Annotated in this window: 46 protein-coding genes, 1 pseudogene and 1 other annotated feature (2 of these 48 cut by a window edge); of the genes and pseudogenes, 9 read left to right on the forward strand and 38 right to left on the reverse strand. The window is 34.1% G+C overall.

Annotation, left to right across the window (positions count from 1 at the left end):
* The 11 genes and pseudogenes from AACQ14_RS05980 to AACQ14_RS06035 form a co-directional block, all read right to left on the reverse strand.
* A protein-coding gene (locus tag AACQ14_RS05980; protein WP_339362671.1) for a sodium-dependent transporter crosses the window boundary here: on the reverse strand, positions 1-537 show its start. Its footprint begins 801 nt before the window's first position; the window shows 537 of its 1338 coding nt (coding positions 1-537); its start codon is at positions 535-537; the stop codon falls past the left edge of the window.
* Positions 538-610: 73 nt separating this feature from the next.
* Positions 611-847: a binding site (T-box leader), on the reverse strand.
* A gap of 111 nt (positions 848-958) precedes the next feature.
* The gene (locus AACQ14_RS05985; protein ID WP_339362672.1) at positions 959-2014 is read right to left on the reverse strand and encodes a glycoside hydrolase family 18 protein; all 1056 of its coding nucleotides are present in this window, start codon (positions 2012-2014) and stop codon (positions 959-961) included.
* Positions 2015-2033: 19 nt separating this feature from the next.
* Positions 2034-3875, reverse strand: a complete 1842-nt coding sequence (locus AACQ14_RS05990; protein ID WP_339362673.1) for a polysaccharide deacetylase family protein — start codon at positions 3873-3875, stop codon at positions 2034-2036.
* The gene (locus AACQ14_RS05995; RefSeq protein ID WP_339362674.1) at positions 3876-5732 is read right to left on the reverse strand and encodes a glycosyltransferase; all 1857 of its coding nucleotides are present in this window, start codon (positions 5730-5732) and stop codon (positions 3876-3878) included.
* A gap of 38 nt (positions 5733-5770) precedes the next feature.
* The gene (locus AACQ14_RS06000) at positions 5771-8923 is read right to left on the reverse strand and encodes a polysaccharide deacetylase family protein (protein ID WP_339362675.1); all 3153 of its coding nucleotides are present in this window, start codon (positions 8921-8923) and stop codon (positions 5771-5773) included.
* Between the two features lie 14 nt (positions 8924-8937).
* Complete coding sequence (locus tag AACQ14_RS06005) at positions 8938-10239, reverse strand: nucleotide sugar dehydrogenase (RefSeq protein ID WP_339362676.1); 1302 nt, start codon at positions 10237-10239, stop codon at positions 8938-8940.
* A 741-nt stretch (positions 10240-10980) separates the two neighbouring features.
* Positions 10981-11645 (reverse strand): annotated as a pseudogene (locus AACQ14_RS24730) (CatA-like O-acetyltransferase).
* A complete protein-coding gene (locus AACQ14_RS06020; RefSeq protein WP_339362678.1) occupies positions 11642-12229 on the reverse strand; it encodes a helix-turn-helix domain-containing protein in 588 nt (195 codons plus the stop codon). Before AACQ14_RS06020 ends, AACQ14_RS24730 begins: the two are co-directional and overlap by 4 nt.
* Positions 12230-12442: 213 nt before the next feature.
* Entirely contained in the window at positions 12443-16996 is a 4554-nt protein-coding gene (locus AACQ14_RS06025) for an S-layer homology domain-containing protein (protein ID WP_339362679.1), read from the reverse strand.
* A 176-nt stretch (positions 16997-17172) separates the two neighbouring features.
* Positions 17173-17385: a hypothetical protein gene (locus AACQ14_RS06030; RefSeq protein WP_339362680.1), complete on the reverse strand. Its 213-nt coding sequence runs from the start codon at positions 17383-17385 to the stop codon at positions 17173-17175.
* A gap of 72 nt (positions 17386-17457) precedes the next feature.
* Positions 17458-17865 (reverse strand): hypothetical protein, encoded by a 408-nt coding sequence (locus tag AACQ14_RS06035; protein WP_339362681.1) that lies wholly within the window; start codon positions 17863-17865, stop codon positions 17458-17460.
* A 256-nt stretch (positions 17866-18121) separates the two neighbouring features.
* On the opposite strand from AACQ14_RS06035, the gene AACQ14_RS06040 reads away from it, so the two are divergent.
* On the forward strand, positions 18122-18850 hold the full coding sequence (locus AACQ14_RS06040) for a LytR/AlgR family response regulator transcription factor (protein ID WP_339362682.1): 729 nt from the start codon (positions 18122-18124) through the stop codon (positions 18848-18850).
* Positions 18851-18924: 74 nt separating this feature from the next.
* A complete protein-coding gene (locus AACQ14_RS06045) occupies positions 18925-20277 on the forward strand; it encodes a sensor histidine kinase (RefSeq protein ID WP_339362683.1) in 1353 nt (450 codons plus the stop codon).
* Positions 20278-20514: 237 nt separating this feature from the next.
* On the opposite strand, the gene AACQ14_RS06050 is transcribed toward AACQ14_RS06045, so the two are convergent.
* The 20 genes from AACQ14_RS06050 to AACQ14_RS06140 all read right to left on the reverse strand — a co-directional run bounded on the left by AACQ14_RS06050 (position 20515) and on the right by AACQ14_RS06140 (position 41463).
* The gene (locus tag AACQ14_RS06050; protein ID WP_339362684.1) at positions 20515-21312 is read right to left on the reverse strand and encodes an alpha/beta hydrolase; all 798 of its coding nucleotides are present in this window, start codon (positions 21310-21312) and stop codon (positions 20515-20517) included.
* 80 nt (positions 21313-21392) lie between these two features.
* Entirely contained in the window at positions 21393-22304 is a 912-nt protein-coding gene (locus tag AACQ14_RS06055) for a helix-turn-helix transcriptional regulator (RefSeq protein WP_339362685.1), read from the reverse strand.
* Between the two features lie 216 nt (positions 22305-22520).
* A complete protein-coding gene (locus AACQ14_RS24900) occupies positions 22521-22691 on the reverse strand; it encodes an HD domain-containing protein (protein ID WP_423247986.1) in 171 nt (56 codons plus the stop codon).
* 24 nt (positions 22692-22715) lie between these two features.
* Positions 22716-24536: a recombinase family protein gene (locus AACQ14_RS06060; RefSeq protein WP_339362686.1), complete on the reverse strand. Its 1821-nt coding sequence runs from the start codon at positions 24534-24536 to the stop codon at positions 22716-22718.
* A gap of 19 nt (positions 24537-24555) precedes the next feature.
* The gene (locus AACQ14_RS06065; RefSeq protein WP_339362687.1) at positions 24556-25134 is read right to left on the reverse strand and encodes a toll/interleukin-1 receptor domain-containing protein; all 579 of its coding nucleotides are present in this window, start codon (positions 25132-25134) and stop codon (positions 24556-24558) included.
* Positions 25135-25214: 80 nt separating this feature from the next.
* A complete protein-coding gene (locus AACQ14_RS06070; RefSeq protein WP_339362688.1) occupies positions 25215-25418 on the reverse strand; it encodes a hypothetical protein in 204 nt (67 codons plus the stop codon).
* A gap of 21 nt (positions 25419-25439) precedes the next feature.
* A complete protein-coding gene (gene rhuM, locus AACQ14_RS06075; protein WP_339362725.1) occupies positions 25440-25865 on the reverse strand; it encodes a RhuM family protein in 426 nt (141 codons plus the stop codon).
* Positions 25835-26443, reverse strand: a complete 609-nt coding sequence (locus AACQ14_RS06080) for a virulence RhuM family protein (RefSeq protein ID WP_339362689.1) — start codon at positions 26441-26443, stop codon at positions 25835-25837. Before AACQ14_RS06080 ends, rhuM begins: the two co-directional genes overlap by 31 nt.
* A gap of 136 nt (positions 26444-26579) precedes the next feature.
* The gene (locus AACQ14_RS06085) at positions 26580-26726 is read right to left on the reverse strand and encodes an SHOCT domain-containing protein (protein ID WP_339362690.1); all 147 of its coding nucleotides are present in this window, start codon (positions 26724-26726) and stop codon (positions 26580-26582) included.
* 30 nt (positions 26727-26756) lie between these two features.
* Complete coding sequence (locus AACQ14_RS06090; protein WP_339362691.1) at positions 26757-27056, reverse strand: plasmid mobilization protein; 300 nt, start codon at positions 27054-27056, stop codon at positions 26757-26759.
* A 172-nt stretch (positions 27057-27228) separates the two neighbouring features.
* Positions 27229-27585, reverse strand: a complete 357-nt coding sequence (locus tag AACQ14_RS06095) for a hypothetical protein (RefSeq protein ID WP_339362692.1) — start codon at positions 27583-27585, stop codon at positions 27229-27231.
* A 69-nt stretch (positions 27586-27654) separates the two neighbouring features.
* Entirely contained in the window at positions 27655-28611 is a 957-nt protein-coding gene (locus tag AACQ14_RS06100; RefSeq protein ID WP_339362693.1) for an AAA family ATPase, read from the reverse strand.
* A gap of 191 nt (positions 28612-28802) precedes the next feature.
* Positions 28803-29723 carry a restriction endonuclease gene (locus tag AACQ14_RS06105; protein ID WP_339362694.1) on the reverse strand — a complete coding sequence of 307 codons (921 nt, stop codon included), beginning with the start codon at positions 29721-29723 and terminating at the stop codon, positions 28803-28805.
* A 105-nt stretch (positions 29724-29828) separates the two neighbouring features.
* Positions 29829-30041: a helix-turn-helix domain-containing protein gene (locus AACQ14_RS06110; RefSeq protein ID WP_339362695.1), complete on the reverse strand. Its 213-nt coding sequence runs from the start codon at positions 30039-30041 to the stop codon at positions 29829-29831.
* A 42-nt stretch (positions 30042-30083) separates the two neighbouring features.
* Complete coding sequence (locus tag AACQ14_RS06115; protein WP_339362696.1) at positions 30084-32543, reverse strand: hypothetical protein; 2460 nt, start codon at positions 32541-32543, stop codon at positions 30084-30086.
* Positions 32544-32578: 35 nt separating this feature from the next.
* Positions 32579-34639, reverse strand: coding sequence for an NACHT domain-containing protein (locus AACQ14_RS06120; protein ID WP_339362697.1), 2061 nt, complete (start codon positions 34637-34639; stop codon positions 32579-32581).
* 445 nt (positions 34640-35084) lie between these two features.
* Positions 35085-35711 carry a type 1 glutamine amidotransferase family protein gene (locus tag AACQ14_RS06125; RefSeq protein WP_339362698.1) on the reverse strand — a complete coding sequence of 209 codons (627 nt, stop codon included), beginning with the start codon at positions 35709-35711 and terminating at the stop codon, positions 35085-35087.
* Positions 35712-35801: 90 nt separating this feature from the next.
* Entirely contained in the window at positions 35802-36764 is a 963-nt protein-coding gene (locus AACQ14_RS06130) for a helix-turn-helix transcriptional regulator (protein WP_339362699.1), read from the reverse strand.
* 502 nt (positions 36765-37266) lie between these two features.
* On the reverse strand, positions 37267-40962 hold the full coding sequence (locus AACQ14_RS06135; protein WP_339362700.1) for a GLUG motif-containing protein: 3696 nt from the start codon (positions 40960-40962) through the stop codon (positions 37267-37269).
* 102 nt (positions 40963-41064) lie between these two features.
* Complete coding sequence (locus AACQ14_RS06140) at positions 41065-41463, reverse strand: response regulator (RefSeq protein WP_339362701.1); 399 nt, start codon at positions 41461-41463, stop codon at positions 41065-41067.
* A 200-nt stretch (positions 41464-41663) separates the two neighbouring features.
* On the opposite strand from AACQ14_RS06140, the gene AACQ14_RS06145 reads away from it, so the two are divergent.
* Together AACQ14_RS06145 and AACQ14_RS06150 are read left to right on the forward strand one after the other, a co-directional pair.
* A complete protein-coding gene (locus tag AACQ14_RS06145; RefSeq protein ID WP_339362702.1) occupies positions 41664-42398 on the forward strand; it encodes a LytR/AlgR family response regulator transcription factor in 735 nt (244 codons plus the stop codon).
* A 5-nt stretch (positions 42399-42403) separates the two neighbouring features.
* A complete protein-coding gene (locus AACQ14_RS06150) occupies positions 42404-43732 on the forward strand; it encodes a sensor histidine kinase (protein ID WP_339362703.1) in 1329 nt (442 codons plus the stop codon).
* A 452-nt stretch (positions 43733-44184) separates the two neighbouring features.
* Here the strand turns inward: AACQ14_RS06150 and rlmD are convergent, their stop codons facing one another.
* The 4 genes from rlmD to AACQ14_RS06170 form a co-directional block, all read right to left on the reverse strand.
* Positions 44185-45579 carry a 23S rRNA (uracil(1939)-C(5))-methyltransferase RlmD gene (gene rlmD, locus AACQ14_RS06155; protein ID WP_339362704.1) on the reverse strand — a complete coding sequence of 465 codons (1395 nt, stop codon included), beginning with the start codon at positions 45577-45579 and terminating at the stop codon, positions 44185-44187.
* Between the two features lie 123 nt (positions 45580-45702).
* Complete coding sequence (locus AACQ14_RS06160; protein WP_113673311.1) at positions 45703-46644, reverse strand: 3'-5' exoribonuclease YhaM family protein; 942 nt, start codon at positions 46642-46644, stop codon at positions 45703-45705.
* Positions 46645-47021: 377 nt separating this feature from the next.
* Complete coding sequence (locus tag AACQ14_RS06165) at positions 47022-47675, reverse strand: GDSL-type esterase/lipase family protein (RefSeq protein ID WP_339362705.1); 654 nt, start codon at positions 47673-47675, stop codon at positions 47022-47024.
* Complete coding sequence (locus AACQ14_RS06170; protein ID WP_339362706.1) at positions 47675-48481, reverse strand: amidohydrolase family protein; 807 nt, start codon at positions 48479-48481, stop codon at positions 47675-47677. Before AACQ14_RS06170 ends, AACQ14_RS06165 begins: the two co-directional genes overlap by 1 nt.
* Positions 48482-48617: 136 nt before the next feature.
* Here AACQ14_RS06170 and AACQ14_RS06175 point away from each other — a divergent pair, with 136 nt between their 5' ends.
* Positions 48618-48962 (forward strand): winged helix-turn-helix transcriptional regulator, encoded by a 345-nt coding sequence (locus AACQ14_RS06175; protein WP_339362707.1) that lies wholly within the window; start codon positions 48618-48620, stop codon positions 48960-48962.
* A 75-nt stretch (positions 48963-49037) separates the two neighbouring features.
* Here AACQ14_RS06175 and AACQ14_RS06180 read toward each other — a convergent pair whose 3' ends face one another.
* The 3 genes from AACQ14_RS06180 to AACQ14_RS06190 form a co-directional block, all read right to left on the reverse strand.
* Positions 49038-50477 (reverse strand): S1C family serine protease, encoded by a 1440-nt coding sequence (locus tag AACQ14_RS06180; RefSeq protein WP_339362708.1) that lies wholly within the window; start codon positions 50475-50477, stop codon positions 49038-49040.
* Positions 50478-50731: 254 nt separating this feature from the next.
* The gene (locus AACQ14_RS06185; protein ID WP_339362709.1) at positions 50732-51154 is read right to left on the reverse strand and encodes a bactofilin family protein; all 423 of its coding nucleotides are present in this window, start codon (positions 51152-51154) and stop codon (positions 50732-50734) included.
* A gap of 65 nt (positions 51155-51219) precedes the next feature.
* Positions 51220-52335 carry a peptidoglycan DD-metalloendopeptidase family protein gene (locus tag AACQ14_RS06190; RefSeq protein ID WP_339362710.1) on the reverse strand — a complete coding sequence of 372 codons (1116 nt, stop codon included), beginning with the start codon at positions 52333-52335 and terminating at the stop codon, positions 51220-51222.
* Between the two features lie 261 nt (positions 52336-52596).
* On the opposite strand from AACQ14_RS06190, the gene AACQ14_RS06195 reads away from it, so the two are divergent.
* The 4 genes from AACQ14_RS06195 to AACQ14_RS06210 all read left to right on the forward strand — a co-directional run.
* On the forward strand, positions 52597-54981 hold the full coding sequence (locus tag AACQ14_RS06195; protein WP_339362711.1) for an endonuclease MutS2: 2385 nt from the start codon (positions 52597-52599) through the stop codon (positions 54979-54981).
* Between the two features lie 13 nt (positions 54982-54994).
* Positions 54995-55678, forward strand: a complete 684-nt coding sequence (locus AACQ14_RS06200; RefSeq protein ID WP_113673304.1) for a response regulator transcription factor — start codon at positions 54995-54997, stop codon at positions 55676-55678.
* Positions 55678-57102 (forward strand): HAMP domain-containing sensor histidine kinase, encoded by a 1425-nt coding sequence (locus AACQ14_RS06205; RefSeq protein WP_339362712.1) that lies wholly within the window; start codon positions 55678-55680, stop codon positions 57100-57102. Before AACQ14_RS06200 ends, AACQ14_RS06205 begins: the two co-directional genes overlap by 1 nt.
* 154 nt (positions 57103-57256) lie before the next feature.
* On the forward strand, positions 57257-57671 hold the 5' portion of the coding sequence (locus tag AACQ14_RS06210) for a cell wall hydrolase (RefSeq protein WP_339362713.1). It continues 62 nt past the right edge of the window; only the first 415 of its 477 coding nucleotides appear in the window; its start codon is at positions 57257-57259; its stop codon lies beyond the right edge, outside the window.

Raw genomic sequence — 57671 nt, forward strand, 5'->3', positions numbered from 1 at the left:
TTTATTTGTTTTTTCAATACTCTTTACGCCTAAAAATAACGTAAACAAAGTGCCTATTACTACAATAACATGGTATGGTATTACAGAATGAGGCGTAAGTGAAAATGATTCAAACCACTTACCAGTGTCTACAGTCATTAAATTGCCTGTTAAGGAATTAATCAAAGCCTTAAATATATACGCTACAATAACGGCATAACCAATCGCAATGCACATTGAGCCTGCTAATGGTAACCAGCCTAGAACTCCACCTATTTTTCCAGCTCTTTTACTTCGTGTGTTCAAAGCGTTTTCATACGAACCCAAGGTACCTGTTTTGGAACGACGTCCAATAGCAAACTCTGCAGGTAAACCTACATAACTAAAAATAAAAATAAAAAATAGATATACTAGTAAAAATGCACCGCCACCATTGCTCCCCAGTTTATTTGGAAATCCCCAAACATTTGCCATTCCTACAGCAGAACCCACAGACGCCAAAATAAATCCCCAACGACTGCGAAATCTTCCAGATTTTTGTTTTTTTCCAATATCCATATAAAATCCTCCTAAATTAGTTCATTACTTACCTATTCAAAAATAAAAGTCCTCTGTCCCTAATAAAAAAGGGACAGAGGACGAAAATTTCGTGGTACCACCTCTGGTTTAAGTATTCTTGAAAAAATACTCCTCTTTGTGTGCTAACACACACATACGCTGTATCGGGCGTACCCGTCTTACCCTACTAACATATTTTCAGGCAGCTGCTCCAGAATGTATTCAAGACAGTAAGTTTTCATCCTTTCACCAACCGGATGCTCTCTATAAAACTTTACCTGTTTTTACTTGTTTCCTTCTTCGCATTACATATTTATCTTACAATATCACACTATTTAATTTAAATCAAGTGTTACCTTAAGCTTAGTTTAGGCTTAGTAAGTGTAAAATAAATATTTGCCACCTTTGAATTTAATCTTCTTTACTTGAAACCACTTGCCATCTTTTCGCTATTATTACCACCTAATCTCCAAATGGATATCACATTCTCACCTGATTGGGCAATGATAGCCATCCAGTAATGGAGTGTGACCGTATCAGCATACCATACCTCATGCTTTTCACCTTCTATATCCTTATAAACGAACTTAATGCATTGACTTTTCTCGTCTCTTTCAATCTCTGCCTTATACTGTTTCACTATTTCCTCTGCCTGAATTTCTGACACAGGGTTCGTTTCCCCATCTTCCTTCCAGTCAAAACCACCTGTAGCAAGGGCAAATCCCTTATTACCCGGTACTATAGACATCTTTTTAATTAATCCCTTAATGAATTTTTCGTCTGCTTTCGGTCCTGCCTCTGTAGCAGTTCCATATAAATTATAGCACATCATAATATAATCAGGACCTTTAGGTAACGTCAGTTTTTCGATTGGTGCACTGGGTTCCAGAACAACTCTCATCTTTAAATCATTTTCAGAAGTCTTTATATATAATTTTTGGCAAAATTTCAAATACATCTTCCACAATTCCATATCCTTCTTAATAGCTTCATAATCAATTTCTATGCCTTCATATCCTCCTATTAATGCTATGGATATTATTTCATCTATATGCTTATTCATCTTCTCATCATTTGAAAATAATGCATAAAGAACCTCGGTATCTTTGAGGGAAGATGAACCATTTTCTTTCATCTTATCATTAACGATAGTAAGATAATTCACCCAGTCATTACCACTAAAGTTTTCTTGTATGATTTGAAAAATTTCTGTTGTGTTTTCTGGAATCATCAATTGGTTTTTATGATTGAAATAAGCAGCAAAATAACTGAAGTTTTCAATATGTTCTTCTAAATCTCTCACTTCATGTAAAACCCTATCTATATCCCAGTATGCCACCCATACAGAAATCTTCAACTCTTCTTTTTCTAACTTTTCTTCCTTCTCTAGCCGTTCTGTCTTTTTTCCACAACCTGTCACAAGAATCTCTAATATGAGCATCAAACCAACGAATATCCATATTCCTTTTCTTAACATTTATTACTCTCCCCTTCATCTACAATGACTTGATAAACCAATTCACAATGTTTTCCCATTTTTCTTTTGCATTATGTTTTATAGCTTCTATACCATGTAATATATCATCATATAGAATATCACCTGATTCATACTCTTTGACTAAGAATTGTTTAAACACCCCGTCATAAACATCATCCACTAGATTTCTTTGACTATAACCATATTCTCCCCATGCTGCTTCTAAACATATTAAACCTTCTAACAGGTTTGTTGTCACCAAACCCGAAACAGCTTCTTTTTCATCAATAAATATAGATAAACGATTATCCTTAACACTCACCTCAAGGTATCTCCTTCCCGCTTCCTTTAATTCAAGTTCAGGAATATAAAGCTGTGCTCCTTCTTCTACTGAATCTACCTCTTCCTTAACTTTATATTTTAATTCTTCTTTTGCCTCTTCTTTCTCATCTGCTGTATTCCCATAGGTAATTTTGGTTTTTAATTCTACTCTCTGAGCCTCTTTTTTATTTTCTTCTACCGATTGGAAATCTATACCATCAAATTCATCAAGATTAAGATTGAATAGTTCCTTCTTAGTACCATCAACTTTCTCCATAACATATAAAGTATTATTCTTTATCTGAACAGAAATATAATTCTTCAATTGTTTGTCTGCTCTTATATATACAGTTTGAGAACCTAACTTATTTCCCTCTAAATAGACAGATAACTGTAAATCCTTAATCTTGTTTTTGTTAAGTCTAAGTATCCCTCTTCCTTTCGGCATAGAAGTTAGTATAATAGAATCTTCCTTAAATTCAGCCTGCCCTTCTAATGTTATCCAATTTTTAGCTTTTTCTTTATCTCCTACAACATAATTAACCTCCTGCCCAGTATCATCCCATATCCTCATTAGAAGATGGTTGGAATACCAGTAGGATTGAGGCTGCATCCTCGTAAGATCGTAGACGGAATTATCACTTGTATTCAAAGAATGTCCTTCTCTATTAAAATTAATGGCAAAAAGATCATAGATTTCTTTTTCATTGACTGCGCTGGTTTTAGAATTGGTTCCGAATTGTCCTGTATTGGAATGCATGAGAACATACATAGCTGGAACTTTTCCCAGCTCTTTTATATAAATTTCTTTCATACAATTATAATCATATTCAACGCGTTTCTTCATTTCTTTAAAACTTTCCTTAGGTATTCCATACTCGTCACGAATATAATCCATAAGATAGTGATTATAATTTCTATCTAGATAAGAAGACACTTTCGAAAATTCAAGGGCATTAAGTTCTCCTAAATAATTGTCATATCTATCAAAGACATTAATATATTCAAGGCGGTACCCGTTTGTCCCAAGTTCCCAGTATGTACTGTCTTCTATATCTAGGAGTTCATCCGGCATAAGAAACTTGACATCATTTTTAGCAAATTTGTCTGCATAAGTATACATGGTTGCCTTAAAATTATATTTTTCCATGATTTTCTGAGCAAAAATGGCTGTGTCACGTCTTCCATCCTCAAACATCAGAAAAAGGGATTTTTCTGGCAGTTGTTTACCTTTTTCATAATAATCGAGAACATCCTCTTGAGTTATAGTTACATATCCTGAATTCTTCAAAGCCTTTAAATGCTCCTCCAAACGTCTAGTACTGATAAGTGTATCATTTCCTGATCTATCTACTCCAAAATAAGAAATAGCAATAAACCCATTTGAACTAAGAGTCACATTGTCATAACTCTCATACTCATTAAATGTAAATAATGCAGTTAACATTAAATAGAGAATATAGATGAGGATTATTCCTTGACATATACTTCTTAAAAATTTTTTTCTATCTTTTTTTGAAGATAATTTATACCTTTTCATCTACTTCTTGTCCTCCATTATTTTTCTGAATTCCTTCTTCTTTTCCTTTCTCTCGAGTTCCTCTATATCTTGAGGTGTCATCCTTGTCCCCCATGTTGATTTCCAAAATGTAACCCATGCTATAGGCATCTGCCATAATAAAACAGCTTCATAATAGATGCAGAAAAACATACCAAAAACCCATGTAGAACTCTTTCTTAAAAGCAACTGAGCAGCGCTCATCATAAAAGACATCATCAGTATTCCCACAAGAAAAGTTGTCGGATATACGTTCTGTACAATGGGTACATAAATCAAGTTATAAAGCACTACTATAGGTGCGGCTATAGGTACAATTAAGCCCATATAAAAGAATAAAGCCATAAAGGGTTCTTTTTTCCACATGAATTTTCCAGCAATAATGGATTCCCTTAACCAAGAGCGTTTCCAACGCATTTGCTGTTTTAAAAAAACAGAGTATTCTTTGGGTACAATAGTCGTACATACAGCAGTATCTTGATAGCTTGTCCTGTGTTTTTTTAACACAAAGTTTGTCATGCTTCTGTCATCACCAAAAGTGGCATGCTGTCCTAGAAACTCTTGGTTCAGCCATTCATCCATATGTTCTACAATAATCTCTTTTTTATAGCAGGATAATGGACCTGATAGACAAGTAACTGCATCAAAATAAGCTTCTGCCGCTTTCATAATACGAAAAGCTATATAATAACGTACAGACTGCATCTTAGTCAATCCATTAGTATATGTATTAGCTACATCTGTTCTACCTGATACACCTCCCATTTTTGGATCTTTAAAAGGCTGCACTAGATTCCTAATAGCAAAAGGATCTAGGAAACTGTCAGAATCAACAAAAACCACTAGATCGTGTTTAGCTTCTATTACACCTCTTGCCAAGGCATCTCTTTTTCCTTGATTTCTTTCTTGCACAAAATATCGTACTCTATTCTTAGTATCATAATAGTCTGCTTCGTCATGAAGCTTTTCCACTATTTCTTTGATTTTATCAACAGATCTGTCATTTGAGCAGTCATCAATTACAATAACTTCTAGCTTATCAACAGGATAATCTTGATTAATACAGCTTAGTATAGTTTTTTGAATCCACTGTTCTTCATTAAAACAGGGAATTAAAATGCTCACACCTGGCGTGTGTTTCTCATCAATTGGCGCAGCTCTATACATAGCGCCAAACAAATATCTGCTAAGAAGAAAAATGGCAGCTATTATACTGTATAGATATAAATATTTATTAAACTTAAAATATATTATGCTTTCAGCACGCATAAGAAGAATAAATACAGTAATAAAAAACAAGAGTAAACTGGATATGAAAAGAACATAACGGTCTTTCCTTTTCTTTAAATGTTGTGTTAATGTCTCTTTAAATTCAAACCCGCACAAAACCTCTTTTTCATTATTTTTCTGAGTTCTAGTCATATGTGCTTCTATTTTAACCTTCATTTCATATCCTTCGGGCATAGTTCCTGGCAAAATTCGAAATTTCAGAATAACCCTTGAGGCACTGTTTATATATGTAAGCTCTTTCTCGTCAGAAAGCTTAATTAGTATTCCAGTTGCGGAAATATCAATTCCTCTACAGCTAAATATCTTTTTACCACTCTCTAAAAAACATATTACTTTAACCTCATAGGAAGCATGATATCTTATCCCTTCCCGCTTACTTTTGATAAAATCTTCAGCTTTTCCTTCACAATCTTTTAAAATATTTTTACCTCTTCTATCAATATTGGTTCTATTTTCTTCCATATCTTTAACATTAGAAAGCAGTCGTCTATCTTGACGTTGTTCTAATAAAATATCTTTCTCAGTTCGTTTCTTTTTCAGATACTTCATTCTTTGTTCATCCCTTCAATCGATATGTGTCAAAAATTCTAGTTTAAATAATCACTAAGCTTAGCGAAGCGGTAACCCTTTGCTTGATAATAGGGTATAACTACATCTAAGGCTTCCGCCGTATATCGACTATTGTCAGACATGTGCATCACTACAATACTGCCATCTTCGATACTTCGTTTACCCATTCCATTGATTAATTTGTTAATGAGTTCTTCTGAACTTTGGGCTTCATAATCATGAGTACTAAAATCACCATTAATAATATATTTATATCCGCAGTCAAATATAGTTTCAACACCAAGCTTACTAACTGCCAATGTTGGAGGTCTAAAGAATAGTTTTAAAGCCCCAGTATCTCCAATATACCTTGCCATTTCCTGATGAGCTGCTACAATATCTTCTCTTAGTAAGTTTCGCTCGTCTTCTGTTAATATATTAATTTTCATATGTGTAAAGGTGTGATTCCCTATGTCATGCCCATTAAGGGCTATAGCACGTAGAAGGTTAGGATTGCCCATATTATCCTTTATTGATACGCTGTCATTTCCCACTCGAACAAAAAATGAAGCTTTTACATCATATTTATCAAGGAGATTCAACAAATTAGTAACTGCTTTATCTGATCCCCAATCATCGAAAGTTAAGAAAATGACTTTTTCCTCTTTAGTATCTACCTCTCCAATTTTGTCAATCTGTGCAATTTCGTCATCTGTAAACCCGATCAACTCCTCGCTGGAGTCAATACTTTGATTTCCAATATAGCGGTCAAAAATAGAATTTAATAGCTCATCCTCAGAATAATGATAGGTAGGCTTAATCAAATCACTTCCGACTCCTTCTAACCGTGAAACGGGTTGATACACTAGGTCGCTGTTTATCATATTATTTAATGAAACAATGTTATATGTAGACTGTTTTATATAAACATTTGCGATTTTTCTTATTAAATCTTTGATTGCACCTGGCTGGGTTAGATAATCCAGACGGTAATAAACGATATCACCTCTGTGAAGGGCAATGGTATTCGCGAAGTAATCTGCAATGATTTCATCTACGGATAAATCTTTATAGGCCTTAATCATTGTACTCTTATTATATGTCACTACTTTGTTATAACCTAACGCAGAAGCCGCTTCCAATACATTACCATTAATATCAGCATACAACGGCATGTAATATGCATTGTCTTCTTCTGAATACGCTTCTCCCAAAAAGTTCTTTAGACACCTTTTCCCCATTTCAATTTCATAACATATAGAGTTAAAGTCCAAATGACTGGGATTATCTGGATTCATACCATAACCACCATTATAGATTTCATGCCCTCTATTTACAATTTCCTGTACATTATCAGGATAATTCATTATTTCTTTTCCAGTAACAAAAAAGCTTGCTTGTGCATCTATATCATCTAAAACTTCAAGTACGCTATCTAATGCGGCTCTATCAGAGATTCCTCGGAAGATATAAGCTACTGCTGGTTGAGTTGTATAGAGGTTGGTAATGACTTTAGCCTTATTTCCATTATTTTTTATTTTTAACTGCTCATAATCACTTAATAAGGGCTGTTGAATGTTACCTTCTGTTTCCTCATTGTTCTGCTTATATGTTGATGTACTTTCCCTAGTTGTAGATTCGTTTTTTAACAATGTCTGAATATCTACTACAGAGTATCCAGCCTTCTTAATTTCTTCATAAGTTTTTGTAACTATCTGATCGAGTTTATCATGATAGCCTAGTCTGAAAAAGATAACATCTCCTGGTGCAAACCCCTTATAACTGTTCATAATCTGATCGACTGATGCTTCTTTCTCCTTTATAGGCCTCTTATTATATGTAACTGCAGAACATCCCAAAGTTTGCACTACTTCTCTTATAGTGTCATCATAATTTCCATAAACCGGCATAAATATATCTGCTGTTACACCAAATCTTTCTTGTAAAACCTTCTGACCTTTCCATATATCGAAATAAACCTGTCCAAAATCCTTACCAATGAGTTCATCTCCTGTCAACCCTCCATTACCTATGGTATGTCCCTCATCCAGTATTTTTTGAACTTGTCTTGGATAGTCAACGGCTTCATTTCCTGTTACAAAAAATGTTGCCTTTATCTGATTTTCTTTTAAAAAAGCTAATATGTTATTAAGTATTGCTTCATTTTTTATTCCCCTAAATAAATAAGCAATTAATTTACTCCTTGTAGTTACGTTCTTATATACCTTTGCTAGCTTTTCATCATTACTTTTTCTCAAGGCATCAAAATCCCTGTCAAAATCTTTGTCTTGATAGAGAGACAAATCCTTAACAAATTCTGTTGAATAATTATTATCGTTCATTGCTATTAAAACCCATTCAACAAGTGTAACGATATCAATTTCTTCTCTTGTTTTTTTATCTTCCTTCTTAATAGTGGGTTGTTTATCAATTGCAGGCTTCTGATCTTCTTCTTTATCTATATCTTTTTGTTTGTCGTCATATTCCTCTTCATTTAAAGTGCCTTTTAATTTAATAGAAATAATAGTTCCCTTTTTTAAATTTTTCACATATGCTTCTGCCATATTATAAGAAGAGAAGCTCTGGTAACTCAACAAATAATTGCTTTCTACTACGCTATTTATACCACATGCATTTACAATAGTTAAAAAAGAATCTTCATATTCGGTTACATTACATTTTAAAATTTGTGGTTCTTTGCCTATGATTTTTCTTAATATTACATTAGTTAGACATAGATCTTTTACTATCTCTGCTTCCTGTAATTTTTCCATATGCTTCCTAGCAGAAAGACTATAGCTACCAATCTCCTGTTCTGCTTTTGCAATAGCAAGAACCGAATCTTGATCCTCTGCACTTTCAATACCTGAAACAAAAAAAGTTGCTTTTATGTTATACTTATGAAGCAGTGCCAGTATTTTCTTCATTATATCTGGATCTGCTAAACCTTCAAAAGTAAGGGCAACCTTTCTATCTACCGTATCAATATCCCTAATGAGGTAAGCCTTTTCACCTCTTTTTTCTAACTTTTTTAGGGCTTCATTGATTTCTTGTTCCCCATTATACTTAGTTTTTACATCATGAAAAGCTTCTTCTTTATTCTTATCCATATGTAGCCATATTAAAATGCTGATCATTGCAGCTATAGACACTATCCCTATTAGAAAGATTTTCTTTTTATTATAAAACATATCCACGCCTCCATTTATAAACTCCAGTAGGAATAACCTTCATTTTCTAACTTGTCCTTATCAAGAATATTTTTAATATCAATAATCACCTTTTTTTGCCTTTGGTGTGATTTAAACATCTTATTTATTTTCTCATATGATAGGTTTTTAAATTGACGGTGGGCTACTGCAAAGATGATACAATCGGCTTGGTTGATTTCTTTCATAGTAACCATTTCAATGTCAAATTTTGCCTCTACTTCCTTTTGACTTATCACTGGGTCTACGGCGGTTACATTGACTTCATATTCTGTTAAATGCTTGATGATATCCTCTACTTTGGAATTGCGAATATCTGGACAGTCTTCTTTAAATGTAATACCCATTATGTATACCTTTGAATTTTTCACTGATATATTCGCCTTAATCATATGTTTAACAGTCGTTTCCGCAATAAATCTTCCCATACTGTCGTTAATTTTTCTTCCAGCAAGGATAATCTGGGAATGATATCCTAGCTGTTCTGCCTGATAAATAAAATAATAAGGATCTACACCTATACAATGCCCGCCTACAAGTCCTGGATAGAAGCCTAGTGCGTTCCATTTGGTATTCATAGCTTCAATGACATCCTTTGTGTCTATCTCCATACGGTCAAAGACTATCGCCAACTCATTCATAAAGGCAATATTGATATCTCTTTGAGCATTTTCAACTAATTTAGCAGCCTCTGCTACTTTTATCGTCTTTGCCCTATAGACTCCCGCTTCAATAATGGTCTCATAAGTTCTGGCAACAATTTCGAGTGTCTCCTCATCTATACCCGAGACGATTTTTGTAATATTATGAAGTCTGTGAATCTTATCTGCTGGGTTAATTCTCTCAGGAGAGTAACCTACCTTAAAATCTTCCCCACACGTAAGCCCCGAAGCCTCTTCTAAAATAGGAATACATATATCCTCTGTTACCCCTGGATAAACCGTTGATTCATAGACGACAACAGCACCTCTTGATAGATTACGGCCTATAATTCTACTCACTTCTGTAACAGGAAATAAATCTGGGCGCTTGTCCATATCAACAGGTGTAGGTACTGCCACCACTATAAAATTTGCCTCACTGAGCTTTGTCTCTTCATATGTAAACTCTACTGTGGTTTTTTTAATTTCTTCATCTCCTACTTCCTTTGTAGGATCGATCCCAGCCTTATATTGATTAATTTTCTCGCAGTTAATATCAAATCCTATGACACTTGTTTTTTTTGCAAATTCAACTGCAATAGGAAGTCCCACATACCCTAATCCAACTACTGCAATTTTATAATTTTTTATAAACATATAGTTGATTCCTACTTTCATTTTGCTATATTTTATGCTTTTAATTTTATTTATACGAATTATTTTAAAATACTATATTAAACTTATTTTATATGTTATTAACTTATACTAAGTATATTATATAGAATAGGAGAATTCAACTATTTTTTACCTTTTTTAACAATTTTCGACATTTTTGTAGAACCATATCAAGGCTTCTCGATAATCTGATGTCATAATCATCAAAGAATTCAAATGCATTTGTGTATGATTTGATAAAATCTCACACCTGTTTGCTTTCAACATTTTAGTTTTTTATTCCAATAAGGTTTAAGGACAGATATTTTTGTTGCAGCCGCTTCCTATAAGCTTCCATATTCCTTAACTTAATTATTTCACTTAGGAACATATTGTTTATTGACTGGTTACTCTTTTCAGAATCCATGAATAATTTAGAAATTATCATAACTTTCATATCTGGAACACAATAATATTGGAGCTAGACTTACTTTTCAGTATATGCTGCGTACATTGTACACCAGCTGTATAATTGTCAGATAATATTGATGATTTAACATACTCAGTATTATAGATCTTCATGCAAAGAAAAACTTCCTTATAATATTCACTGGTTGAGATATTTTATTAACCTTTACACTTGCACTATATAAAAATATCCCTATCAAGAATTAATAGGGATACATATTGACTCATATTCATTTTTCTTTTCGTTCGATTTGACTTTTGTGCTTAATTAACATTTTAAATGATATTATTCCATTGATACATAGCATACTGTAATTCATCTAAAAATTTATTAATATGCCATCCATCTGTTGTAGCATGATGTGCAGTAATAGAAAGTAGTAATTTAATTTGACCATTTTTTTCTATAAATCTACCTGCTTCAATAGTTGGGAAATAATAAGGTTTATTATTATAACTATGAAGTGAGAAATGTTTAAATTCTATCCACGGAACACAGGAAACAGTATAAGCATTAGCTGGCGGCAATAAATGCGGCTGAGAAAGGACACCATGATTATTTCCATATAACTTTTGATTTTCTAAATAACTCTTATAAAAACTTCAAAATCATCATTATATTCAGTCCACATCAATGATATAGTTTCATCATCTTCATGAAAACAGGCATATAAGGGTGTCAATGTATCCCAATAACCTATTGTTTCATCTACCATGCCTACCTTAAATTCAACTTGTTGATTAAGTGTTTTTGTTACTAACCATATGTATGCAGGAAAGAACTTTATATTTTGTTGTTTAAGAGAATTTCTAAAATTCGTTATACTAAGTTCAACTGTCATAGAATAACTAGTTGGCGCCATTACTGAAAAATAGTGAAACATTTGCCCTCTAGACCAAGTTTGAATGTCTATAGGGTGAAAACTTGTATTCATAGTCATTTATTCTCCTTCCCCCATAATCCATGCTTACTACAATATACATATAGCTTTCCTTTTTGTCTTTTAGGCAAACGAATCTCCGCATTCTGTTCTGGATATAGTTTTACTAATTGCACTCGGTCAAAAGACACATAAGCAACAAACGAAATATAATGATTTTTAGTCATCTCATGTTTAATAGTAATATAATAATCATTTTCAATTTCATCAATAATTATTTTATGATCTTCATCATGTTGTTTATCAACTAAAGGTGTAAGTTTTCTACCACAACATGAAATATGTGCTTTACCAGTACTATATATAATATCCCCACAATTTGAGCATACATAGAATTTAACATTCTTTAAATTACCTGTATCCTTACTATTAGGTGATAAATCCCCTAATAATAATTTTTCAACATTTACACCTAAAATATTGGCAAGCTCGCCAAGTAAAGATACGTCAGGACAGCCTAAACCACGCTCCCATTTTGAAATAGTTTTGTCACTTATATTCAAAGCATCCGCAATTTCTTTCTGTGTCATATTCTTTTCTTTACGAAGGCTTAAAATAAGTTTTCCAGCCTTAATACAATCCATATTAATCACCTCCACATATAAAGCATAACGTGTAATATGTAATTTTTCAATAAACGCTCCGTAGAGTTTATTTAAGAGTAATAGTTTTCAAACAGTTTCCCACTTTTTTTGTGTCCATATAGCCTTAAAACTACCATACTGAATAGATACAATGCCCCAATTACAAAAGGTGTCCGGGAATTTCCCGGCCACCTTTACTTCAAAAAGATTGAATTACTTAGTCACGTTCTGGCAAAAGTGCATTAAAATTGTCGCAACCTCTGCACGAGTAGCCTCTCCACGTGCATCAATCACATTATTATCCTTACCAGACATCAACTTTGCGTTTACGGACCACGTTACCGACTCAAGTGCCCAAGCTGAAATCATGTCGTAATCAGAAAATTCTCGGACAGGCATATCGCCTTGTGTCGTATCATATCCCTTAAACTGCGAATATCTATACAAAATTGCCGCCATCTGCTCACGAGTAATGGTATCTGTAGGACCAAAGTTTCCGTTTCCATAGCCCTTCACGATGTCATTTTCTGCCCCCCAGTTGACTGCATCCGCATAATACTTGCCCTCGGTAACGTCTGAGAAACAGGCATCACTGGAAGCCTCAGGCCGTCCTTCTAGTCTCCAAAGGATGATAACAATCATACCTCGGTCTGTACTGAGGAAAGGACTGAACTTACCATTCCCAGTACCAGTCATCAATCCCTTCTCTGTCACAAAATCCACTGCCTCTTTAAACCAGCTGCTATCCTTCACATCGTTATATCCTGTAATTTTCGCTTTCTTGATAAAGCTAACAGTGATGATATGATTTTTAGTAACTCGTTCGAAGGTATAGGAACTTACGGCTCCTACACTCACTCCGTCTACCAAAACATCAGAAACAGTATAGCCACTGTCAGGAGTAATGGTAAAGCTTTTGTCTGAATTTCTAACCACACTGACCTTACCACTAGCACTGATGCTACCATTTTCTCCTGCCGTTGCAGTGATGGTATATGATGTTGTGCTGCTACTTCCGCCTGAACTACTTCCACCTGAACTACTTCCACCATCTGAGGAACTAGTCTTTTTCAGTTTCAGCTCACCTACTGCATTGGAAAGGGTAGCTGGTGTACTGTTTTCATTGGTTGCGGACAGGGTATTACCGCTCGTTACGATACTCCAGTAGGTATAGCCATAGCCACTTGTATCGCCTATGGCACTGGCAATTTCCGCACCGCTTGGCAGCAGTGTCGATGATACATTCAGTGTCTCACTCTGGGATTTTGTTGTGCTTGTATCCACTACACAAACTGCGGCGGTGGATGCGCTTGCGGTGAAGGTGCTGGAATCATCCACAGTAAATGTTCCGTCCTCTATGTACACACCGTAGTCACATCCCACTTTAAGGGTCGATCCGTCAGTGACAGAAACGCCGCCGTCTAAGGTATGTATACTGCAATTCTCTGCGCTTACATTCAACATTGCGCCACCTTCTACCCGTACGGTATCGCAACCAATGGCGTAAGCACCAGTAGAAGGAATAGACAGAGTAGTTCCCCTTCCAGTTACTACCAAGGTGCCGTCTGTTCCGGAAGCACCGATGGAGATAAATCCGTTTATCGTTACTTGTACGCCGTCCTGTATTGTAACCTTATCTCCATTTACAAAGTTGCTGATATCTCCGTAAATGGTCAGGGGCGCAGTGCCTGTTAAAGTAAAACAAATGGCATAGGAGCCGGCGCCTTGTATAGCACCATTGATGACGCTGGACGCCGTCGTGTGAATCTCCACGGGGGAATTGTCGGGAAGGGTTAGATCACCGTCCAGGTAAGTGCCCCCCAAAGTCAGCGTGTAGCCGTCTGTGCTATTGCCCGTCCAAGTGTAACCATCGTCTGCCAGCGTTGCACTGCTGTGCTCGCCGCTGGTCAAGTCAAGATTACCAAGAATCAAGGTCATTCGTTCGCCGCTGTTGGAATAAATAGTATTGTTTGTTCCGTCTACGCCGTCATACACCTGAATTTTGCCGCTGCCGGAGGGGGACTTCAAAACGTTCTGTGCAATTGTTTTGACCTCGGCATCCGTCAGCCCATTCGGAAGAAGGATAACGCCGTTATTGACAAGGGTTCCGTCATTGACGATGTATTCGCCAATGTTGTCCGCCGTCACGTCTGACATCGTAAAACCGGATACATTTCCTGCCGTATATAGTACGGCATCGCTATCGATGGTCAGGCTACTTCCATTCATAATTCTGACAACATATTTCGTGGAATACTGTGTTGTGCCAGCTGGCATTATTTCATTCGACAAGGTCACATCACCATAAATATGGTATGTGATGGTGTAAGTGGCGATATCCACATTCAATATACTAGCAGTAAGTGTGCCACCGGTATGGGTAACCATTCCAAGACACCTCAATCCAAAGGATTCTAAAGAATCAAATGTGACTGTGCCGCCGGTCATAGAAAAATCACCAACACACACACTCTCTCTTGCATAAATCGTGCCACCGTTGATTACCATATCGCCGGCAGAGGCTAAACTACTTTCCAGATAACCCCTCTCCATGAGAAAATCAACTGTGTTGACGCTTACTAAATCAATATTGCCACTGCTTGCGATAATCAATGTACCATCTGTGGAAATTCCAATTTTAGCATTTGTCTCTGTTTCTAGGGTGCCGTCGCCGGAGAAGGTCAGGGTGTAGGTCTGCGGAGTTTGTTTCTCGGGATTGTCATTGTCAATCACTACGATCCTACCCTGCTCAATAATAGTGATGATATCTTCCGCATCGGCAGTATTGGTTAAGCTGTTCTCACCCTCCAGTTCAACGGTAACGTCAACGGTTGGAAGGGTAATCAACGATTGGTAAACGCTTGCTTCCATGGTCGCATTGTGCAACGTCAGCATACCGCTTGTGACGTTACTGTCGCCGTCCACCGTCGGATCCCACAGGACATATCCGTCGCCCGACGTGTAGACGGCGGCTGTCGTTGGGGTGTTTGTACTCAAATCGAGAGTACTATTGCTGATATCTCCGGCAGAGGTATAAAATTCCCCGTCAACAACTAAAACGGTAGTACCGTCCAGCTGAACGCTACCATTTCCAGTGAGATTCAGTGCGCTAATCTCCGCTACTGTCGTTCCCACGGGGAAATTGAAAGTACCGTTATTGACGATGGTGCCGTTATTTGTGATCTCCGTGCCATCTTGCACCGTGAGGGTTACCCCCTCGTCAATGGTCAGCGTTGCGCCGGCTGTAATGGTCAGCCCATCCTCTATGTTCGCTGCCATAACGTTAAAATCTTCCGACAATTCTACATCTCCATAGACATAGCAAAGATTGTAATTGGTGTAATCACCCTTCAATTCCGTAACCAACGATCCGACCATGGTCCCTTGCATATAAGTAAAAGTTCCATAATCCCGTATTTCCGGCGCATCTACGGTTCCGGTGGTATCTATCATAATACTATCCATGCAATAAAAATCCTGATCGACGCAGTCTCCAAATAAACTGACATCCCCCGTGACTGTCAGGCTACCGCAATAGATACCGCTGGCGCTACCGCCCGATTCTTCAAAATTCAGCGTCCCGTCGCCCTCAATTGTTATATCTGCGTTATTGTTTAAAATTGCGTATACGCTTGACGCCAAATTATTTGTTCCCGTTACCTCAATCGTAACAGGGATCTCCGGCAAGTGGATTGCGCTCACATCTAGTGAATTTGAAGTGGTATCTATCGTTGCGTTGTTCAGCGTCAGCGTAGCCGGAGTGTCACCATCGGCAGGCACCCATAGAATCTGGCCGTCGCCTGCTAAGTAGGAGGTCGCTGTGGTGGGAGTGCCCGTGCTTAGGTCAAGTCCTTTGTCGCTCACGTCGGTAACGCCGGTGTAGAGGTCATCACCAATCAACACGGCATCACTACCGTCGATCTGGATTTTGCCGCTTCCGGTGAGGTTCAGCTTCGTGATCTCAGTTGCAGTGATTCCGTTAGGGAAATTGATTATACCGTTATTGATAATCATCGTGCCGATTTCCAATGTCAGGGGTTTGCCTTCCGGGATTGTCAGCGTCGTACCATCTGTGACGGTCACGGTGTCCGCTTTGATATATTTAGACATTATGGTGGCTCCGGTGGTGTTGATGGTAACATCGCCATTTGCGTTGAGATCACGCAAAGTTCCAGAAGCCGTTACGCTGGCATTATCGCAAATCGTCAGTGGCGCACAACGAATGCCGTTGCTGTTCGTGCCCAATGCACTTGCGCTTACAGTTACATCTCCTGTAATGGTCAAGTCATCAGCTCTTTGATAAATGCCTATATAACCTGAGGTTTCAACCGATAGTGTGCCGCTACCCTCTATGACGAGGGCTCCGCTCTCATGGTAAATTCCTTCTTTCTTTGCCGTGAGCGCGTTTGTCCCTTCTACCTCAATCGTGATGGGAACAGACGGCAGGTACAGCGCCTTAAGGCTGGAAGCAATGGTTGCGTCGTGCAGGGTCACCGTGCCACCTGTGACGTTACTTTCGGTATCCACCGTTGGCTCCCACAGGACATAGCCGTCGCCCGCTATGTAGGCGGTATTTTCGGTGGGGATATCCGAGTCCAAGTAAAATCCCGTGCTACTCACGGAGTCGCCGTTCGCATAGCCGTCGGGGATGTCCGCCGCAAACGCTGTCATCGGCAGCAGGCTCAGCACCATGCACAGTGTCAAAAAGATGCTTAATATTCTTTTCTTCATTTTTTCCTTGTATGATATTTTTGTAATTAAATACATCAATACGCTCCTTCTTTATCAACTTTGTTATAATCAATAGCAACACTGTGGTCTTTTTATTTTTTCTATAGCTCTGACTATTTTAAGGAGTATATTGCCACAGTTTTATCTAAATCATTTATAGTTGAATAAGTATTTGAACTTTCATTTAACGTTGTTTTTAATTTAGCCTAGTCTTACCTATCAACTATATTTAATTTTTCAAAGCACCTCTTTGATGCTTTATTTCCTATACACTCTTTTAGTTCAAAAGAATCTAGATTTTTGTATTGACTATTCCTAGTTAGTCTCCTTAGTGTAGTAATTTTATTGCAAAGAAATCCATGTTTCATCTGATATGCCCCGTCACATGCTGTTAATGCAAATACTGCTACTGTTATAAATCCCATTAATAAACTTTTTTCATTTCTTTCTCACCTTCTTTTATTTATAATTTATTCGCAATGCCTCGTTTCCCTCACTTACTCCTTTAATAATCCTTTTGCTTTTAATAATTTACTAAGCTCTTCTCCTATACTTCTAGTCATTCTATTTAAGTCAATATTTTCTCCATTTACAGCAGAATACCAACCATCTGTTGCCAGATCTCCTGCAACCTCTTTTACAAATCCCTCTGTTCCGCTATAAATCTTTGAAATTGTAATGGTTTTTCCAGTAACTGCTACTTGAATTAAATACTTATCAACCGCAGGAAACCTAATACATTTCATTATTCCTTTCCCTGTAATGTCTGGTTTTCCACAAGGATATGAGCCATCCTGCATAATTTCTAGTAATTCTTCGTATGTTAATTTTTTATTTAATTTGACTTTATCATATCCTTTTACTAAATCTTCTGCTCCCTGTTTAAACTTGTTGAATAACCCCATAATCATTCCTCCCTATCTTTTTATTCTTAAATACTCATCAAATCTTTTGTAAAGCTTTGATTTGAAAGCTTAATAGCCTTTGTAATCTCATAAAATATAACAAATTAAAAATCAGTTTTCAATATATTAAAACCCAGTGGTTCTTATTACTACCCAGTGGTAGTGAAAATAAAATAGTCCTATAGTCTCTATAGCAATCAAAATTTTATTATAGTATAATAAAATTAAATGTTTATATAATTTTGGGGGACTTAATATGGAAATTGCAATTGTTGATGATATGGAAGATGATCGTAATTTGATTCGCCACCTTGCACATACATATTTTGAAGAGAAAAAAGATTTATATGATGTTTCTCCTAATTTTATAGAATTTGAAAGTGGAGAAGCTTTCTTAAAAAAATATACTCCCGGTCAATATCAGCTTGTCTTTCTAGATATTTATATGGATAAAGTAACAGGAATTGACGTAGCCAAACAAATTTCCACCATAGATAAGAATTGTAGTATTATTTTTTTTACTACCAGTAATGATCACCTTTTAGACGGCTACGATGTGCATGCTGTAGGATATATTATAAAACCAATAGAAAACCATATTGCAAACTTTTATAGCGCCATGAATTATGTTGTTAGTAAACTAGAACTGGATAATGCAGGTATTATTGTTTCAACCAACTTCGACTCCTTATATCTATATTATAAAAACATCTTATATATTGATTGTAATAATCGAACTGTATATGTTCACCTTACTGATAAAGTATTAAAAATTCTAGGAAAATATAGTGACTATAAAGATAACTTCCTTTCCGATAGCCGGTTTATAGAATGTTTCCGTAGTATTATTGTGAACATGGACTATATTGACACCCCTACAGCTTCAGATTTCATTTTAAAATCCGGAGAAAAACTACCTATTAGCAGAAGAAAAAGAGCTTCAGTCATGAAAAAATATATGATGTATTTTATGCACAAGCAATGAATTTAAGCAATACTCCTTATTAATATAAAAAGATGTATTGCTTTACGATAACATAAAATGAGGGACTAACAAATATGGAAATCTTCATTACTATCCTTTGTATTACATTAATCCAAATTCCAGGAATTATTTTACGTTATATTCCTTTTGCAAATCAAGTTACAAGAAAACAAAAAAAGCAGCTTATATACAGCTATATGATTTGTTTTGTATTTCAAAATATCCTTTTTTTTGTAATTATAATAAATACGGTCATTAATTCTCTTATTTATAAATCATTACTTTCATTTGGTGCATTTACATATTTATTTATTAACTGTATGATTATTAGAGGAATGTTCTTTCAACATGCCTTTATCTTTGGTATGCAGTCAAACTATATTCTTGTACTTCATTCTTTTGCCGCTATTATACTCAGTCAATATGCTCCTACGATTGCACCACACCAACAAATCTTAATGCAAACCTTTATATATACAGTATTATTAACTATTACCGCATATCCTCTTTGGCGGTTTCTAAAGCATTCTTTTATTTTCAATATATCTCAGGAAAATACCTACCATTGGAAAATGGTTTGGTTAATACCCGTCTTATTGTGTTTGAGCAATGTGATTGGTACAATGAATGAAAATTGGATTAGTACTTGGCAAAAGCTTGCTTCAAGACTTACCACAGGTGCTACCACAGTGGTCGCATGGAAATATGTGAATGTTGATTTTAATGAGTTAAAAGAAAAGCTCTCCCTTCAATCCGCAAATAAACTTTTGCACGCTCAATTAAAAGGTATTAAGCATCAAGCAGAAACCATTCGTGAAAATAATGAAAAAATCTCTATACTACGACACGATATGCGCCATCATATTCAAATCTTATCTTCGCTGATTGATAACGGAGAACTTTCTTCTGCTTCCTTACTTCTGTCACAACTCAATGTTGATTTAGAAAGCACTAAGCCAATTATTTTTTGTAAGAACCCTATTATTAATTCCTCTTTGCTCGTTCATATAAGTAAAGCAGAAGAAGAAAATATCCATATTACTTCAAAGATTGATATCCCCCTAGATCTCCCTTGGAATAGTAATGATATAGCAATCCTATTGGCTAATGTATTGGAAAACGCAATTAATGCAAGTCATAATCAAAAAGAAGGTCGTAAAGAAATCCAAATCTCTACAAGATATTATGATCAAAAACTAGGCATTATTGTTAAAAACCGTTTTGATGATAAAGTTGTATTTAATAATAGTGGGATGCCTATTTCTACAAAAGAAGGACACGGCATTGGAATGGGGTCTATTTCTTCTATTGTTTCAAAATATCACGGGACTATGATTTGCTCCCACGAAGATCAGTGGTTTACTATTAGCATTTTATTTTCGGAACAGTTTATTTTTAAAGAATGGGACAAAAAATCAACGATATAATTTTCAACATTTCTTTAACCAAATGCTAGGACCTCCACGAAATCGTTAAAACAACTCGCAGTCTCTTCGTGACAGCTATATATTTTAACTAACCTATCGCTTTCTCAAAGCTACTATTGTTTCCACATGCCTTGAGTAGACAATAATGATTTCGTAGATAGCTTGTGATTCCTTGTCGGATGGGTATCTTTTATGTAGCTAACATCTCTTTTATTGCATCTCATAATGGTTAAAATTCTATTTAATGAAATTTATTACTCTTTCGACTAATAATTCTGGTAAATCAAAAGGTATAATATGAGCAGAATTAACTTTCAATTCTTGATAATTTTTTATATTCTCTCTAAAAATTTCACTTGAGTTGAACACATCATTATAATCAAGCGATCCTATCATATGAAAAACTTCTTTTTCAAGCTCTCCAAGAGATACATTAACAGGAGGTTCCAAAAACTTTGACATTTTATAATTTACTCCATTGAGAAGATTGTGTTTTGTTATTTCTTTGAACAACACAACTTTGTCCGAAGAAAGACTATCCTCTTCTCTATTTTCACCCAATAACCACATTTTAGTCCATATTCTTGAAGCTTCTTCTACGTCACCTGAATATAACGCTGACTGAAAATTTTTCATTCGTTCTACTTTTTTCTGATCTTCATCTACACCAAACAATCCTGTTGAAATTATAAAAATCTTATCAACTTTTGAAGGATATTTAATAGCATATTCTAATGCAGTGTGCCCTCCAGCTGAAAGCCCAATTAGATTCACTTTGCTCAATTCAAGCTCGTTAATCAAGCAATCTAAATCCTCGAATAAACTATATTCTGAATCATCTTGCTCTGTTTCACCTGAATATCTAAAGTCAAGCTGAATAACTTTATATTTCTGTGATAAACTTTCTTCCACCTTACTCCAAATTCTCAAATCTGCAAACGCTGAATTCAATAGAATAATAGGTTTTCCCTCTCCATTAATTTTATAGTGTAGTTTTAGTCCATTCTTTTCCAAAAAAAATTTGTCGTTTTTCATCTTATATCTTCTCCTTAATAAATTTACATTAACTCGCATTTTACTTATTTTAGAATAAAAAAAAGGACATCTAGTATGTCCTATTTATATAATTCATTCATTTTTTTTATATTTTCTCTTACTTTACTTATTAGTGATGAGGGTTCCAGGACTTCTACTTGATCCCCAAAAGAAAGAATCATTGATAATAACCACAAATCACATCTGAGATATGTCGTTACAATAATATACTCCTCATTCATTTCACTTATCTCATCAACATTAAAAATGTCTACTACTCTCGAATAAGTTTTCTTATTAAAACGTAATACTTTTTTCACACTATCTTGATTTCTTGTCTCTTCATCATCAACAATACTAGAGTCTCTCTTAACGAAATGTTGAACTGTTTTCTCGATTTCCTTTATCCTATTAACTTTAAAATTCCGCAAATCATTTTTACTCAAGCAATAGGCGTTAACATACCATCTACCATTCTTCATTTTCATCTCATAAGGTTCTATATTTCTAATAGATGATATCCCTTCTAAATTATAATACTCAATTTTCACAATTGATTTATCTTTAATTGCGTCCGAAAGAATATTTACTTTCTTTGATACTGTTTCATCATGATTCCATGGAGAAAGATCAACCTTCATTTGAATTTGTTCATTATTAGGACTTGAATCTAATGCATACTCAAATTTCTCCCATAAATTTTCTAATTGCTTATTATCGTAAATCGCCCTTAGCCCATCTAACATCGAATTCAAAATACCTACTTCAAAATTTGATAATAGTTTAGTATCTAATTTATATGAGTCTAATATTCCATATCCACCCTTCATTCCTTTCTCTGAAAAGACCGGGATTCCCGCCATATTTAACGTTTCTATATCTCTTTGAATAGTTTTAACTGAAACTTCATTTTTCTCTGCTAAATCTTTTGCTGATACAAGATCTTTATTAAGCAGTGTTGTTATAATTGATAATAATCTATAAATTTTCAAAGTTGCTCCTTTCTAAATTTTCACAAACTGTTTAATCATAAAAGTCTAATATATTTATCTCTCTATTCTTACTTAATCTTTTTATACATCTAGTGCTTTAGAAAAGGATGCTGATCTGCCTGAACATCTCTCGTAACTTCAATTGTGCTCCGTCTTTATTATGTTTGTTATTTCATAATTACAATAATAAATCCCAAAAATTTTATCATTCTTTACTCACATTAAGTGAACTATACACTCATGTTTTGATTTATGCATTGCTGAGTCATTTGGTAATGGAGTTATAACATCTAGAAAATATTCATTAAACCTATCTTTATTAAGATCAAGTAGATCGCTCAGACAAAGCATTAAAGCTATGAATCTCGGATGGCAATAATCATTCACTATACCATTTGGTGTGTGTTGAAGTTATAAAATCTTATGATAGTCCATTTGGTGTATTGCGCATATACGTGATAGCTTGACAAACGCTGTAAAACCAACTATTTCGACGTATATTTGTTTTGTAGCAGAACAATCGTCTCCACATGTGTTGGGTGATAAGTGGGAAAATGATTCTACACCCTTCTTCAAAAACCCTTTTTCTTTATCTGAATCATCATCTTTTCCCATAGTAATCGTCGATTTTGGACCGGTCTTAAATACGAATGTCAATTGATGAGGGTCTTTTTGACCTTTATCATCCACTCCACCGAGTAAAATCTTCTCGACAATAGATTCAAAGACATCAGCATCAAACTTTTTAAGGGGTTTGTTGGCATCAAAGTACTTCCTAAAGCTTTTAAGCCTTATTTTCATTTCCTTTTCTTCACTAGCTGTCAAAGACAGTTCATTGGTTTCCTTGATTAGTCGTTCTTTCTCTTTATTTAGTTCTATAAACTTGTTTTCATAATTTTCTCGGTCAATGGCACCATCAATATGAAGATCTATAAGCTTCTTGATTTTATCTTCCACTTTGCTGAGTTCTTTATTTAGCGTTGATAGCTCTTTCTTGCTGGTACTCTCACTTAAAGTATTTTCAATGGTTGAAATAAACTCTTCTATGATCTCTCTGTTATGCTGGCACATTTCATTAAAGACTTTAACAAAAGCTTCTTCAATAACAGCTTCATGAATGCCTTTACTATCTGGACAATACTTCTTGCCATGTTTACTGGATTTTATGCAGTGCCACACCACTTTTTTATTCTTGGTGCCTGAGTTCCATGCTCTTCTGCCTACTGTTGTTTCGCAAAAGCCACATTCGATTTTACTGCTAAAGGTGTACTGCCTGCTATAGCGTTTCAAGCGTCCTTTTTCCATATTACAATTACGCTTGTTTCTAATGGCTTGGGCTTTTTCAAAGATTTCTTTACTGACGATTGGCTCATGGTGATCTTTGATGTAATATTTCTCTTCTTCACCCATATTATCAAGGCGCTGCTTGGTGATTGGATCAACGGTGAAAGTCTTACCTAGGAGTAAATCACCCATGTATTTTTCATTCTTTAAAATGCCTCTGATGGTACTGTCAGGCCAACTGGTGCTACCTCTTTTAGTCTTATAGCCTTTTTCTTTTAATTCATTTCCAATAAGACGGGCACCTTTGCCTTGATTATAACAATCAAATATATACCGAACGACTTCAGCTTCTTCTTCATTAATCACAAGCTCTTTGCTTTCTTTATCGTAATCGTATCCTAAACAGCCTTGAAAACCAACCAATTCACCACGCTTCATTTTCATCTTTAGTCCCATTTTTACATTGGTTGAAATACTTTCACTTTCCTGTTGGGCTATTGACGTTAAAACCGTCATAGCAACTTCACCTTGCATGGAAAAGGTATTGATATTTTCTTTTTCAAATAATACAGCAACATTATGCTTTTTTAATAGTCTGGTATATTCCAATACATCTTTTGTGTTTCTACCAAACCTAGAAATACTCTTGGTAATGACTAGATCAAACTCCCCCGCCATGGCATCACGTATCATCTCTTGAAAGCCAAGGCGTTTATCAATATTGGTGCCACTAATACCCGCATCAGAGTATATCTTTGCCAGTTCCCATTTGGGGTTTTCTTTGATCTTCTGCTCATAATAAGCCACTTGAGAATCATAACTAGCCATCTGCTCAGCCGAATCGGTACTTACTCTACAATAAGGTGCAACTCGTATTTTGGTGAGTTCTTTGCCCGATGCACGGTCAAATTTATTCTTTTTAGGTTTTATGACTTCTACTTCTTTCATGCCACCACTTCCTTTATATCTAATCCAATAGGTTTTTCAACTCCTGTGCAATTTCATCAATTGTGAACATAGCAGTATTCAATGCTTTTCTACCCGCTAAACTTGGACTGAATTTTTGGACCTCATCTTTTGTAATATCATGCCAAATTGGTAAAATTGTTTTTCCCTTAGTCATTTCAATTTGAAATAAACCATCAAGTTCATAATTAGTCCAACCTTTTCTAATAAAGTTTCTTGAAATTACTACAACACCATATCTAGAATTACTCAACCCCTTATCAATAACAGTTCGTAAACTATCTCCCCATTTTATGGAAAACTCATCATACCAAACATTCAATCCATATGTTTCGCTTAATACTCTAGCTAATTCTCGCACAAATACTTCTTTGTCCTCAGATGCATGAGAAATAAAGACATCATGCTCAGGAAATGATTCAGTTACACCTGACAAATTATTTTCAATACTTTCTCTATTGGTTGAAAGTGTAGATTCAATCTGACTTGTTAATGAATCAATTTTCGTTTCATACGACTTGAGCAGCCTATCTTGCTCTTGCTTTTCTTTCTTTTGAATATTCTGCTGCTCTTTATTCATTTTTTGATTCTCTGCCGCCAGTTTAGTTCTTTTATCCGCTATTTTCTTATTTATGTCAGCTTTTTTCTTGCTAATAGTAACTATCTCATTTTCATATCTCTGTATTTGAGATAGTTTAGACTTATAGACGATTGAGATTTCGTTTGGCGGATTTGTTTTTCCAAACTAGATATTTTTTTCTTTTTATCAGCTTCTTTTTTTAGTTCATCAGCCATCGTTTTTTCTAGCTTTAAAAGTTCTTTTTCATATCTTGCTATTGAACTCATTATTGTACTAACGCTCATCTTCACATCACCTCTAATCTATTATTTTTTGTGTGTCCATTCATGCTCTTCTAGATACACATCAAAATCATCTTTTTCAGGTGCATTTAGACGCTTTTGATTGAACTTCTCATATTCTTTTTCAGCAAGCTCCTTGGCTACTTCATGAGATATAGAACCTGCACCAGTAAGAATGTCTCGCTCGTTAAATTTTAGAAAGGCATTGAGTTTTTCTTCCCAATCCTTCATATGCATTGGGTTACGTCTTTCTGCCTGATCTTCAGCATAGTCTAGATACATGGTTACAATACGGTTTAGGGATTTTATTTCTTTTTCCGTCAAATAATTCTTGGCAACGGTAATATCCCCTTTACGCACTTTGTCACCCCTCCAAGTGGTAAGTCCCATATTGTCTTTTGAGGCATCTGCTCTTTGTTCTATGAGTTCTGCTGCTGTATGACCATGAATAGCAAAATGAAGCTTGTTTTTTGCACCGTTGCAAAGAACTTTTTAGCTTCTTCTGATTTTCCATCATAATCTATCGACAAGGCATAAATATCCGTGATTTTCTTATAAAATCTTTTTTCCGAGGCTCTAATATCACGAATACGTTCTAAAAGCTCATCAAAGTAATCATCACCAATGTTACGCATACCCTTAAGACGTTCATCATCCATGGTAAAGCCTTTGACTAAGTACTCATTTAATCGTTCTGTCGCCCATCGTCTGAATTGTGTACCTCTGCTAGAACGTACACGGTAGCCAACAGCAATGATTAATTCTAGGTTGTAAAAACGTACTGTTCTTTCAACCTCTCTATTTCCCTCAGTTTGAACTATTCGGTTTTCCCGAATAGTTCGATTTTCTTCAAGTTCACCTTCTGCATAAATGTTTTTTATATGCTCATTAATGGTATTAACACCTTTTTGATAGAGCTCTGCAATTGCCTTCTGTGTCATCCATACGGTTTCATTTTCAAGTCTTACATCTATTTTTGTTTTTCCATCTTCTGTCTGATATATGAGTAAATTTTTTTTATGTTCCAATGTAACCCTCCTTCTCCATATGTAGCTTCAAATTCGTCAGACACTGTCTGACGTTTTTAAGTGAACTATCCGGTAATTCCGGATAGTTCGTTACTTATGTTCCCAATTATCATTTTAATTTTATCACAGTAGATAATTAAGTGCCACTTAAACATCGTTTCATTTTGTATTTTCTTTCCAACTCAGCTTTGATCTTGATGAATTCTTTTTCTGAAATCATCTTTTCATCAAGCAGGCTGGAAAGCATGGCTAACTGTATTGTAAACTTCATTAAGTTTTCCATCTGACCCTCCTGCTTGATCTTCTTTTCATATTATTTTATGTTCTTAAGAGCCTCCTGTAGCTCTTCTAATTCTTTGGTGTATTTTGTCAGATTCACCAATTTAATTTTCCCTTGATGACATAACATCACCAAATGATTTATCTCACCCCCAATCTTTGATAGCCTTACATTTATTTCATACAAATCATACTGGATTATTTCTTTGTTCAAAGCTTTATCAAGGATATAATTCGTTAATGATTTACACTCACTCTTAGCTGCTAACTTAATAATTTTTGATCTATCTTTTTCTGTTACACGTATATTGATTTGCTTGTTTCGCTGTCTCATAATGTTTCTCCTGCAAACGGGTGTGGGCTTGCCCACTTTTATAAACTTTGGCTGTACAAAGTGGAAGCTTGCCCCTGTTAAAACAGGGTAAATAAATCCTCGGGCTTTTCCTACTGTCCAGTTACAAACTAGACGCTTTCGGATTTATTCTGGGATATTGAAGGTGAAAGCATTATGACTTCGTCAGTAAATAATAAACTGTACTTTTGGACCACTTTTCACCGGTATATGCTGTCATTTTATCTGCAATTTCCTGATAAGATAATTGATTGCAATGATACATTTTAAGAAGCCTGATATGTTCACCAGATGCTCTTGATTTTCGTCCAAAATGATCTGGACGTGCCTTTAATTGGTCATTTTCATCAAGCAATGATTTAATATTCTCTTCCAATATCTTCACTGCATCTTCAAGTTGTTTTATGGACTTTTCCTTGATTTGAAGCTTGTGTTCAAGTACTTGGATCTCTTCCTTTGCATTTTTAAGCTCTTCTTTTACTTCTTCTACACCAAATAATTTTCCTAACATGTCTTCACCTTCCTTTCAAGGGTGCAAGCGTGCAAAGGTTATAAGCATTGCCCCCTTGCACTCTTGATTTTATAACTGCCATTTCCATCCTTCCTTTGTCTTGATTGATTTTACTTCAAGATTCTTTTTAGCTGTTTTCAGTGTTCTTTGAGAAATCTGCTTCTCTTTTGCCCTTTCTACAACATAATCACTGGCTTTAGCACCATCATCAAGAACTTCTTTAATTAGCTTTTCTGCTCGCTTTAGAACACTTTCCGTTGAACTACCACCAAGCAACTCATCCAGATCAATGTCATATTGTCCTATCCACTTAAAGCCATTTTCTTCATCCAACTTAAAGGCAATTTTTTTACCTTCAGGTGCTAAGCTTGATTTGATCTGAGCCATTACTCGAATCGATGGGTCTGCTCTTACACGCGCTACTAAGAGAACACTTCTAGCGGCAGCTGTAATGTCAATAGAACCCAATCCACGATAAAGCCCTTTGATACCACCTGCCTTATTCATATGACCAATAATGACGATTGCACAGCCTGTCCTCTCCGCAACACTAGAAAGATTTTTGAAAATGGGTCTGATTTCATTTGCCCTATGCATATCTACACCAGAACCTAAATAAGCCTGTAAGGGATCAATTATGAGTAGCTGGGCATTCGTCTCCATAATGGCTTCTTCAATCCTTTTATCTGATAAAGTCAGCTCCTTATGACTTTTATCAATAACGATTACCTTGGTACAATCAGCACCTGCTACCAATAATCTTGGTTTAATGGTGTCACTTAAGCCATCTTCTGCTGTCTGATAAATAACATTGCTACATTCTAACGCCTCCTCACTTAAATGCAACACATCACCAGTCGTCATTGCTGATGCGATTGCCAAAATCATGGTAGTCTTACCCTCTCCGGGATCACCTTGAATAATGGTGATTTTTCCGATGGGAATATAAGGCTTCCATAACCATTTCACTTCTGTTACCTCAACATCACTCATGTTGATGAGTTTTAGTCCATTTTCATGTTCCATTCTGTTTACCTCCTTTTTGTCCCTATACTTATAAGCCGATTTTTCGAGGGGGTTGGTCTATTCATTTTGCATTTTAATTCTTGTCCCTTATTAGCCGAAAAATCATAGGGAGTGTACCAAAAAAAAGTATAAAAAAATCCCCCTATCTATAAGCCGAAAATAGATAGGGGGGTGCCGAAAATATTTTGATTTTATTCTCCGTTAAAATAATCTGTGTCAATTTTTTTAATCAAATAGGTATTTTCTACCGAAACACCAAGATCGTGTTCAACCATAAGTGCGGCTAAAGATTTGCCATCAATTAAGACAATTTTACAAGCATGTTGCTTGCTTACATATTCTTTAGCTTCTTTCGTAAAACTTGCTGTTGTTATAAAAGCACCTTTTGATGCACCTTGTCCGGTAAGTGCACCAACAAACTTTTGCAGTTCAGGTCTTCCAACTGTCTTTTCAGTATCCCAGCGCTTCGCTTGTATATAAATCTTGTCAAAACCTAATTTATCTTCTTTAATAACGCCATCAATGCCTTCATCTCCAGACTTTCCAAGAACTTGGCTATTTTCAATCTTACTACCACCATAGCCCATAGAAACTAACAAATCCACCACAAGTTTTTCAAAAAAGTCCGGTGATTGGTTCATAACTTCTGTTAATAGATCATCTGCCAATGTATTAGAAATTGTCTTATAAGCTCTATCCAGCAAATCTTGTGGTGACTCGTCACTACCGATATCTGAAATATCATTGTCAAGAAGGGTATTTTCCGAAGTATTGTTTATGAAGTCTTGAAAACCTTCAAACTTCTTGAGATAATTTTGATCCACAACCTCTGGATTCTCGGTCAGTACTTTCTGTCCAAGTTCAGTAATTCTAAAACTGGCTCTAGCAGGTGATTCAATCACTTTAGCTTTTTTCAGGTAAGTCAGTGCCCAGCCTATTCTGTTTTTATAAACCAATTGTTTACCACTTGGCAGCCACTCTTCAAGTTCTTCCTCAGTTAATTGAAACTGCATTGCTAAAACCTTATACATGTCCACACGCTTATGGACTTGATTATCTTTCAATAATTCCAATACTGGTTTCATAAATTCATGATATTTTGGTATTGCCACAGTTTTCTCGCCTCCTAAACTTTATTCTTTTTAAGCGATTTCAATAGATTAATTCTCTAATAATCGTCCTATAGCATTAACTCACTTAATCTCATATATTTCAGTTTAGTAATCCAGCAAATGCTTAATCAACGCTTCTTCCAGTCCCTTTTTCTTACAAAAGTCATATAGAGCTTTTTTTGCAATCATGTTAGGACTGTTCTTGCCATTTTCCCACCGGTTAACCGTCGCAAAGCTAACGTGAAGCTCTCTAGCTAGTTGTTCCTGACTCATGTTTAGTTTGGTTCTAATCTCTTTTACTGTTTGGTCAAAATCCATTCCATACACCTCCAGTATAACAGTAATGACATTTGAAAATCTTTACCGTTGCATCATTTCTTGACTCAGTGTTCTTGCCGAACCTATTTGATTTTCGAACATCAGATCCCACACATCAAGACATTTCGCAGATATTTCTTTGTGTTCATATTGTTGGCTACTAGATACCTCATCATATAAACCTATTATCAGTTTTGAAACTGAATCATCAATTTCCCATGTTCTTTCTTCAGAACTAATATCTCCTGTAATTAAACTCTGACTCATCGTGAATATGATGTTTTTAAAGGCTATTAGCGATCGAGATTCTTCTTCAAGATAATGTAAAAAGGCATGGACTGTTCTGCGACTTAATTTTGAGTTCATTATTTGTATTAAAAATTCTTCATCCCTTTCCAGATTGATTAAATCATCATAAAACAACCTAGAAACAGGCATTTCTAAGTCTAATTCACTATTTCGAAATCTATAAATAATATCTTTAGCCAATTCGTTGTATTCGTCTTTGTTAAAATACAACATTACCATCATCAATATTTCTTCCGCTTGCTTCATACTCATCGTATCTACATCAGACATCTCAGCTACAAATTCATTTTTTAGAATATACATTTCTGCCAAACAATGTGCTCCCATTTTTACTAAATCTTCATTATAAGAATTATAGCATTTTTCTATAACTCTTATAATGCGCTCTCTGTATTTTGAGTATAATAAGAAAAACATGTTCTTCATTCCATGGAAACCAGCAAATCTATAATCATCTTCAATAAGTTTAAGAATTTTTTCAGCTGCCCAATCTCTTTCGATATTATAAACTGGCCAGAGAATAAACATTGAAGAAAGTTTTACAGCTGGATTATCATCATTAATAATGTGCTCTATGGTATCTTTAAATTGCTGAAAATAACTTGAATCATCCCATAATAATGCTCCTATCGCTTCTGCTGCTTGCCCCCTTACACAGTTAATTGCATTACTAAAGAGCATATTGATGCTTTTCATTTCTTTATCATCTGCGTTAGTGACATTTGGTTTTTCGCCTTCAGGATTATGATGATTAACTGCTATATCAAGAAGTACATCTATAATTTCTTGAGACCATAATATATGCCTTTTCTTTTCTATTATTGTGCAGATTGAGCTGGTTCTATAAGAATCATAACTGCTTGGATGTCTTAATATAGCCTTTTCAATTAAAAATTGATCAACATTAGTTAAAGAGTTACTATGAGCGATTCCACTAAATAAAGCATCAATAAAAATATCATCAATACTTTCTTCCATTGATAACACTAATCTCAACATATTCTCAGGATTTTCTGATACCGAAGAATTAAAACTTCTCGAAAATGCTTCACGAGAATTTTCGATGATACCACCAGGAACATCCTTCCAACTCGACTCTTTTCTATTTTTTAACTTTCTACTAAGCAGTATTTCTTTCCAATTATTATCAGACAATTTCTTACCAGAAACCGGCGAGTTGATTGAACCTCCACCACCAGAAGAATAATAATACATTCTTGATCCTTTAATAAATTTACGTTCTAAAACCTGTAGTAATTGTTTAGATTGATTACTTAATCTGTCAATTGGTAGAGCCCTAAGCAGTTCATATTGTAAATCACCCCAAAAACTCCAATAGACAGTATGTTCATTGTTTTGCTTATTAAACTCCACTCGTCTCATGTAAATATCTTTTGCTCTAGGAGATACATAATTAATAATCTGCTGTTCTAATTCTAAGAACGTTTCCTTTGTACAAATCTCTCCATGCTTACTAATCACTTTTTTAACTAAATTTAACTCGTCACCGTTACCACTGGTTTTATCAAGTATAATTTTGTTAAAATCATTAGATATAAAAGGAATTATACAATCACTATAAGACGTGGGGAATTTTACAAATGCATCTAATAAAACTTCATTCAAAAGGTCATTATTACAACCTTCGAAACTTCTAAAAAAGTTCCAAACTAATTCAGGATTCGATGTAATAACAGCTGCATTTGCCTTTTTTATTATATTAATGCAGACCCTCTCAATACTATTTTTGTAATACCTCCCTGACCATTCACTAAATGAATGAATTTCTTCTGAAGTTATTGGCAGATATGGTATTAGTAATTTGAGAACCTGTTCACCATTTTGAATTAGGAATTCAGTATCATCATGTAAAAACTCATTTTCATATCTATGAATCATTTTCTCTCTATTTTTTATCTTATTCTCTAATAAAAATGCAAAATATCTAATCGTTCTCAGTTCACAATTTTTTAACATGGATTTAAAATCAATATAGTTATCCGTAAACTTAGGATATTTTTGATAAAACTGCATCCTTAATTCAAACATTTCATCACTGTCTTCATTAATATCTCGATAAAAGCACTGAGCAAATCTATTAGCATCTTCTTCATTGTTAAACGCATATTTTTTTATGAATTCTACATCTTCCGAGTCATAATTAGGCCGAATACTTGTTAATAAATTTAACACAGTATCCTTCTTTTCAGCATCATTAAACCATCTGTCTAATACACCGAATTCCTCAATACTCTATAGAACACAACTCTTGAATATATAACGTTATTAAGAAGGTGGCTACTCCAAATTTTGTTTTCGCAGTTTTCGATTATAAAACTATAAATATTAGAATCAATTACTTCAATTTGATTAAGTACCTCAAAAAATACAAATTTATTACTAAACCGAATAGTCTCACTTTCAAGAAGTAATAGACCTGCATTAAGAAAATCTTGACTTTCATATTCACTTAAATTTTGCATCAACATTTGAAGTTGATATCTTTTCCCCGGTGTTTGCTTTTCTCTACTTCCTATTATATCTACGATGCTTTGACCAGAATAATATTGTAGAAGCATTTTATTAGATAACAAACAATCCAACACCGATTGATGGGAAAATGAAACTTTATCATCCTGTATGATTAAAAAACCATTCGATGACAAATATTCAAGATCAGAAATATTTGAAGAAATGATATTAACTGGGATACAGATTCTACCTAGTTTATCAAACTGATCTACAAGGTTTTCCTTCGTTTTAGTTAAGTCACTTTCACTATAACCTAAATTAAAGTAATTCTTTGATAGTTGCTCCCACCATCTGTGTACTAAATGATTTGTAGTTGAACATTCATTATACTCATTTCTTTGATCTAAATGTTGCCAAATATAAAGGTTACTAGGGCTTTTTAAAAGTTCTCTTAGCTTACCAGTTAAGCCTAAATATTTTTCACCTACGACATCTTTTACTTGTTCATCATCCAGTTCACCAATATAGACCTTTTGCCATTCTAGTTCATTCTGTCCATTGCTATTAAACTTAAAAATTCCTTTTATGTTATTATCGTTCTCTAAATCATATGTTCTGGATACAAAAACCACAGAAATATTATGTGTTCTTTCAAGATTCAGTATTTTCACTTGTTCAATGATTTGAGAACATACAAGTAAAGCATCTCGCGAATGAGCCTGCGTCCATCGTAATGCATCTAACTGATCAAGTATAATTACAGCCTTTTCATTTTTAGCTATACTATGGATACAGTGAACAATAGAAGATGGTAAACCTAAATCTATGCCCCATCTCTCTGCTGTACCAGAAGGGATTCGTTTATCAAGTTTAATAGCAAGATATCTAATACCTTCCTCTTCGCAATAATTTATAATATTTTCTGTACAACCAGTCTTTCCTCTACCTGCCTTTCCATGAATAATCAAAGATTTCCCTATCTTTATAGCTTTCCTACATTCCTCAAATTCTTCACGGATTATCATTCCATTATTTAAGGGTTGAAAAAGCCTCTTATATTCTCTATTCAATTCCATTATTCGTGGAACAATTTTATTATCTAGAGCTAAGTTTTTAAACTTGATTTCATTATTATCAAAAAAGTGATATAAAATGGAAAGATTGATGTTCTTACCGAGTATATCTCCATCAACAATCCAAGAAACTAAAGAGTTATACACATCCTTAGAGTTACCTAAAAACAAATAATCCATCTTTGACAATATTGTCTCTCTAAGCTCATAATCAGAAAACTGACGATATCTAATCCTCTTTAAATAGCCTTTTAAGCGTATTAAATCATGCTCAGATTTATGATTAATTTCCATCACTCTACAAATATTATTAGTGAATGAAACAAATTCTTTGCTCGCTGGCTTAATTTGATGCTCATAAAAGTCACGACCATTATTATTAGACTTAACTGCCCTATCAATTAAATCTTCAAGGAATGTAAACGCTAATGGTGAAGCTAATGAAACGAGAGTAGATGGATCTCGGTCCAATTGTAACTTCCAATTGGTAAATATGTTCTTTGCATTAGCAGTTCCAAAATCCCAATATTCTTTACTTCCATTTCTCCCCTTACATTGAATGCCTTCTTGGGTTCCATCTTTTTGTCCAATCCACAGATCAACACCTTGCTCCTCATCACCAATTGCTTCAAGAATAATATAATCAATTTTCTCTTCCAGCAACTTTAACATATGGTAAACAACAACTCTAATTTCGAACCTATTTCCACTTTTATCCGCTCTTCCACTTTTTTCATACGGCATCATTTCACCTCCAGCTCGTCACTTTATATTATAACAAATGTTATAATATATTCATACGATAATTTGAAAATTATTCCAAAGAAAAATCCACCGATATTTCACCAGTGGATTCACATTTATTATTCAGTTTCTTATATCCCTACATTTCACATCCAAAAGCCAAGCCTTACCACAATTTCATCTTTCAGTTCTTTATTGCGATAATTTGCTATATCTGTCCTAAACATAAAAAGCTTGGTTTTTAGCGGTATCTGAGCAAATACGATTAGTCTTTTTTGTATAGTGCTACTATAGTCTCCACATGCCTTGAGTAGACAATAATGATGTCGTCAAGACCTAGTTGTACCTTGGCGGCAAGGTACCTTTCTGTAAAACATCCCTAAGAATTCTTAAATTTAAAGAATTCCGCTCCGTAATCGAATATAACATATTCACGATTATATTCTTACTGTATTGAATTCATTAACTCATAAAAATATTCAGATTCGTGAGTCGCATAGAGCTTATACCATGCATCTAATGTCTTTTGCGAAAACACATCCAAAGCTTTCAAAACATGCAAAGCAAATTCCAATGGAGCTACCCCCGAAGCAGTGATTAATTTTCCATCAGTAACAGCAGGCTCATTTTTGTAATACTTTTCACCTTTATAATCGGAACACACCATTTTAAGGTATCCCAAATCATTACTTTTATGCCATCTTGAGTGTAGAAGGTTATTTTGAGCAAGTGCTATTGTCGCACCGCATATCGCTGCTACAATAATATTCTTCTCGATACATTGTTTAGCTAAACTTAATATTGGTTGATGAATTGTTTCCATCCACGTTTCACCACCAGGTAAAATCAAAGCATCCGTTTCTTTTATGTTGCATTCTTTCAAATCGATATCAGGTAGTATTCTCAACCCACCCATTGTAGTAATATAATTCTTTTCAACTCCTAAAGTTACTACTTTAACTCGTGATATATCCTTCCTAAAATACCTCCCTGAGTTTAACTCTGCGGTCAAAAATCCAATCTCCCAATCTGCCATTGTATCAAATACATAAACAAATACGGTTCTGTTCACAGTAAATTCCTCCTTCTTCTTATGTGCTATGTTTATCTTACAATGAAGATTATATAACAACTTCCCTGACAGTTACTGTCAGGGAAGTTGTTATACTTGATAATATTCCATTAACTCTAATGCTATTGTATATAGTTTTTCTTTACAACTCTTTGGTTCAATTACTTGAATAGCCTTACCATAGGGTAGAAGAAAGTGAGCAACATACTCATGAATAGCATCGCTATCTATTAAAAATACTGCTTGGTTTAAAGTCCTCTCCTTCAAATGATAAGACATAAACCAATGATTGCATAAATCATCTAACGCCTCTGCTCTTCCTCTTATGACTAATGGACGAATGCCGGTATTATTGTTCATACTAGGCATAAGACTTCTTAAAAAAAACTCTTTTGCTGAAAAATCTTTCGGACGAACAAATACTCTTTCTGTGTGGGTCATTTTAATAATTCGTTCCACTCTGAAATTTCTAATTTCATCTCTTAAATGACAAAATCCGATAATATACCATTTGCTACACCAATACAATATCCCATAGGGATCAATTACTCTTGAGCGATGTTTCTCTTCACTTTTAGTCCGGTACTCAATTTCAATAGATTGTTCGTTAGCAATTGAAATCGTTAGCTCCTCTAGCAGAGATTTAAGACTTGGGACAATATGTTGCTTTGCAACTTCAAAACCTATTATATGGCGATTAAGAATACTCTCCTGTTCCTGAGTTGAATACAATCTTAATTTTTCAATTGCACTACTTAGAACATCACTAAACGGATAGCCTGAGTCCTTTGCATGAGTAGTTGCATAGAGAAGTGCTTTTTTTTCTTCAATATCAAAAATCAAAGGTGCTTGATGATAATCATTTATCAAAGAATACCCACCATTATGACCGGAATCTGAAATAATTGGTACGCCACTTGCGCTAAGAGAATCAATGTAACGGTAAACGGTTCGTATATTAAGTTCCAATTTTTCAGCAATCTGCTTAGCTGTTATCTTTTTACTTGAATTCAGCATCCATAAAATCGCCAGCATATTATCATTTTTGGGCATTGAGAAATTTCCTCCCCTTATTAGTGCACTTTGAATCAAGAACAAAACTTGGTATCGTTTATTGAATTGCAATGTCATCTATGTTTTTGCCCCTTTTTCAGGAGTCAAAAAACGTCATTTTTCCGCTCATTTTTTTCCCAAAAATTCAGACCAAAACCACTATTATTGTGGTCAAAATCTAATTTTTCTTGTCCGAACCACAATACGTCATCAGAATTATCGTCTCAACGTGCCTTGAGTAGACAAAAATGATGTTGTAAAAACCTACCGTTTCCTTGGTGGAGGGATCTTTGATAGGATACTTTGCTTTCAATGTCATGGTTTAGTATCCAACCCAATAAGTGTTTTATTGGTTGTTAGATGTGTTTGACAATTACACTTCTATGGTACTAAAATAGGCTAAGTCTATAGGTCTTAAGTTGACCTACGGCTTAGCCTATTAGTTTTAAATTAATTGATTTATTGTCAAATTATGTTTATACCCTACAAAAACATTTTTTTATTAATTATTTCTAACAATGGTATCAAATCTCATAAGAATTACTGCAACCTCCGCTCTTGTTGCTCCTGCCTTAGGCTTAAGCATATTCTTGTCATCGCCCTTTATGATGTCCTGCGCGTTAGCCCATGCCATAGCTTCTTTCGCCCATGCAGAAACCTGAGATCCATCTTCAAAAGTAGAAATCTTTTGCGTATCCTGACTGCCTGCCTTCACAAGACCTTTTTCCTGTGCCATTCTGTAAAGTAATGTTGCAAGCTGCTCTCTTGTGATATTTTCCTTTAGTCTATCATTGTCCATAAGCTCATTTACATCTGCTCCCATTCTTCCAAGTACAATTCTGAACATTTCCCTTGTCATTGGATTACTTGGACTGAAGGTTGTATCTGTACTTCCTGCGAACCATCCGCTACCTAAAGAATAAACTGTTCCTTCATAAAACCATGAGCTTTCCTTTACATCCTTAAAGTTTTTGACCTTTTCTGCTCCATCCTTTTTAACCGTTTCAAGAGTCTTTGGTGTTTCATTCTGAGCTGGATTTTCTTCCGGCGTTGCTGTTTCTGTCTGTTTTACTGTACTGCCTCCCCCACCAGAAGAATGTCCTCCACTGTTACTACTGGTTTTTTTAACTTGTTGAGTAATTGTTAAGCTGGCATTTGTTGTATTACTTTCCACTTTTAACTCTGCCGTATAAGTGCCTATTTCTTTTCCTGTTTTTAATGTAACTGTAAAGTTTGCAGTAGCCTTAGATGCAAGTTTTGTAGCACTTAGCTCTCCTACTTCAAAATCATCTTTATTATCTCCAGATAACACTATTTTTAAGCCACTGTCTGTTGTATTTCCTGCATTGGTTACAGTGTAAGTTACGCTATTTCCTTTTTCATACCCATAAGTCAAAACTGGTAAACTACTGTCTCCCTCTAATTTTAGTTCATATCTTGGTTCTTCAATAATTAATTGAACTGGCGTATTATCACCTTCATAATTAGTAGCAAAACTATCCTGATAACGTACATAATATGTGGCTGGTACCAATCCCGTAATTGTTCCATCTTCTGCAATGGTTGTGTAAGTACCCGCTTCACCTTCTTTATATTTCATATATTCCATTTCTGTTGTTAGATTCGTTAAGCTACCATCACCACGACCTTTTATTGTTTCATTTGTTTTCCCTATCTCAGACAGCTTTGATGCTGCCTTATTTACATTTTGAGTGATGCTTGTATTCGTATTTACCTCAACATTCAATGGCGTATTGCCTGATACATCAATGCTTGCTTCATAGCTGCCTGCTGGCTTTCCTGACTGAAATGTAATCGTAAACGTTGCTGTTTCACTAGGTTTAAGTTCTGATACATTAAGAGGACTTACTACAAAATCATCTTTTGCATCTCCAGATAAAACTACGTTTAAGGCACTTACAGTTGTATTTCCTTCATTAGTTATGCTGTAAGTCACACTGTTTTCTTCTTCGTACCCATAAGTCAAATCTTGAAAACTATCATTTGTCGTTAATTTCAGGTTATATATTACAGCTACACCTTTATTAATAGTAAATGAAACTGGGGTATTATCACCTTCATAATTATCAGCAAAACTAGCTTGATATCGTACACTATATGTGTCTGGTATCAATCCCGTAATTGTTCCATCTTCTGTAATTGCTTGGTAAGTGCCCTCTTCACCTACTTTATATTCCATTTCCTTTGTTACATTCTTAAGGCTACCATCCTTAAAACCGTCGATTGTTTCGTCCGTTGCTTCTATCTCAGACAATTTCGACGCAGCTTTATTAACATTTTGACTGAAGCTTAATTCTGTAGTTTGGAGAGTTTCTCCATCTATACTTTCACCCGAGACATCAACGCTTGCTGTATAATTTCCCACAACCGTTCCTGTTTTTAAGCTAACCGTAAATTCTGCTGTTTCATTCGGTTCAAGCACTGTTGAATTGAAACCATTTACTTCAAAATCGTCCTTATTGTCACCTGGTAAATTAACCGTTACGTTACTAAGCGTTATATTTCCTGTGTTGGTCACTTTATATTTTATACTCTTTGTTTCAGAAGAATTATAAGTTACATCATCCAAACATCCATCTGCCCATTGTAGCTGCATTTGAGAAATCGCTACCAGAGGATAGCTGTTAGCATCAAGTATCCATGTTAAATAGCTGTTCTCATTGGCATAACTATTAAGGGTAGCAATAGAACTGCTATCTAACAAAGAACAATTACTAATCGTCCCCCCAGCATTATTTCCCACCATATCTATTCCAGTAAGGCTTCTCCAAAAACATGAATCTATCGTTCCTGACTGTTGCTTCCCTATTAATCCTCCTATCCCTAACGTAGAGCATTCTCCACTTATACTACCACTATTACTACAATATTGTATCATTCCTAGATTTCTACCTGTTATTCCTCCTATCCATAGCTCAGATCCGCCTTCTCCACTTATACTGCCACTGTTGCTGCAATTTTCTATACCTATTCCTTCTTTGGTACCAGTTTGGCAGCCCGCAATGCCTCCTACCTCACCGATTGCTGCTCCCTCTATCTTCTTATGCTTTACTGAGCCACTATTACTGCAGCTTACTATCCTAGCTATACCATTACTACCTACCACTCCTCCTACTTGCCTCTCTCCGTTTACTTCTCCACTATTGCAACTGTTACTGATAATTCCAGGCGTTCCAGGTGAAGCTGACGTAGGTTTATACCATCCATTATCACCTACCACGCCTCCTATCATTCCAGCTCCACTTACTACCGCACTATTACTGCTATTACTTATACTTCCGCCTTCATTGCAACCTACTACTCCTCCTACCTGAGTATTTCCATTTACTGCTCCATTATTACTGCTATTTTTTACACTGTTTCCACTCTCATTAGCGCCTACAATTCCTCCTATTTTTTGCACTGTTCCGCTTACTGTACCACTATTACTGCTATTATTGATACTCCCTCTATTACGGCCTGCCACTCCCCCTACTTTTTGTGCTCCGCTGATTATTCCTCTATTGCTGCTATCATTGATACTTCCGCCATAATTGTAACCTGCTATTCCTCCTGTTCCCTGTGCAGTTTCCGATGTTGGTGCGCTATTACTTATCGTTCCACTATTACTGCAATTACTTATACTGCCATTTTTCTTATAGCCTGCCACTCCTCCTACATAATCTTTTCCATATATATAACTATCTTTAATATGTATATTTTCTATTGTTGCATTATCTGTATAACCAAATAGCCCCACGTAGCTCAAGCTACCATCATTAATGTAAATTCCTGTAATACTATGTCCTCTGCCATTAAAGTTCCCTGTAAAAGGATATGTCTCATTGCCAATAGGTGTCCAAGGGTTAAATGTACCCTCCGCATTTAGTTCTCCTGCACCATCTAATACATTTTCATTTAATACAATATCATTTTGCAGTTCAAAATATTTACCTGCATAATCTGTTCCGTCATTTACTTGCTGTGCCAAATAGGCTAGCTGCTCTGCTGTTTTAATAATGTATGGATTTTCTTCTGTACCACCATCTGCTGGAAAGTCACCTTCGGCGCTTCCACTCCATACCAAAGTATCTGACACTGTTTCTGCCATTACGGGCATTGCAGGCATCAGGCTTATTACCATACATAAAGCCATTAAAATAGCCAGTCTTCGATGTATTCTCATTTTTACTTTCATAACGTTCCTCCTTAATTTTCGTATATATTTAAGCATCTATTGTAAAGCAGTATGTCATCGTTTTGTTATAAATCTCTTTCTCAATATACCTGGTTTAGAACTTTAGCCTTTTAGATGTACACTACACAGGTTTGATCTTTCAGGCCTAATCCCACAGCGTTCAAGTCCTTCTTCCAGTTTTTCTTTGCTTATAGGACGAAGGGCAAACTGCTTGACTCCGTTTTCAAAAGCAAATCCTGCAAAATCTTCATCATCTGAAAACCAGATAATATTCGCCTTCGGGTTTCGAAGGTGTATATGTCTTACGGCTTCCATCCCCTTAGCTCTGTCTATGGCTACTATCACAATTTCATAGCTTATTTTCATCATAGATTCTATAATCCTTTCTCTATTTTCAAAAAGCTCAATATTAGGATAGTAATTATATTCCGTGCAATAATCCAGGACCAATCTTTTCAAAAGTTTTGCGTCCTCCTGATCTGCACTGATTGCTATTTTCATTCTAGTCCCCTTATTCATAACATTTTTCGTTAACATACTAAATTAAAGTCTTTATAGATTGCTTTAACCAAAGTATCAAATTCTTCCTGAGTTTTCAAGATATTGTAACTGTGTGGTCCTTTTGGAGACTGAGTGGTAGTCAGAAACCCCTTTTTATAGTATAATTACATTCATTAGTTATAAAATTGAGGAGATTTACCATGAGAATTGCGATTGTTGATGATTTAAAAAATGAACGTACTTTGGTACAAAAACTTGCCTCGCAGTATTTTGATGACAGAAAAACTCTATATGATGTCACTCCTCATTTTGAAGAATACGAAACCGGCGAGAGATTTTTAGAAAATTATATCCCTGGTAAATACGAAATTGTTTTTTTAGATATATATATGGATAAAATAACAGGTATTGACGTAGCCAAACGCATTGCTACTTTTGATAAAGACTGTAGTATTATCTTTTTCACAACCAGTGACGAGCATCAGCTAGATGGCTACAGTGTTCATGCTATTGGTTATATTATGAAACCTATTTCTGACCATTTACCAGCTTTCTATACAGCAATGGATTACGCTGCTAGCAGACTTTTAATGGATCAAGCTGGTATTACAGTCACTACTGACTGTGGTGAGATATATTTACACTATAGAAACATTGTGTACATAGATTGTATCGGTCGTACTACTTATTTTCATCTTACAAATATGGATTTGACAGTTTTAGGAAAGTTTAAGGATTACCAACCTATTTTTCTCGCTGATAACCGATTTTTAGAATGTTACCGAAATATTATCATCAACATGGACTATATCGATAGGCCTGATAACGATGACTTCATTCTGAAATCAGGCGAAAAACTACCTATCAGCAGAAGAAAAAAAGCTACAGTACTTGAAAATCATATGACATATTTTGTTAAGAAGCGAGGAATGTAATCATTATGGAAATTTTCTTTACAGTTTTATCAGTAACACTAACACAAATACCCGGCCTAATTTTACGCTATATTCCTTTTTCAAAGTTATTTACACAAAAACAAAAAAAACAGTTGCTGAACTGCTATATACTTTTCTTTATTTTTCAATTTACGGTTCTTTATATTATTGCACTACGTATTTCTCTGACTCCTTCAATCTATAGAATCGCGGTGCCTCTTGGAGCAGTTATATACCTATGTATTAACTGTATTATTCTGAAGAATATGTTTTTTCAACATGCCTTTGTCTATGGAATGCAGGGTAGCTACTGTCTCGTCCTTCATTCATTTGTAGCAATTCTTCTGAGTCACTTTGCCCCTCATCTTACTATAAACAAGCAGATTATGTCACAAAGCTTTCTATTTTTGCTGCTCTTTGTCGTTACCGCCTATCCTCTTTGGCATTTTATTAAAGACTCTTTCTACTTAAAGATTTCTGCAGAATATAACTACCACTGGAAGCTTGTTTGGCTAATTCCTAACTTACTGTGGCTAAGTACCGTCATTACTACTATGAATAATAATTGGATTAGTTCCTCTGTCCAACTTATCGCCAGAATAATAATGGGTCTTACTATTTTTATTTTATGGAAATGTGTTAATCTTGATTTTAAGCAACTTGAAGAAAAGTTTGCACTTAAATCAACAAACCAACTATTGCACATTCAAATGAATGCTATCAGCCACCAAGCAACAACCATCCATGAAAATGATGAAAAAATTCAAATCCTGCGCCATGACTTTCGCCATAATATTCAGATGCTATCTACTCTCATCGCCAGAGAAGAACTGGCTGATGCTTCATTAATTCTAAAAAAACTGAATGATGATCTTGAAAATACAAAGCCTATTATTTTCTGCAAAAATCCAGTTATCAATTCTGCCCTATTGGTCTATATCAACAAAGCTCAGAAACAAAACATAGAAATTATATCAGAAATTGATATTCCTCAAAATATTCCTTGGAGTAGCAATGACATCGCTCTATTGTTTGCTAATGTTTTGGAAAATGCCATCAACGCCAGCAGCCAACAGCCTAAAGAACAAAGAAAAATATGCATTACAACAAGGTATGATGATAACAAACTAGCAATTATTGTAGAAAATTATTTTTTTGGAGAAATTTTATTTAACGATAATGGCATGCCTATTTCATTAAAACAAGGTCATGGTGTAGGTATGCGTTCTATCACTTCAATAGTTTCAAAATATCGCGGTCATGTAGTTTGTTCCCATACACATGATTGGTTTACAATTAGTTTTATGTTTTCTAATAGGTATGCGTCAAATTAAGAGCACCTTGACAAAACGAATCTGTTAAGCAAATCATACTTTTTGCATAAACTATTGAAGGTTTCAGTTATTTTTTCAATATCATCCTCTTTATCAAAACCTGCTACATCTTATCTCAGAAATGAATATTTCCTATAATATTCATTATATTACATCAAATTACACAATATTTCCATATTTTTCAAATAGTAATTTTTAAGATTTAATTAAATAGTGGGCAAATCTTTTCTGTCACTTAAATAGAAAAGGCATAAAAATAAAACTCTTATGCCTTAAAAATACCCCTTACTCATTTTAAACTAATGATAGATCAACATAACCAATTTCTCAGTCAATCAACCTATGTCATCTATATTCCCACCCATAATAAAAGGGGCAAAAACCGCCATTTTTTCGCTCGATTTCTGCCCCATTTTTTCTTAATAACCACAACATATTGTGTTCAATTATCGTTATTTTTTATCCGAACCACATTTCGTCATCAGAACCACACATTCCGTATGCACAGTCTGAGGAAACATATCCACTGGCTGAATTTCCTCAACCCTATAACCGCCTTCCCCAAGCACCTTAACATCCCTAGCCATAGTGCCAGGGTCACATGATACATACACAACCTTCTCTGGGTGCATCTTTATAATAGTCTCCAACAGCTCCCTATCACACCCTTTTCTAGGTGGATCAACAACTATAACATCTGCCCTGACACCATCGTCATACTTTTCTGTAATTACCTCTTCTGCCTTACCAACATAGAATTCAGTATTACTAATGTTATTAAGTTCAGTATTCTTCTTAGCATCCTCTATAGCTTCTGGAACTATCTCTACTCCCATAACCTTTTTACTCTTATCTGCTAAAAACAACGATATGGTACCAATACCACAATAAGCATCCCATACTATTTCATCTCCAGACAAATCTGCAAACTCTAATACCTTACTATATAACTTCTCAGTCTGTACAGGATTGACTTGATAAAAAGATAATGGCGAAATATTATAGGCAACTTCTCCAATATAATCAGTTATATAAGGCTTGCCCCATAACATCTTTATCTTATTACCCATGATAACATTAGTTTTTTCTTTATTGACACTAATAAATATACCAGCTACATTCTCTATTTCCCTAAGATTACTAACTAGTTCATCACTATTAGGCAATCTATTACTATTAATTACAACCCCAATCATAATTTCTTTCGTATGAAAACTAACTCTAGTAACAATATGTCTAACGACACCCTTATGACTAACCTCATTATATGGTTTTACATTATTCTTCAACATATACTCTTTAACAACATTAATAATATCCTTATTTACGGGCTGTTGAATATAACATTTATCTGTAGTTATTATATTATGGCTTCTCATAGCATAAAATCCAATATTGACAGATTCATCTCCCATGCTTCCTACAGGAAATTGGACTTTATTTCTATAAAAATAAGGATTTTCCATGCCTATTACTTTATTAACTTTTATATCAGTTATACCGCCTATTCTCTCAATAATATCTTGTACCTTTTTCTGTTTATAACTTAATTGACCTTCATAGGATAAATGCTGCAACTGACATCCACCGCATCGTTTTGCTATATCGCACACAGGGTCAATTCTATGAATTGAAGGTTCTATTATATTAATTAATTTTCCAAATCCAAAATTCTTTTTAGTCTTAATGACTTTTACCTTGATTTTCTCTTCTGGTAATGCTCCATCAACAAATAGTGTATAGCCATCTATCTTACCTATACCTTCACCATTTATACCTATATCATCTATAACCATTTCATAATACTCATTCTTAACTACCGGTAACTCAACATTTTTTGCCTTCATGATTATTCATCCTCTATACATTAATATAAAAAAGGCATTCCCATAATACAATAATACGCTTATCTCTAAAGTAAAAGAAATGTATTATGAGAAAGCCCCCACATAGAATTTATTTTTTACTAATTAATATCTTGTTCTTCTAACATTGGAATCAAAGATTCTCTGCCATCCTAACCAATTATCTTCCACGTCACTTGTTTCTAATAAATCAGAAAATGTTCTTAATTTTGCATCGCAGTTATCTGCAAAATGTAGAGCAAGTGCCTCTATTGTTTGTGGTTTCTTAGGTGAACCATATTCCAATTCTCCGTGATGAGCTAAGATACAATGTTTTACCATGTAAGCTAAATCCTCTGGGAAACCTGGAATTTCTTTAATTCTATCAGAAACCCATTCAGTAGATATCATTATATGACCTAACAATTGACCAGGGTCAGTATATTCGATAATAGGGAATTTTGATAACTCTTTTATCTTTCCTATATCGTGGAACAATGCAGAAGTATATAATATATCCTTATTAATCACTTTATAATTACCAGCAAAGAATTTACACATATTGAGTACACAAAGGGTATGTTCTAGTAAACCTCCTAGATAACTATGATGCATTGTTTTCGCTGCTGTATGTTCTTTAAATGTTTTAATGAACTCTCTATCTTCAACAAAAAATTTCTTAACTAAAGCGCTAAGGTATTTGTTATCTATATCGTTAACAAATGTAAGTAATTCTGAATACATCTCGTTAATATCCCTGTTGGAAACTGGAATATACTCTCTTGGGTCATACTCTCCTTCACTGCTTTTTCTCAATCTTCTTATATTAAGCTGTATGGAGTTTTGGAATGTTATAACCAAGGCATCAATTTTAATGTATTCATGCTCACTGAAATCATTAATACCGTCATTCAAATCCCATATCTTAGCATCTACTACGCCTGTTTTATCTTGTAATTTTAGGGAATAGTAAGTTTTACCAGCTCTTGTTTTCAATACTTGCTTATTAACACACAAGTAATGATCTTGTATTTGTTCTCCTTCTTTCATGTCTACTATGTAACGCATATATTACTCCTTTCAAAAACCACGATCAATTTATATCATAATCTATATACTTTCACTATCTGGTATATCAAATAATGATTTTTTATAAATTCCAATCTTAAATAATATTTGATTTCAAATATTCATCTTACATTATACCCTATTTTGTATAAAAAAAAAAGAAAGTAACTATTTCTTTTAAAAACTTTCTATAACACTTGATTTTCTTAATGATAGGCTTTGATTATAAAAATTGTTATACTCAAAGCCTATTACACCAGCAAATTCTAAAATAATGTTTTGTGACTATGGTTCAGATATCTACATAAAAAGCAATCTGATAAAAAACACCAGCCGCAGGCAGATAGAAAAACAGAAGAAAATTGATTCTCTGTTTTTTATTGTATATATCCCTTTAGTTTTTCCAAAACTATCTTATATCCTGCATAGTTTATATGAATACCATCAACAGTATAATCCAATCGTAACTGTCTTTTCTCATCTAAAAATAAATCAAATAAGTCAAGAAATGAATAATTCTTTTGAGAACATAGTGTTTTTAGGTATATATTTGTATTTCTAAGTTTGTCATTATCTTTGCCTACTAACCAATTATGATAAATTTTAGGATGTGAAGACTGGTTGACAGGGAGTAAAGAAATAATAAGTATTTTAGTATCAGTTTTTTTCCCTGTAATTAAATCCGCAATTCGTATAATTCGCTTTGCTATTTCTGCTTCTGTATTATGGGAAACAATAGGCATAAAATCATTTGTACCGACCCAAATAACGACTGTTTCTGGTTTTAATACATTAACTATATTGTCTAATCTATTGATTACATCATAAGTGGTACTGCCAAAGATTCCTCTATTAAGTATTCTCTTAGTTCCATCATACATTTCATTGATAAGAAAATTTTGAACTAAAGAATCTCCTAATAAGACAATGCCACCAGCAGGCAGTTTTTGATTTATATCTTTGTAAAATGAATATTTATCATCTGCTAATTTCTTTATGAGTTTTGTGGATTCGTTTACTTTCTGTTTCATTAGATGTTTTCTTCTCCAATCAATTTCAATATATTGCCACCTAGTATTTTATCCCTTATTTCATCTGATGGGCTTATATACTCTATAAGCTGTTTACTTAACAATGGCTCTCCGTAAGGAGCGTCCGAACTATATAAACATTTTTCTGGAAGCTCTGCTACTGCCATACGAGCAGCAAGAGTAGAAAAAGCTGCCGATAAATCTATATAAGCATTTGATACTGTTTTAGCAAAGTCAATTACTTCCATCCAATAATAACCACCCATATGTCCATATATAACAGAAACCTTTGGAAATTTTTTGGTTAATTCCATGAGGATTTTAATTCCACTTAATGAAACAGGGTTGAATGTATGAACCCATATAGGTAACTGAGGATATTGTTCTAATGCTTGAAATACCGTTTCTAATTGCTGGACTTGTTTGTCAGACCCAGGCGTAAATTCGCCAATACCTTTTAGTCCATTAGAAACAATGTATCTATCAATCCAATCGATGGTATCTTCTAACGAAAGTTCAAGAGGTACAGAGCCAAAACCATAAAATCTATCTGGATACTTGTGTAATATTTGTGTCAGTTCTTGAATGTTATTTTTCATTCTTTGCATATCGGATGCTTTAGTGTTAGAACCAGCTAAGATTTTATATAGTGATTCAATTTCCCTTTTCAATTCTAATAATGTTTTGGCTCGTTCTGGATGTGGAGTAGTACAAAACAGAATTACTTTATCAATTCCTGCTTTATCTAATTTTTCAATCTGAAATTCTGTGGGTAACATTAAATGTTGATGGCTATCAATAACCATATAAATCATCCTTTCTCTATATTGACATTCTTGCTATAATAAAAAGGTACCATATTCCTATAATAGGAACAAGTACGCACAATTTTGATATAAAGTACCTTTTTTAATACTTACCTCAAAGAAAGGATGATATAAAATGGCTAAATCAATTACACCACATGATATTTGCCCTATGGCATTAGGTATCAATGTTTTAAGTGGAAAATGGAAACTTCAAATTTTATGGAATCTATATAATAAGAACACGCTGCGTTTTAACGAGTTACAACGAGAGTTAGGACATATAACCACAAAAACACTTACTGACCAATTACGTGAACTAGAAGAACAAAAAATCATACAAAGAATTATATATCCAGAAGTTCCTCCAAAAGTTGAATATTCATTTACTGAAATAGGACAAACACTTGAGCCCGTTCTCAAATCATTGTGTGATTGGGGAACACAATATTTACAATCATTGAACATCCACAAAAATTAGATTAAAACTTTTAAATAATAGCGTGTAAATCACTCATTAGTAAAATACGCGCTATTATTTTAAGCCTGTTTTTAATTACATGATACTTTGTCTATCAGTTAGTTTCACATTCAGTTCTACCTTTTCAAAACCATTATTGGTTTTTCTTGCTACTTTCACTGATACAGTATCTCCAACTTCATATTTTTCAATTTCCTTTTGTAAATCTTCGAAATTAAAGATTTTTGCTCCACCAAATTCAAATATTATATCTTGTGATCTAAGTCCAGCTTTTTCAGCACCACTACCTTCTGTTACTTCTTTTACTAGTATTCCTATTGGTAATCCATAGAAATCGCCCATTTCTTCAGTAACATCTATACCTCTAATACCTAATGCTGGTCTATCCTTTTGATTCACAATGTCTTCAATAATAGGTTTTGCTTCATTGACTGGTATAGCGAATCCCATACCTTCTATATCTGTAGAGGCTAATTTATAACTATTGATACCAATAACTTCACTCTGTGCATTAACTAATGCTCCACCACTATTACCTGGATTGATTGCTGCATCAGTCTGGATAAGTGGTAAACTCTTATCAGTAGATTCTAATGTTCTGTTTATAGCACTAATATATCCTACTGTAACAGTATTACTATATTGTTTTCCAAGAGGGTTACCTATAGCAACTGCAAGTTCTCCAACTTTAATCTTATCAGAATCACCTAATTTAGCGATTTTTATACTATCCAATAATTCATTTTTCATATCCTTTTTAGCTACAGATAGAACTGCTAGATCATAATCTCTTTCATAACCAACAACTTTTGCATTGATGTTTTCAGAATTAAAGAAAGTTACCACAACATTTCTAGCACCATCTATAACGTGTTGATTAGTTACAATATATATAACTTCTTCGTTTTCTCCAAATATTATACCTGAACCAGTTCCTTCTTGTTCATACTGATTGTTGAACCAATCTTTAGCAGTAACAACACTTGTAATAGTAACTATTGAAGGTTTCATGTTTTCTGCTATTGCAACAACTGGTGATTGATAGTTTTCATTTATGATTGAAGTATAATCACTACTTACTTCTTTTAGATTATCTTCAGTTAATGCTGTTGTATTGTTTTTATCTTCAAAAGTGAATTTATTTGAATCATCTTTTTGAGATATTGTTGAACCTACATATTTTTCAAAAAATGGTTTAGTAACTTCCATACCTAATTGGAATGCTCCTCCCAGAAGAACTGCTACTAAAACACATGCTATCACTTTTTTCCAAGTAAATATTCTTTTACGGGATTTTTTCTCCTCATTTTTTATTCTTTCTTGAAAACATTGATTTGAGTAAGCTTGATTATGTTCATTCATTAACAAGCTGTTATCATTGCTTTCATTGGCATGACTCTTGATAATAGTTGTTTCTACAACATCACCATAATCATTACCTTCTACATTATTAGTGTTATTTTCGTTACCATTGATTTCATTTCCGTTCTCATCATATCTTTTGAATTCGTCCATATATATTCCTCCAAATCTTTATTGTTAGATTAACCTCTCTTGACATTAAATATCTATAAGTACAATTCTTTCAATGGGTTAATCATATATTCTATATATAGATTATACTCATTTTCTTTGAATAAAATATGAACTCTTTGTTAATAATTTTGAATAATTTAGCATTATGTTAAATAGTAATAAAAAAGACCATCTAAGCAATATACTCAGATAATCTGGATAAATAAATTATTATTATTGAATTTTAGTTTATATTATTTATTATCTTTATTTTTATTTTCAATTGACTTAACTTTATTATTCTCAATTTGTTTAACATTATTTTGTACATTTGACATACTGCATTTACCATCTATTTGAGCACCTTCATCAATAATAATACTAACTGTATTAATATCTCCTGTTATTTTCGCTGTTTTAGTCAGATGAAGTTGACCTGCAATCTTCACGTTACCATCAATCTTACCTGCCACCAACAAAAAATCAGCTTCTATATTACCTTTAATATATCCAGTTTCTCCAATAGCTACACTAGCTTCAACTTCCATGTCTCCATAGTACTTGCCATTTATCTGTACTGAATTCTTGGATTTGAGAATAGACGTTTCTAATGTTGTATCTTTTCCTATTATAGTGGATGGTTTGTCATAAGTTGCTTTTTTCTTTTGCTTAATCATTTCAATTCTCCTTTGTACAAATTCGAACAAATTTTTGTAATAAAATTTCATTAATCAATTATAATTTATTTTCCTTTATATATATAATCCATTGGATTTTGTGTTTCACCATTTACAAGTACTCCGTAATGAACGTGAGGTCCGCTGCTTCTGCCAGTACTTCCTGATTTTGCTATTTTATCTCCACGTTTCACCTTGTCACCTTTTTTAACTAATAATTTGGAATTATGTGCATATTTGGTAGTAATACCATATCCGTGGTCAACAATTACCAATCTTCCATATATAGCGTCATATCCTGCAAAAACAACCGTTCCTTTACCAGTAGCATATACGCTTGTTCCATAGTTAGCTTTTAAGTCAACACCTCTATGAAATTCAAAAGCTTTGCGTCCAAAAGGATTTTTTCTCCAACCATATGGACTTGTCACCCATGTATTTTTAACAGGTAACATTGAAGGATAAGCTTCCCAATAAGGGATTATCTCATCAACTTTATCATTAAGTTCATTATATGTATTAGTTTCACTGTCAATCAACTTCATTGTCTCTTGAAGTTTATTTATTAGCTCTTCTGCTTTAGCTTGAAAATCTTCCTCTACCGATATTTCCTGCTTTGCCGTATCAGACTCATCTTCTTGGCTATTCATGGGTAATAAATCTAAAGACGCAGTTATATTACTACTTCTTGATGCTGAAAATTCAGCTACCAAAGGTTCAGCCGAAGCTTTTCTCTCTATGGAACCTATAGGTTTGCTGTCAGTAGTTTTCTTAGTACCATTAAGCTTAGAATCAATATCCTGCTTTTGATTTTCTAATTCTTTAAGCTTATTTTGAATCTGCGTATATAGTTCTTGCAGATCATCTAACTTGGAAAACTTCTCAGCCTCTTCTGCTTCATATTCCTTAATCTTTGCATCTTTATCACTATTCTCGTATGTATTGGTTTGAAGATTGAGATTAGCAGTTGCCATTTTGTTTTGAACATCAGCTACATCTGTCATTGTAACCAGTACCCATATTATTACAGCAATAACACAAGCTAGTAGAGGGAACCTAATCCATTTTGGTATTTTAATGGTCTTAGGACTCTTGGTAGGATCAGGTATTATAACAAAAGTTATATATTTGCGACTCTTGATTTTATGCTCTTTAACGTTATGCCTAGTCCCCCAATTCATTTTTTATCCCCACCTTTAACAGTATTTTGTTATTTTATGTATATAATTGGTTTATTTTCAATTTTAGCCAAATACATTATAACATATTTTTTAATATATTTGTAATATAAATTTAAAATTTTAGTATTATATTAAAAGAATTTTAAAGTAAAAGATGTAGTATAATCAGTTTTAACTTTTAAAATAGACCATATTGATGTAAAATATAAATGAATCCTATCATATGTAAGATACCTAAATAATAATAATAAGGTGGTTAAAATGAATACTAAAGTTTTAAAAACATTAGAATATAATAAAATAATAGAACAGTTAATAAGTAAAACTTCATCTAGAATGGGAAAAGAACTATCTTCTTCTTTAGTCCCATACTGTGACATTGATACTATTAGAAGCAAACAAAAAGAGACTTCTGAAGCAGTAACTATGATATTAAGAAGAGGTTCATTAGCATTGGGTGGGTTTAAGGATATTCGTTCATCCATCAAAAGATTAGCTATAGGCGGTGACCTGTCACAGGTAGAACTATTGAATATTGGGGAAGTACTAAGAGTATCCAGACATGTAAAATCATATGCAAAATCAGCAAAAGATTCTAATACTGCTAATAATCTAGATACCATATATGGTTTATTTGATGCTATAGAAGTACTTAATCCATTATATAAGGAAATAACTAGATGTATTATTTCAGAAGAAGAAATATCCGATGATGCAAGCCATGAATTATATAATATAAGACGACAAATGAAGGTATCCAATGGTAAGATCAAAGAACACCTTAACAAAATCATTACATCCAGCACTTATAAAAACATGCTCCAAGATCCAATAATTACTTTACGTAATGATAGGTATTGTGTTCCTGTAAAACAAGAATATCGTGGTAGTTTCAAAGGTATGATACATGACCAATCAGCTTCAGGTTCTACATTATTCATAGAACCTATGTCTGTTGTGGAATTGAATAATAAGATAAAAGAACTCTTTACAAAAGAAAAACAAGAGATAGAAAAAATATTAGCTATCCTTAGTTCCATGTGTTTTGAACACAAGGAAGAATTAGCTAGTAACATGAAAATATTGACAGAAATAGATTTCATCTTCGCAAAAGGTGAACTATCAATATCCTTAGGTGGTACAGAACCTATTTTCAACAATGACAAATATATAAATATTAAAAAAGGACGTCATCCATTACTTGATAAAGATACTGTTGTTCCTATAGACATACATTTAGGCAGAGAATTCACAACGCTCATGATTACAGGTCCTAATACAGGAGGTAAAACCGTAACTCTAAAAACAGTAGGGCTGTTAACATTAATGGGACAGGCAGGTCTGCATATTCCTGCTTTTGATAAATCTGAGCTAGCTATTTTTGATGATCTATTCGCTGATATTGGAGATGAACAGAGCATTGAGCAATCACTTAGTACCTTTTCATCCCATATGACCAACATAATTGACATCCTGCAAAATGCCACTGATAATTCATTAGTTCTATTTGATGAATTAGGAGCTGGTACAGACCCTACAGAAGGAGCCGCTTTAGCTATGGCTATTCTAGAAAATCTTCATAAGAAGAAAGTTCTTACCATAGCCACTACCCATTATAGCGAGTTAAAAGTATATGCTCTTTCTACAAAAGGTGTGGAAAATGCTTGCTGTGAATTTGATGTCAAGACATTAAGACCTACTTACAAATTACTTATAGGAATTCCTGGTAAAAGTAATGCTTTTGCCATATCCAAAAGATTAGGATTAACCGATAATATAATAGAAGATGCAAAACAACTATTAGAACATAAGGAAATAAGATTTGAAGACCTTATTACAGAACTTGAGATAAGCAAAAAAACTACAATAATGGAAAAGGAAAAAGCACTGAAATACAGTAAAGAAGCTGAAGAGCTGAAAAACAAGGTTACGGTGCAGCGTGAGAAGATTCAGAAACAAAAAGATAAAATAATTACAGAAGCTAGAGAAGAAGCATATAAAATACTTAATAATGCAAAAGAGGATGCAGATAGCATAATAAAAAGCATGAATAAGCTTCGTACCAATTCTGATAACTCAAAAGAAATGGAAATGCAAAGAAGTAAGCTTCGTTCATCTATTTCTTCATTGGAAAAGAATTTATCAACATGTATAAAGATGAAAAAAGCTAATACCAAATCTCCAAAAGACCTAAAAGCAGGAGACACAGTTTTTGTATCAACATTCAACCAAAAAGGAACTGTTCTAGAGCCTCCTAATGCCAAGGGGGATGTTCAGGTTCAATTAGGTATCATGAAGACCAAAGTCAACATTAAGAATCTAAGTTATGTAAAAAGTTCAGAAGTAAATTATAACAATAAAGCACCAAAAAATAAAAATAACATTTCATCCAAGTCCATGTCAATTTCTCCTGAATATGATGTGCGTGGAAGAAGTGTTGAAGAAGCATTAGGAGAATTGGATAAATTTCTTGATGATGCATATTTGTCTCACCTTCCACAAATAACTATTATACATGGAAAAGGAACCGGTACTCTTAGAGCAGCTATCCATACATTTCTTAGAAAAGTTAAGTATGTGAAATCATTTAGAATCGGTAATTACGGTGAAGGTGAATCTGGTGTAACAATAGTTGAATTCAAATAAGGAGGTAGATAGTATGGAATCAAAACAAAAAATACTCATAGTTGATGATGATCCTAACATAACGGAGTTAATATCTCTATACCTTAACAAAGAAGGTTATTTAACTAAATTCGTTCATAACGGCAATAATGCAGTAAAAGCTTTTCAGACATTTGCGCCTAATTTAGTAATACTGGATTTAATGCTTCCAGGGATGGATGGTTATGATATATGTAAAGAAATAAGGAAAATAAGCAATATCCCTATAATCATGTTAACTGCAAAAGGAGAAACTTTTGATAAGATCTTAGGTCTAGAGTTAGGTGCAGACGATTATATGGTAAAGCCTTTTGATACAAAAGAACTAACAGCAAGAGTAAAAGCAGTTCTTCGAAGATATCAACCATGGGATGATAAAAATAAACAAGTGGTAGTACCTAACCTGACAATCAATTTATCTAACTATACAGTTATTTATTTTGATAAGAAAATTGAGATGCCGCCAAAAGAACTTGAACTTCTATATTTCCTTGCTTCCAATTCTAATCAAGTATTTACTAGAGAACAATTATTAGATAGAATCTGGGGTTATGAATATATCGGAGACACAAGAACTGTTGATGTTCATGTAAAAAGGATAAGGGAAAAAATAAAAGAAACAGAATATTGGGGTATCAAGACTGTTTGGGGTATAGGATATAAATTTGAGGTGAAGTGATGTTTAAATCATTTGTTAATAAATTCTTCTTCATATATGCAATATTGACACTAATTATATTTATGTTATTAACAACATTATTAACTAACATTATTGAATCTTTTTTTATCAACGACCAAAAAAAGAATATGATCAATGTTGGAGATGCTATAAGCGAAGGATATTTGGCTGCATACTATGATCAAACCAAAATGGCAGCTCTCAATTTTGAATATCAAATTGTAGTCATGAGTAATAATATTGGTTCAAGGATATGGATATTATCTAATGATGGTACAGTTCAGATAGATTCAGAAAAAGGTGTTAATTCATTTGAAAAGCTGGTTGTAGATAATCCTAGTATTGATAAGGCTAAAAAAGGTGAAATTGTTACGTTAAAAGGAGATTTCTATGGTTTGTCCTCTACTCCTCTTATAACTGTAATTGTTCCCATAAAGATGAATAATGAAGTTAAAGGAATAATAGTAATGCATTCACCCTACCCTGCTGTGAAGAAAACAGCTAATTATTTCTTTAATCTTACAATTATATGCTTACTATTTTCATTAGTATTTTCCATCATGTTAATGTATTTATTCTCAAGAAGGATTACTAAAACATTCCAACAGATGAATAAAACCGCAAGGTCCATAGCTAATGGAAATTTTGAGAGTAGAATCGTAATAAATACCAATGATGATATAGGAGAACTTGCTACTAACCTGAATTTTATGGCTGCTGAATTAGGAAAATTGGAAGAAATGCGCAGAAGTTTCATAGCTAACATCTCTCATGATTTCCGTTCACCGTTAACGTCTATAAAAGGTTTTGTACAAGCTATATTAGATGGTACCATACCTCATGAAAATCAAGACAGATATCTTAACATAGTCTTAGATGAGACTAATAGACTGAGTAACTTGACTAATGAGATTCTATTACTTACAAAGCTTGAAAACAATGGAGTACAGCTTAATTATACAGAGTTTGATATACATCTTGTAATTAGAGAAGTATTAATCAAATTCGAAGGTAAGATAAGAGAAAAAAAAATGCACATTACTTTATTGATTGATGAAAAACAGATCATAGTATCTGCTGATAAAGATAAAATCGAAAGAGTCATCTATAACCTGATTGATAATGCAGTAAAATTCTGCAATAAAGGTGATAGAATAACCATTGAAACAACAAAGTTCAAGGATAAAGTAAATATATCTATAAAAGATAACGGTCCAGGTATCAAAGAAGATGAAATCAAATATATATTCAATAGATTCCATAAAGCTGACCGGTCACGTGGTGAAGATAAAAAAGGTACCGGTCTTGGATTATCTATTGTAAAAGAAATAATTACAGCTCATAGAGAGACTATAAATGTTAATAGTAAAGTAAATGTAGGAACTGAATTTGTCTTTACTTTGACTATAACCAAAAACAAATAATAATTAAAAACCACCCATTTAACATAGATTAACCTTAAAAGGTATATTTATAATGGGTGGTTTATATATTCCTAATAATTTTTTATACTACGAAAAATCTCTTTATTTTATTGATACCAAAATTATGTATCAACTTTTATAAAGTATTAATATAATGATAGTAAGTATAACAAAAAGGTATGGAAAGATGGCTTATTCAGCTAGAGAATTACTTGCCAGAATAATCAAATGTGAAGCTGGTGGAGAAGGCGAAACAGGAATGAAAGCAGTTGCCACGGTAGTAATGAATAGAGTTCATGCAGCTGAAGGAGAATATCAAAGAGTTAATCAAGGAGATTTACGAAAAGTTATATTCCAACCAGGTCAATTTGATTGTGTAAGATCAGTATTAGGTGGTGTAGCAAATCCTCAAACCATCTGGGCCAGTCCTCCTGATCAAATCCATTATGATATAGCAGATTGGGCTTTAGCAGGTAATAAACTGTATAATATTGGTAGTACCCTATGGTATATGAACCCTTTCGTTCCAGATTGTCCTCCATATTTTCCTTATAATCAAACTGGAATAT

The organism is Vallitalea maricola (genome assembly GCF_036985595.1).
In the GTDB taxonomy this organism is placed as follows: domain Bacteria; phylum Bacillota; class Clostridia; order Lachnospirales; family Vallitaleaceae; genus Vallitalea; species Vallitalea maricola.

Excerpts from the sequence above, each read along its gene's own strand:
- AACQ14_RS06025 (WP_339362679.1), bottom strand. The coding sequence starts at position 16,996 with ATGTATTTAATTACAAAAATATCATACAAGGAAAAAATGAAGAAAAGA.
- AACQ14_RS06110 (WP_339362695.1), bottom strand. The coding sequence starts at position 30,041 with ATGGATTTTGACCAAACAGTAAAAGAGATTAGAACCAAACTAAACATG.
- AACQ14_RS06180 (WP_339362708.1), bottom strand. The coding sequence starts at position 50,477 with ATGGACGAATTCAAAAGATATGATGAGAACGGAAATGAAATCAATGGT.
- AACQ14_RS06175 (WP_339362707.1), top strand. The coding sequence starts at position 48,618 with ATGGCTAAATCAATTACACCACATGATATTTGCCCTATGGCATTAGGT.
- AACQ14_RS05990 (WP_339362673.1), bottom strand. The coding sequence starts at position 3,875 with ATGAAAAGGTATAAATTATCTTCAAAAAAAGATAGAAAAAAATTTTTA.
- AACQ14_RS06185 (WP_339362709.1), bottom strand. The coding sequence starts at position 51,154 with ATGATTAAGCAAAAGAAAAAAGCAACTTATGACAAACCATCCACTATA.
- AACQ14_RS06095 (WP_339362692.1), bottom strand. The coding sequence starts at position 27,585 with ATGTTAGGAAAATTATTTGGTGTAGAAGAAGTAAAAGAAGAGCTTAAA.
- AACQ14_RS06160 (WP_113673311.1), bottom strand. The coding sequence starts at position 46,644 with ATGCGTTACATAGTAGACATGAAAGAAGGAGAACAAATACAAGATCAT.
- AACQ14_RS06020 (WP_339362678.1), bottom strand. The coding sequence starts at position 12,229 with ATGGATTGTATTAAGGCTGGAAAACTTATTTTAAGCCTTCGTAAAGAA.
- AACQ14_RS06190 (WP_339362710.1), bottom strand. The coding sequence starts at position 52,335 with ATGAATTGGGGGACTAGGCATAACGTTAAAGAGCATAAAATCAAGAGT.
- AACQ14_RS06170 (WP_339362706.1), bottom strand. The coding sequence starts at position 48,481 with ATGGTTATTGATAGCCATCAACATTTAATGTTACCCACAGAATTTCAG.
- AACQ14_RS06145 (WP_339362702.1), top strand. The coding sequence starts at position 41,664 with ATGAGAATTGCGATTGTTGATGATTTAAAAAATGAACGTACTTTGGTA.
- AACQ14_RS06070 (WP_339362688.1), bottom strand. The coding sequence starts at position 25,418 with ATGAGCGTTAGTACAATAATGAGTTCAATAGCAAGATATGAAAAAGAA.
- AACQ14_RS05985 (WP_339362672.1), bottom strand. The coding sequence starts at position 2,014 with ATGTTAAGAAAAGGAATATGGATATTCGTTGGTTTGATGCTCATATTA.
- AACQ14_RS06040 (WP_339362682.1), top strand. The coding sequence starts at position 18,122 with ATGGAAATTGCAATTGTTGATGATATGGAAGATGATCGTAATTTGATT.
- AACQ14_RS06140 (WP_339362701.1), bottom strand. The coding sequence starts at position 41,463 with ATGAAAATAGCAATCAGTGCAGATCAGGAGGACGCAAAACTTTTGAAA.
- AACQ14_RS06200 (WP_113673304.1), top strand. The coding sequence starts at position 54,995 with ATGGAATCAAAACAAAAAATACTCATAGTTGATGATGATCCTAACATA.
- AACQ14_RS06005 (WP_339362676.1), bottom strand. The coding sequence starts at position 10,239 with ATGTTTATAAAAAATTATAAAATTGCAGTAGTTGGATTAGGGTATGTG.
- AACQ14_RS06120 (WP_339362697.1), bottom strand. The coding sequence starts at position 34,639 with ATGCCGTATGAAAAAAGTGGAAGAGCGGATAAAAGTGGAAATAGGTTC.
- AACQ14_RS06100 (WP_339362693.1), bottom strand. The coding sequence starts at position 28,611 with ATGGAACATGAAAATGGACTAAAACTCATCAACATGAGTGATGTTGAG.
- rlmD (WP_339362704.1), bottom strand. The coding sequence starts at position 45,579 with ATGAAGGCAAAAAATGTTGAGTTACCGGTAGTTAAGAATGAGTATTAT.
- AACQ14_RS06030 (WP_339362680.1), bottom strand. The coding sequence starts at position 17,385 with ATGGGATTTATAACAGTAGCAGTATTTGCATTAACAGCATGTGACGGG.
- AACQ14_RS06065 (WP_339362687.1), bottom strand. The coding sequence starts at position 25,134 with ATGAATAAAGAGCAGCAGAATATTCAAAAGAAAGAAAAGCAAGAGCAA.
- AACQ14_RS06135 (WP_339362700.1), bottom strand. The coding sequence starts at position 40,962 with ATGAAAGTAAAAATGAGAATACATCGAAGACTGGCTATTTTAATGGCT.
- AACQ14_RS06195 (WP_339362711.1), top strand. The coding sequence starts at position 52,597 with ATGAATACTAAAGTTTTAAAAACATTAGAATATAATAAAATAATAGAA.
- AACQ14_RS06050 (WP_339362684.1), bottom strand. The coding sequence starts at position 21,312 with ATGAAAAACGACAAATTTTTTTTGGAAAAGAATGGACTAAAACTACAC.
- AACQ14_RS06035 (WP_339362681.1), bottom strand. The coding sequence starts at position 17,865 with ATGGGGTTATTCAACAAGTTTAAACAGGGAGCAGAAGATTTAGTAAAA.
- AACQ14_RS06150 (WP_339362703.1), top strand. The coding sequence starts at position 42,404 with ATGGAAATTTTCTTTACAGTTTTATCAGTAACACTAACACAAATACCC.
- AACQ14_RS06130 (WP_339362699.1), bottom strand. The coding sequence starts at position 36,764 with ATGCCCAAAAATGATAATATGCTGGCGATTTTATGGATGCTGAATTCA.
- AACQ14_RS06000 (WP_339362675.1), bottom strand. The coding sequence starts at position 8,923 with ATGTTTTATAATAAAAAGAAAATCTTTCTAATAGGGATAGTGTCTATA.
- AACQ14_RS06060 (WP_339362686.1), bottom strand. The coding sequence starts at position 24,536 with ATGAAAGAAGTAGAAGTCATAAAACCTAAAAAGAATAAATTTGACCGT.
- AACQ14_RS06090 (WP_339362691.1), bottom strand. The coding sequence starts at position 27,056 with ATGAGACAGCGAAACAAGCAAATCAATATACGTGTAACAGAAAAAGAT.
- AACQ14_RS06205 (WP_339362712.1), top strand. The coding sequence starts at position 55,678 with ATGTTTAAATCATTTGTTAATAAATTCTTCTTCATATATGCAATATTG.
- AACQ14_RS05995 (WP_339362674.1), bottom strand. The coding sequence starts at position 5,732 with ATGAAGTATCTGAAAAAGAAACGAACTGAGAAAGATATTTTATTAGAA.
- AACQ14_RS06045 (WP_339362683.1), top strand. The coding sequence starts at position 18,925 with ATGGAAATCTTCATTACTATCCTTTGTATTACATTAATCCAAATTCCA.
- AACQ14_RS06165 (WP_339362705.1), bottom strand. The coding sequence starts at position 47,675 with ATGAAACAGAAAGTAAACGAATCCACAAAACTCATAAAGAAATTAGCA.
- AACQ14_RS06085 (WP_339362690.1), bottom strand. The coding sequence starts at position 26,726 with ATGGAAAACTTAATGAAGTTTACAATACAGTTAGCCATGCTTTCCAGC.